Raw genomic sequence first — 57,671 nt, 5'->3', positions numbered from 1 at the left:
CCCGCGACGGTCGCCAACTCACCTTGATACAAATCAACACGACTTCTTACATCCGCCCCTAGACTCCGGACACTGCAGCTCTATCCGGGGACCACCCACATGCTCGACGACCTACGCTGGGACGCCGACCTGATTCGTCGCTACGATCTGGCCGGGCCACGCTACACCTCCTATCCGACCGCCGTGCAACTGCACGGCGAAGTGGGCTCGTTCGACCTGCTTCACGCCCTGCGCGAAAGCCGCCGCGCCACGCGCCCGCTGTCGCTGTACGTGCACGTGCCGTTCTGCGCCAACATCTGCTACTACTGCGCCTGCAACAAGGTCATCACCAAGGACCGTGGCCGCGCCGCGCCCTACCTGCAGCGCCTGGAGCAGGAGATCCAGCTGATCGCCTGCCACCTCGACCCGAAACAGGTGGTCGAGCAGCTGCACTTCGGCGGCGGCACGCCGACCTTCCTCAGCCATGTGGAACTGCGCCAGCTGATGGCCACCCTGCGCCAGCACTTCCACCTGCTGGACGACGACTCCGGCGACTACGGCATCGAGATCGACCCGCGCGAGGCCGACTGGTCGACCATGGGCCTGCTCCGTGAGCTGGGCTTCAACCGCGTCAGCCTCGGCGTGCAGGACCTCGATCCGGCCGTGCAGCGCGCGGTCAACCGCCTGCAGAGCCTGGAGCAGACTCGCACCCTGATCGAGGCGGCGCGCACCCTGCAGTTCCGTTCGATCAACCTCGACCTGATCTACGGCCTGCCCAAGCAGACCCCGGAAGGTTTCGCCCGCACTGTCGAGGAGGTGATCCGCCTGCAGCCCGACCGTCTGTCGGTATTCAACTACGCACACCTGCCCGAGCGCTTCATGCCCCAGCGGCGCATCGACAGCGCCGACCTGCCGGCGCCGGCGGCCAAGCTGGAAATGCTCCACGCCACCATCGACCAGCTGACCGCAGCGGGCTATCGCTACATTGGCATGGACCACTTCGCCCTGCCCGACGACGAGCTGGCCATCGCCCAGGAAGAAGGCACCCTGCAGCGCAACTTCCAGGGCTACACCACCCATGGCCACTGCGACCTGATCGGCCTGGGCGTGTCGGCGATCAGCCAGATCGGCGACCTGTACTGCCAGAACAGCAGCGACCTCACCACCTACCAGGACACCCTCTCCACCGCCCAACTGGCGACCCAGCGTGGCCTTTTGTGCAACCAGGACGACCGCCTGCGCCGGGCGGTGATCCAGCAACTGATCTGCCACTTCGAACTGGATTTCGAGGCGTTCGAGCAAGCCTTCACCATCGATTTTCGTGGCTACTTCAAGGAGCTGTGGCCACAGCTGCAAGCCATGCAGCGCGACGGCCTGATCAGCCTGGACAGCAAAGGCATCCGTATCCTGCCGGCCGGCCGCCTGCTGGCGCGCTCGGTGTGCATGGTATTCGACGCCTACCTCGCGCAGCAGAATCGCCAGCGTTTCTCCCGGGTGATCTGAGGCGATTGAGGCGTTTCACCGCATGGACAGCCCGCCTTTCGAGGCACACTATGGACAGTTGAACGGTGGCGGAACACCCCTTCCGCACCGCCGCTAGCGTGCACCAAAAATGCGCACACTGGCCTACAGCCCATGCCGCAGGTTATCCTTACGGCTTATGTGTGCTTTCCCACAAGGATCGAAAGAAATGTCCGAGCCAGTAAAACTGCGCCCACACAACCAGGCCCACTGCAAGGATTGCAGCCTGGCCCCCCTGTGCCTGCCCCTGTCCCTGAACCTGGAGGACATGGATGCACTGGATGAAATCGTCAAACGCGGCCGCCCGTTGAAGAAAGGCGAGTTCCTGTTCCGCCAGGGTGACAATTTCGGCTCGGTCTATGCGGTCCGCTCTGGCGCCCTGAAAACCTTCAGCCTCAGCGATGCCGGCGAAGAGCAGATCACCGGCTTCCACCTGCCCAGCGAGCTGGTCGGCCTGTCGGGCATGGACACCGAGGCCTACCCGGTGTCGGCCCAGGCCCAGGAAACCACCTCGGTGTGCGAGATCCCCTTCGAACGCCTCGACGAACTGTCGGTGCAGCTGCCGCAGCTGCGCCGCCAGCTGATGCGGGTGATGAGCCGCGAGATCCGCGACGACCAGCAGATGATGCTGCTGCTGTCGAAGAAGACCGCCGACGAGCGCATCGCCACCTTCCTGGTCAACCTGTCGGCGCGCTTCCGCGCTCGCGGTTACTCGGCCAACCAGTTCCGTCTGAGCATGTCGCGCAACGAGATCGGCAACTACCTGGGCCTGGCGGTGGAAACCGTGTCGCGGGTATTCACCCGCTTCCAGCAGAATGGCCTGCTCAAGGCCGAGGGCAAGGAAGTGCACATCCTCGACCCGATCCAGCTGTGCGCGCTGGCCGGTGGTGCGCTCGAAGTCTGATCGCCTTGTGAACAGGGTATACTGGCGCCGAGTTTTTCCAGGATACCCGCCCATGCACAGCGACACCTTCGACCTCAAAGCCCTGATCCGCCCGGTAGTGGACTTCCCCAAGCCGGGCGTGATCTTCCGCGACATCACCCCGCTGTTCCAGTCGCCGCGCGGGCTGCGCTATGTCGCCGACCAGTTCATCGAGCGCTATGTCGAGGCCGAGTTCAGCCATATCGGCGCCATGGACGCGCGGGGCTTCCTGATCGGCTCGATCATCGCCCACCAGCTAAACAAGCCGCTGATCCTGTTCCGCAAGCAGGGCAAGCTGCCGGCCGACGTGTTGAGCGAGGGTTACCAGACCGAGTACGGCGAAGCCTTCCTGGAAGTGCACGCCGACAGCCTCTGTGACGGCGACTCGGTCTTGATCTTCGATGACCTGATCGCCACCGGCGGCACCCTGCTGGCCGCGGCCAACCTTGTGCGCCGCACCGGCGCCCAGGTGTTCGAGGCGGCGGCGATCATCGACCTGCCGGAGCTGGAAGGTTCGCGCCGCCTGCAGGCGGCCGGGGTGCCGACCTTCTGCCTGACCGAGTTTTCCCTGAGCGAGTACTGAGTTCGCGTCCAGAATGATCGCGGGGCAAGCCCGCTCCCACGCAGGCAACCTGCGTGGGAGCGGGCTTGCCCCGCGATGCTTTACATGGACCTACAGCGAAATCGGCCTGCGCCCCGCGAAAGCATGGGCCAGCGTCCCGCCATCCACCAGCTCCAGCTCCCCGCCCAACGGCACGCCATGGGCGATGCGCGTGGCGGCCAGGCCCTTCTCGGCCAGCAGCTGGGCGATGTAGTGGGCAGTCGCCTCCCCCTCCACCGTGGGGTTGGTGGCCAGGATCACCTCGCTGAAGGTGCCCTGCTCCTCGATCCGCGCCATCAGCTGCGGAATACCGATAGCCTCAGGCCCCAGGCCATCGAGCGGCGACAAGTGCCCCTTGAGCACGAAGTAGCGGCCGCGATAGCCGGTCTGCTCCACCGCGTACACATCCATCGGCCCCTCCACCACGCACAGCTGGCTGTCGTCGCGGCGCGGGTCGGCGCACTGCGGACACAGCTCCTGCTCGGTCAGGGTCCGGCACTGGCGGCAGTGGCCGACGCCTTCCATGGCCTGGCTCAGGGCCTGGGCCAGGCGCGTGCCGCCGCTGCGGTCGCGCTCAAGCAACTGCAGGGCCATGCGTTGGGCGGTTTTCTGACCGACGCCGGGCAGGATGCGCAGGGCGTCGATCAGTTGGCGGATCAGGGGGCTGAAGCTCATCTAGGCAGGCCTGTCAGTCGGTAAACAGAACGAAGAAGGGAGCAACGACCGCTTGGCCGTTGCTCCCCATTGTGCAGCGTGAGCCGGATCAGAACGGCATCTTGAAACCAGGCGGCAGCTGCATGCCGGCGGTCATGCTGCCCATCTTGTCCTGGCTGTTCTGCTCGATCTTGCGCACGGCGTCGTTCAGCGCGGCGGCGATCAGGTCCTCGAGCACTTCCTTGTCGTCGGCGTCGGTCGACATCAGGCTCTGGTCGATGCTGACGCGCTTGACGTCATGGCGACCGGTCATCACCACGCTGACCAGGCCGCCGCCGGACTGGCCGGTGACTTCCGCGTTGGCCAGCTCTTCCTGCATCTTCTGCATCTTTTCCTGCATCTGCTGGGCCTGCTTCATCAGGCCGGCCATGCCACCTTTCATCATGGGGGTATACCTCGATTGGGTCATGTGATGCGGCCCCGCACAGGCGGGCCACATGGTTATCCGTTCATTGGCCCTGGCTGGCCAGGGCGTCTACAGGCTCAATAGTATCCTGCCTGACCGTCGCGCCGAACTGCCGGATCATCTGCTGGATGAGCGGATCCTGCTCGATCGACACCACGGCGTCATGCTGGCGCTCGGCCCGCTTACGCGAGGCGGCCTGGGCCGGGGTTTCCTGCTCGGGGCGGATCAGCTCGATCTTCAGGCGGATCTCGCGACCCAGCTGCTGGTTGAGCGCGTCGTTCAGCCGGCGCTGCTGCGTCGAGTTGAACAACGCGCCCTGCCCCGGGTCCAGGTGCAACAGCCAGTCATCGCCATCGGCGGCGATCAGCGTACAGTTTGCGGCGATGTTGCCTGTCATACCGGAGACAGGCAACTGTGGGAATAATTCCAGCCATTGCAGGGCCAGACCGGTCGCGGGCATGGCCGCCGGCAGTGGCTCTGGCGCCTGGGCGGGCGCCTCTTCCTGCACGTGCTCGGCTAACTCATCCAGATAGCTGAAGCCGGCCGGGTCGCTGTCGGGCGCGTAGTAGTCCTCGTCCGCCGGCGGCTCGTCGTCGCGCTCCATGCCCGCCGGGCTATAGGCCGACGGATCGAACGGCGGCTCGTCGTAGTCTGGCTGCGGGTTGGCGGCTTCGACCGCAGGTGCAGGCTCGGGCGGCTGCTCGGGGGCAACCGGCGCTGGCGCGGCAACGGGCTCCTCCCACGGCAGGTCGATGACCTCCTCGACGGGCTGCGGCTCAGGCTCGGGCTCTGGCTCCGATTGCGCTGCCTCGACAACCTCGGCAACGACCGGCACTTCGACGACTGGCGGCTCGGGCTGTACGGGTGGCTCAGCCACGGGCACCGGCGCGACCGCTTCAGCGACAGGGCTGGCGGCAACGGGCGGCGCCACGGCAACAGCCGCCGCTGCCACCGGTTGGGCCGGATCAGCTGTGGCCTGGCTGATCCCCACCGACTTTAGTACCGGCTTCGGCGCATCATCGGTGTCAGCCGGACGGAACGCCAGCATGCGCAACAGGACCATTTCGAAGCCGCCACGCGGGTCCGGCGCCAACGGCAGGTCGCGACGACCGATCAGGCCCATCTGATAATAGAACTGCACATCCTCGGCCGGCAGGGCCTGGGCTAGCGCCAGCACGCGCTCACGGTCGCCCTGGCCGTTGTCGACCGCCTCGGGCAGCGCCTGGGCGATGGCCACCCGGTGCAGCACATTGAGCATTTCCGACAGCACGCCGTTCCAGTCCGGCCCTTGCTCGGCCAGGTCGCGCACCGCCTCCAGCAGCGCCCGGGCATCACCTTCGAGCAAGGCCTGCAGCACACCGTACACCTGGCCATGGTCGAGCGTGCCGAGCATCGCCCGCACATCGGCGGCCAGCACCTTGCCCTCGCCAAAGGCGATGGCCTGGTCGGTCAGGCTCATGGCGTCGCGCATCGAGCCATCGGCGGCGCGACCGAGCAGCCACAGGGCGTCTTCCTCGAACGGCACGTTCTCGGCGCCCAGCACATGGGTCAGGTGCTCGACCACCCGCTCCGGGCTCATGTTCTTCAGCGAGAACTGCAGGCAGCGCGACAGGATGGTCGCCGGCAGCTTCTGCGGGTCGGTGGTGGCAAGGATGAACTTGACGTAGGGCGGCGGCTCTTCCAACGTCTTCAACAAGGCGTTGAACGAGTGGGTGGAGAGCATGTGCACTTCGTCGATCAGGTAGACCTTGAAGCGCCCGCGGCTCGGCGCGTACTGCACGTTGTCGAGCAGCTCGCGGGTGTCCTCGACCTTGGTGCGGCTGGCGGCGTCGATCTCGATCAGGTCGACGAAACGGCCTTCGTCGATCTCCCGGCACACCGAACAGGTGCCGCACGGGGTAGAGGTGATGCCGGTCTCGCAGTTCAGGCACTTGGCGATGATCCGCGCGATGGTGGTCTTGCCCACGCCCCGGGTACCGGTGAACAGGTAGGCGTGGTGCAGGCGCTGGTTGTCCAGGGCGTTGATCAAAGCCTTGAGCACATGGGTCTGGCCGACCATTTCGCGGAACGAGCGCGGACGCCATTTACGTGCAAGAACCTGATAACTCATCAAAAAACCATCGTGACCGGAGCGGGCGGAAAGAGCGCTAATGCTAGCGGAGCGGGGCCGAAATTGCACCCTGCCGATCTCGTCTAAGCTCAGTAACGGGCACACCGGCGGCGGATCAGGGAGGATGAGGCGTGCGGCGAGTCCTGGCCATCCTGTTGCTGTGGACCACCCACGGCCTGGCGCAACCGCCAGTGCTGCGCTTTTCCGTCGCCGAAAGTTGGAGCATGCCGTTGATGCGCACCGAGGACCAGCAACCGGTGGAAGGCATCCTTTTCGAGCTGATGCAGGCCATTGCCCGGGAGACCGACGCCCGCCCGCAATACCACGTGATGGCCCGCCTGCGCCTGCAGGAGGCGATGCAGGCCGGTGAAATCGATGTGCGCTGCTATGTCTCCACCCAGTGGCTGACCGACCGGCCGGGCGACTACCTGTGGAGCATCCCTATCATCGAACAGCGCGACCTGCTGATCGGCCGCCCCGGCGACAGCGGCCCCACCCGCCCGGAAGCACTGCCGCCCCAGGCCATCGGCACCGTGCTCGGCTACACCTACCCCACCCTGGAACCCCTGTTCAGCCAGGGCCGCCTGCAGCGCGAGGACAGCCGCAACCAGCTGCTGGCCCTGCAGAAGCTCCAGGCCGGACGCTTTCGCCACGCGATCAGCAACCAGCTGTCATTGCAGTGGTACAACCGCTCCCTGCCGCCGGGGCAACGCCTGCAGGCCTTGGCCGTGCTGGAAGAGCAAGCGCTGGGCTGCATGGTGCGCAACGATCCCCAACTACCGACCCAAGGTGTGCTCAGGGCGCTGGTGCGAATCAAGCAGTCCGGAGAGATGCAGCGAATTGTCGAGCGGTATACCGATGATCGCCAGACCCGCCAGTTCGCCGATGACGAAGGGCCTCAAATACCTGCGGCCACGACACCCAGCGCCGCCAGGTAGAGGCCGATCCCGAACACGCAATGCGTCACCAGGCTGCGCAGACAGCTCTTCAAGGGCGATGGCGTATTCGCAGCGAAGTACCCTGCACCCAATGCCGGCTGCACCACCACCAGCGGCACCAGCACCGAGACCACCCCGAACAGCAACGCGGGCCACAGGACCGGCCCCTGCAACCACCCCTCCCCGGCAATAGCCACCAGCAGCGCCGCAAACACCAGCCCCGTGGCGTAATGGAGCAACCAGCCCCACGCCAGCTCCCCCCTGACCGGCGCAGCCTTGCCGATCGCCACATGCCGCCAGCGCCCCGCGAACAGATGGCCCGCCCAGCGCCCGACCATCGCGTAGTTCAGGGTGGTGACGCCCAGGCGCCTGAGCAGCAGGGTCCACAGGTCCATGACCAGGGTGGCACCGATGCCGATAAGCAAAATGGAAAACGCGAGAGAAGACACGCTCATGACGAAAGCCCTTGGCAGATTGACGGAAAGGTCGATGCCGAGCAGCATGCAAGTTGAAGTCAACTTCAAGTCAAGGGAGTCGCGATGGACATTGCCGATGTCGCCAGGCGCACCGGAGTGCCGGCGTCGACATTGCGTTACTACGCGAACAAGGGCCTGCTCACATCACTCGCCGGCCATGGCCAGCGCCGGCAATTTCCGGCGGATACGCCAGAACGCCTGGCCCTGATCGCCCTGGGCCAGGCGGCGGGCTTTTCGCTGGACGAAGTGGCGGCGATGCTGGACGAGCAACGGGTCGACCGAACGCTGCTGCTGGCCAAGGCCGATGAGATCGAGCAGAGAATCAAGCGCCTGCAGGCAATGAGCAAAGGGTTGCGGCATGCGGCAGTGTGCCCCGAGGAGAACCACCTGCAATGCCCGACCTTCCAGCGATTGATGCAGGTGTCAGCCAGCAAGGGCAAGCGTGGGAGTCGCCCTGCCCCGCGATAAGGCCCGCCAGGCCAGCGCACGACAGCGGGCTCAGTAGCCGTGCAACTCGCGGAACGGCTGGCCCTTGTGGTAGTTGATCCACTCTTCCACGTCATAGGGCAGGTACAGCTGCCGACGCGCCCGCGACAGGGCGATGTATACCGCGCAGATCCGCGCATCGAAGGCGTAGGCGTCCTTGAAGCGCTGGGTGGTCATCAGTTCCGGCGTCAACAGCACCTGGTCGAACTCCAGGCCACCGGCTTCCTCGGCCATCAACAGCGTGAGGCTGGCGGGCTGCGCGGCGACGCGCGCGTCCAGCCCGGTCAGGTCAGCAAGTTTGAAACCCGCCTCCAGCCGCGCCTCGACCCACTGGAACGCAGCATCGAAGCGCTCGGACTCGCGCACCTGCTGCCAGTCGAGCAGGTGCGCGAAGTACCCATGCGGCCCTTCGGCGTCCTGCCCCGGCGCATAGAACGCCGCCCTGAACAGGCCAATCGCGGTAACCATGAACCTCCGCATGTCCGGCCAGTCGGGGAAGTTCAGCAGGCAGTTGGACCCGGCCATCTCCATCGCCCAGCGCATCGTGTCCCAGCGCGAGGCGGTCAGCACCACGCAGCCCTCGGGCGGGACAAACCCTTCGGGGAAGTGCTCAATGCCGACATCGACATGCCGCGCCGCCTCGAACGCGACCTTGGACTTCTTCGAGTGCACACCGATCAACGGGTTGATCAGGCGCTCCACCTTGGGCCCGGAGCGCACAGCGAAGGCCATGTCCTTCTGCCGTACCTGACGCTCGCGCCTGACCACCTCGCCGGTGGCCTTCTGGTATTCGTCGCCCAGGGTGATCAGCACCTGGCGGCCACGCTCGATGACCTGCAACAGCGAGGCCGGCACATCCTGGCTCTCGTCAATGATCACGTGGCTGAAACGCCCGGGCACGCTGCAACCGCCCAGGCTGGCACGCTTGAGCAGCAGCAACGCCTCGAACCCGGTCTGCGCGCCCCAGGTCGGCTGCGCCTCCAGGTAACGCCACAGGCGGCTGGCATACTCGAGCAGCACCTGGGCATCGAGGCCGGACAGCGCCTGGCGAAAATGCGGCAGGTGGCGGTTGGACAGGCTGTAGTCCCGCGACTCGCAATAGTTGCGCAGCACTTCCAGGCAGATATCCAGGGCGTGCTCGGCGTCGTAGTGGCGCAGCCCGACGATCCCAAGCTCTTCGGCCAGCCGGCGCTTGCCAGGACCGCGCTGCGCCGTCCGGGCGGGAACCGGCCGGGTATCCTTGAGCAGGGCCCGGGCGAACTGGCCGAAGGTCATGCCGACCTTGGCCTGGGCATCCAGACCCATGCGTCGACGCAGGGTACCGAGCTTGGCCGGCGTGCGCGCCAGGGCCAGCACCCGGCCACGGGGCAGGCATTCCATCAGCGCGCCGAGCAGGTAGCTCTTGCCGATCCCGGCATAGCCCTGCACATGGATATCCTCGTCGAGGTTGGCCTGGATGACCTTGAGCAGCTTGTCCTGCTCGACGGTCAGCCAGCGCTCGCTGTCGAAGCCGGTGGTCACCCGCTGGCTGAACGGGTTGTCACTGCGATGCAGGCGAATGCGGTAGTCGAAATCCCACTTGCCGTCCGCCAGCAGGTACTCCCGCGCCTGCACCTGTTCGGCATCGAGCAGGCGCAGCTTGGAGCCCTTGATCACCTCGAGGCCGAAATAGAGCTTGCGCGCATCGAACAGCCGACGGGCCTCGGACAGCAAGTCCACGCCAGGCGAGTGCCTGCCATCGACCGCCCACGCCAACAGCTTGCCCAGCACCTTTTCCGCCGCCCGCGCATCGACCTGGCCCTGTGCCTGGGCCAGGTTCTGGATCACCAGCACGGCCGCCAGCTCCGGCTCGCCCAGTGCGTCGAGCGCAGGCGTGCCCTCGGCCTGCAGCAAGGCCTGGCACACCTCTGCGCTGACCGGCAGGTACACCGGATGGGAAAAGTCGAAGTGCTCGGGCTGCATGTCGGTACGGGTCCGGGGATCACTCAAGGTTTGTCGGATTCAGCGGCCCGCCCCACCACCAGCTCAAAGCGGTAGGCCCCCAACGACCCGGCCATGTCGCCGGGATAGCTGACACCCGCCTGCGCTGCGTCGAGTACGCCATCGAGCTCATGCAGGGCCAGTTCCAGCAGCTTGCGCAAGTCACGCACCGAGTGCGCCGACACCTGCACCTGCAGCTCGAAGGCCGCCGCGTCAGCCGTCACTGCCACCGGCACGACCGCTGCATCGAGGATGCGCTCATGTTCTTCCTCCATCTGGTCGAGCACCTGCGACAACTCCAGCACGCGCTCGGGATTGGCGGCCATCTGGTCCTTGATTTCCAGGCGGCGCAGCTGCCACTCGCGGATCTTCTGGCGGGTGAGGTCGTCGACATGTTCCACGGTCGCTATCTCCTGGCCGAATGGGCCAACACGATGGGATGCATGATAAGGCGCTGCGCGGGATCGTGCAGGCGGAAAACGGTGCGAGGGTGTAAAGAAACGCGTCTGATGGGCGACGCCTGACAGGTACGCCGGAAAATCCCTGCGCCCAGAATGGAGGCGGCCCCACCAGCCACACCCCGGCACTCGATGTTCCCGCTATGGCTGCTCCCTTCCGGGCCTGACCAGGTTAACGGGTAATCAATGCGGGGGGACCGATGGGGCCACCACGACGGCTCGTCAGCTGACGAGCCGCGCCATTGTACAGCGCCGGGGCGAAGTTACAACCTCTGAACGTGAAAAAACCATCATTTCTCAAGGACTTGTGGAAAATCTATCGCTGGGCAAGCCCACTCCCACGTACGATCACCCGTGGGAGCGGGCTTGCCCCGCGATAAGACCTGCGGGGTCAGACGCTGATACCACGCTCCGCCAGGAAGCCCACGAACGCCTCCTCGTCCATCACTGCAACACCCAGCTCAGCGGCCTTGGCCAGCTTGGAGCCGGCGCCGGGGCCGGCGACCACGCAGTGGGTCTTGCCCGACACGGAACCCGCCACCTTGGCCCCCAGGCTTTCCAGCTTCTCCTTGGCGATATCGCGGCTCATGCGTTCCAGGGTGCCGGTCAGCACCCAGGTCTGCCCGGCCAACGGCAAGCCCTCGGCGGACTTCTTCTCGCACGACCAGTGCATGCCGAATTCCAGCAACTGGGCCTCGATATCACGGGCCAATTTTTGATTGGTCGCCACCTGGAAGAATGCACGCACAGCATCAGCCTGTTTGGCGTTGACCGCTTGGCGCAGAGCGATGAGGTCAGCTTCGAAGATTTTTTCAAGACTTCCAATCTTAGCGACCAGTTTCTCTGCCCCTGTCGGTCCGACCGAAGGGATATCGAGTTTGGCGATCATTCCCGCAAATGTTGCACTTGCAGCAAACTCGGCAGCCAACTCACCCTGATCCTGGAGCTCCATACCACTTTCAAGTAGCTGCTTGATCACACCCTGGTTGTGCTTGTCCTCAAAGAAGTTGTGAATCTCGTGGGCGACTTCCAGGCCGATGTCGGGCAGATAGGTCAGCACCTGCGGCAACGCCACCTGCACCCGCGCCAGGCTACCCAGGGAGCGGGCCAGGACCTTGGCGGTCTCCTCGCCGACATCGGGAATACCCAGCGCATAGATGAAGCGCGCCAGGCTCGGGCGCTTGCTCGCCGCGATGGCGGCCAGCAGCTTGTTGCTCGACACCTCGGCAAAGCCTTCCAGCGCCACCACCTGGTCGAAGGTCAGGTGATAGAGATCGGCCGGCGAGCGGATCAGGTTCTCGTCGACCAGTTGCTCGACGCTCTTCTCGCCCAGGCCGTCGATGTCCATGGCCCGGCGCGACACGTAGTGGATAATCGCCTGCTTGAGCTGGGCGGCGCAGCTCAGGCGCCCCACGCAGCGGTACACCGCGCCTTCGCTGGTGGTTTCCTTGCCCTTGCTGCGCTTGACCAGCTGGGTGCGCTCGACCTGGGAGCCGCACACCGGGCACTGCGTGGGCACCTCGACCGGCCGGGCGTCCTGTGGACGGCGGTCGAGCACCACCTGCATCACCTGCGGGATCACATCGCCGGCGCGGCGAATGATCACCGTGTCGCCGATGCGCAGGCCCAGCCGGGCGATCTCGTCCATGTTGTGCAGGGTGGCGTTGGACACGGTCACGCCGGCCACCTTGACCGGCTTGAGCCGCGCCACTGGAGTCACGGCGCCGGTGCGCCCGACCTGGAACTCGACGTCGAGCACCTCGGTGAGCTCTTCCATGGCCGGGAACTTGTGGGCGATCGCCCAGCGCGGCTCGCGGGCGCGGAAGCCCAGCTCACGCTGGGAGGCCAGGCTGTTGACCTTGAACACCACGCCATCGATCTCATAGGGCAAGCCGTTGCGGCGGGCGCCGATATCGCGGTAGTAGGCCAGGCACTCATCGATACCGGCGGCATGGCGCAGCTCGCGGCTGATCGGCAACCCCCAGGTCTTGAGCTTCTCGAGGATGCCGATATGGCTGTCGCCAAAGGCTTCGGACACCTGGCCGACGCCATAGCAGCAGAACTCCAGCGGGCGGCTGGCGGTGATCTTCGAGTCCAGCTGGCGCAGACTGCCGGCCGCGGCGTTGCGCGGGTTGGCGAAGGTCTTGCCGCCGGTTTCGGCCTGGGCGGCGTTGAGCCGGTCGAAGCCGGCCTTGCTCATGTACACCTCGCCGCGCACCTCCAGCACCGCCGGCCAGCCCTCGCCCTGCAGCTTGAGCGGGATGTTGCGCACGGTGCGCACGTTGGCGCTGATGTCCTCGCCAGTGGTGCCGTCGCCGCGGGTGGCGCCCTGCACCAGTTGGCCATTACGGTACAGCAGGCTTACCGCCAGGCCGTCGAGCTTCGGCTCGCAGCTGTAGTCCACCGCCGCCTGTTCGCCGCCCAGCAGATCCAGGCCCTCCACCACGCGGCGACCGAAATCGCGCAGGTCGTCTTCCTCGAAGGCGTTGCCCAGGCTGAGCATGGGCACTTCGTGACGGACCTGGCTGAACGCCGCCAACGCCGTGCCACCGACGCGCTGGGTCGGCGAGTCCGGGGTCACCAGGTGCGGGTGCTCGGCCTCCAGTGCCTTGAGCTCATTGAACAGGCGGTCGTATTCGGCATCGGGCACGCTGGGTTCGTCGAGCACGTAGTAGCGGTAGTTGTGCTGGTCGAGTTCGGCGCGCAGGGCATGGATTCGGGATTCGGCGTTCATGGGTCGTCTTCTCTTGCAAAGCAAAAGAGCAGCCCCTGGCTGCTCTTTTGCTTGAATCATCGCGGCGCGGATCGAGGCTGGATCCGCCCGCTCGTACACATCAGCGTTTCTGGGTCAGGGCGCGGCGCTCGAACTCGACGATGCGCTGGCGGTAGTGCTCGATGGTCTGGGCGGTGAGCACGCTGCGCTGGTCGTCCTTGAGTTCACCGTTGAGCTCATGGGCCAGCTTGCGGGCGGCGGCCACCATCACGTCGAAGGCCTGCTTGGGATGACGCGGGCCAGGCAGACCGAGGAAGAAGCTCACCGCACGGGTGCTGAAGTGGTCGATGTCGTCCAGGTCGAACACGCCGGGCTTGACCGCGTTGGCCATGGAGAACAGCACTTCGCCGTGACCGGCCATGCTCTCGTGACGGTGGAAGATGTCCATCTCGCCGAAGCGCAGGCCGCTTTCGAGTATGTTCTGCAGCAGTGCCGGGCCCTTGAAGCCACCCTCGTCACGGGAAATGACGCTGATCACCAGCACTTCCTCGGCCGGAGGCAGCTCCTTGGCCGGCGTGCTCGGCGCGGTGAAACCGTTGGCGCGGGTGTTGTCGGCGGCGAAATCGTCGTCGCCACCCTCGAACAGATCGGGCTCGCGGGGCTCGGCGGCCAGGTTCAGGTCACCCTGCTGCGGCTCGCTGTGGTTGCGCTTGCCGCGCTTGGCCTTGGCCGGCTTGGGTTCGCGCTCGCGCTCCCGTTCGCGCGCAGGGGCGCTCACCGACGGCAGGTCGGACTCGTCCAGCTCGGGTTCTTTGTGGGTTTCCAGCACACGCGCAGGGCCGAGCACCTCGGCGCTGCCGCTGTCATCGTCCGGGGCGTTGGCGTAGCTACGGTCCAGACGGAACTTCAACTTGCCCTTGCCGCCGCGCATGCGGCGCCAGCCGTCGAAAAGAATACCGGCGATGACAATGATGCCGATGACGATCAGCCACTCGCGCAGACCGATTTCCATGTAATCCCGTGCCTCTATAAAAAATATGCTTGAAAACAAAGGCTTCAAAGGCCTTTAACACGTGGCGCCAACTCTATGTTCTGACAGGCGTTTTACCCACGCAAAAAACAAGTGACATTAAGCTAGCACGACCAAAGGCAACTTTACACCGTCTGTCGCGTCTGCTGAGGCTTTTGCCTACATGTTCACACCCTTTCTTTACCCCTTACGCATCGACCATGGCCATCGCCTCTTCCACATCGACTGCTACAAGACGTGAACAGCCCGGCTCGTGCATGGTCACCCCCATCAGCTGGTCGGCCATTTCCATGGCGATCTTGTTGTGGGTGATGTAGATGAACTGCACGGCCTCGCTCATTTCCTTCACCAAACGGGCATAGCGCCCGACGTTGGCGTCGTCCAGCGGCGCGTCGACCTCGTCGAGCATGCAGAACGGCGCCGGGTTCAGCTTGAAGATGGCGAACACCAGGGCCAGGGCCGTGAGTGCCTTCTCGCCGCCGGACAGCAGATGGATAGTGCTGTTCTTCTTGCCCGGTGGACGCGCCATGATCGTCACCCCTGTATCGAGTAGATCTTCGCCCGTCAGTTCCAGATAAGCGCTGCCGCCACCGAAAACTTTTGGGAAAAGTGCCTGTAATCCGGCATTTATCTGATCAAAGGTATCCTTGAAGCGGTTGCGGGTTTCCTTGTCGATCTTGCGGATGACGTTTTCCAGGGTCTCCAGCGCCTCGACCAGATCGGCGTCCTGGGCGTCCAGGTAACGCTTGCGCTCGGACTGCTGTTCATACTCTTCGATGGCCGCCAGGTTGATCGCGCCCAGACGCTGGATGCGCGCCTCGAGCTGCTCCAGTGCCTGCTCGGTGCCCTGCTCGCTGGCGTCGGCCTCGAGCGTGGCGAGCACGCCATGAAGATCGTAGCCGTCGGCGAGCAGTTGTTCCTGCAAGGTCTTGCGTCGCACGTCCAGGCCCTGGGACTCCAGGCGCTGCTGTTCCAGCTGGCCGCGCAGCAATTGCGACTGCTGCTCGGCCTGGGTGCGGCGCCGTTCGGCATCGCGCAGCTCACGGTCGGCCTCGTCCATGTGCAGGCGCGCCTGGCGCATTTCCTCGTCGACGCTCATGCGTCGTTCCAGCAGCTCCTCGAGCTTGAGGCGCAATTCTTCCAGCGGCGCCTCGCCCTCCTCCAGGTTCAGGTTCAACTGTTCCTGGCGCTCGCTCAGGCGCGCGGCCTGCTGTTCCAGGCGTTCGAGGGCCTGGCGGGTCGAGTCGTACTGGGCGCGCAGCGAGCCCAGGCGCACGGCTAGCTGGTGGGCGTGGTCCTTGTGCTGGCGGGCTTCCTGGCGGATGCGGTCGAGGCCTTCGCGCAGGGTGTCGCGACGCGCCATCAGCAGCTCGCGCTGTTCGGTGTCCTGGGCCATCAGTTCCAGGGCTTCCTGCAGCAACAGGCGCGCCTCACCCAGTTGCTCGTGCTCCAGGGCGCGCTGCTCCTGCAGTTCGGCCAGTTCTTCCTGCAGGCGGCGGCGGCGCAGCTCCAGCTGTTCGGCACGGGCGCGGCCGGCGGACAGGCGTGCCTTGAGCTCGCCGTGCTGACGGCTTTCATCCTGACTGCGACGGCGCAACTGCTCGCGCTGCTCCTCCAGGTCGAGCTGCTGCTCACGCAGGCGTTGCAACTGCTCGTCGAGCTGCTCGAGCAAGGCTTCCTGCTCCAGTTGCTCCCGGCCCAGGCGGTCGATTTCCTGGGCCCGGGCCAGCACGCCACCCTGGGCCTCGCTACCGCGGCTGACCCGCAGGAAGTGCCACCCGACCCAATAGCCGTCGCGGCTGACCAGGCTCTGCCCAGCGCCCAGCGAGGCCCGCCGGGCCAGGGCCTGCTCCAGAGTGTCCACCGGCATGACCTGGCCCAGCCAGGGCGACAGGTCGACGCGTCCTTCTACCTTGTCTAGCAGGCTGCCGGCGACGGCCGTGCCCTCTCCCCCCGCCATCAACAGGCGCAGTTCGCCCTGCTCCAGCGCGGCGAACTCCAGGCCGGTGAAGTCATCCAGCAGCACCGCCTGCAGATCGGCGCCCAGCACCGTTTCCACCGCCAGCTCCCAGCCGGGCTCGACCCGCAGCCCCTCGGCCAGCCGTGGGCGCTGTTCCAGGCCCTGGGCGCGCAGCCAGTCGGCGGCCCCGACACCCGGCTCCAGCGCGGCCTGCTGCAAGGCTTCGAGGGACGCCAGGCGCCCGCCCAGGCGCTGCAGGTCACCCTGCTGCTGTTGCTGCGCCTGGCTGGCCTGCTGCATCTGCTCGCGCAACGTTTCCAGCTGCTCGACCACCTGTTGCTCCTGCAACTGGAGGTCTTCGAGCAGCAACTCGCTGCCGGCCAGCTGTTCGCCCAAGTCGCTGGTCTCGGTATCCTGCGTATCCTCGCCGAGCTGGTCACGCTCTTCACCCAGCTTGCGCTGGCGCTCGGCCAGGCGTTCCAGGCTGGCCTCCAGCTGCGCCAGGCGCGCCTGCTGCACTTCGGCCTGGCGGCGCGGCTCGGCGGAGCGGGTGTTGAAGCTGTCCCACTGCTCCTGCCAGCCGTGCATGCCCAGCTCGGCCTCCTCCAGGGTCGCCGCAGCCTCCTCGGCCGCGGCCAGGGTCAGTTCCTGCTCGGGTTCGAGCATCGCCAGCTCTTCACCCAGGGTCGCCAGCAAGGTGCGGTCGTGCCCCAGGTGCGATTCGGTTTCCAGGCGGCTGCGCTCGGCTTCCTTGAGGTCGTCCTGCAACTGGCGCAGGCGCTGCTGGCCGTGCTGGATGCTCTGCTCGACCCGGGCGATATCGCCGGCCACCGAATAAAAGCGGCCCTGCACCTGGTTGAAGCGTTCGGACAGCTCATGATGGCCGTCGCGCAGGCGCTCGATGCTGGCATCGGCGTTGCGCTGCTCGGCCACCAGGGCCTCGAAGGCGATCTCCTGGTCGCCGATGACCGTCTCGCGCTGGCGCACCCGCTGATCCAGGTCGCGCCAGCGCAAGGCCGCCAGGCGCGCCTTGAGCTGGCGTTCCTCGGCCTTGTACTCGCGGTACTTCTCGGCGGCCTGGGCCTGGCGGTGCAGGCGCTCGAGCTGGCGTTCCAGCTCTTCACGCAGGTCGGTCAGGCGCGCCAGGTTCTCCTGGGTGCGGCGGATACGGTTCTCGGTCTCGCGGCGGCGCTCCTTGTACTTGGAGATGCCCGCCGCCTCCTCGATGAAGTTGCGCAACTCCTCGGGCTTGGCCTCGATCAGCTTGGAGATCATGCCCTGTTCGATGATCGAGTAGCTGCGCGGCCCCAGGCCCGTGCCGAGGAAGATATCGGTGATATCACGGCGCCGGCACTTGGTGCCGTTGAGGTAATAGGTGTTCTGCCCGTCGCGGGTGACCTTGCGGCGGATCGAGATCTCGGCGTAGGCGGCGTACTCGCCGACCAGCGAGTTGTCGCTGTTGTCGAACACCAGCTCGATGCTGGCCTGGCTGACCGGCTTGCGGCTGGTGGAGCCGTTGAAGATGACATCGGTCATCGACTCGCCGCGCAGGTTCTTGGCCGAGCTTTCGCCCATCACCCAGCGCACCGCGTCGATGATGTTGGACTTGCCGCAGCCATTGGGGCCGACCACGGCCGCCATGTTGCTGGGGAAGTTGACCGTGGTCGGGTCGACGAAGGACTTGAACCCGGCCAGGCGGATGCACTTCAGGCGCATCGGTCAGACCCGCGCCAGCGCCGCCAGCACCAGTTCGCAACTGCGCTGGCAATAGGCGGTGAGCACCTCGCGGATGCGCGGCAGGTCGCGGGCGACCACGGCTTCGAGCAGGCGGGCGAACAGCTCCAGGTAATCGACCATGTTGGCCTGGCGCTGGTCCAGGGCAAGGTAGTAGGCGCGGCTCATGGCCGGCTGCAGGTTCTCGACGGTTTCCTGCAGGTACGGGTTGTTGGCGAACGGATAGGCGGCGCGCATCACCGCGAAGCTGTCGCCGACGAAGGCCTTTATGTCTTTGGCGGCGTGGGCCTGCTTGAGGCGCTGCTGGATGTCCAGGAACGGGCGCAGGTCGCTGTCGCTGCGCCAATGTTGGGCAACGGCGTTGCCCAGCAGGATGTAGAACTCGCCCATCAGGGTACACAGGCTGCGCACGCTGTTCTCGTCCAGCTCGGTCACATGGGCGCCGCGGCGCGGCAGGATCGCCACCAGGTGGCGGCGTTCGAGGATGAGCAGCGCCTCGCGCACCGAGCCGCGGCTGACGTTGAGGGCCTGGGTGACCTTCTGCTCCTGGATGCGCTCGCCGGGTGCGAGTTCGCCGCGGATGATCCGCTCGGCCAGGTAGTGGGCAATTTGCTCGGAGAGGCTGTCCGGCGCCTTGAACGTCATGGTTTTCCTTCGCGATCTGGGTAGCTGTGCACAAGGGCGCGATTGTAGCGCACTTGTCCCGTGCCCGCGCAGCGGCGCGACGTGCTTTGTGCGACTGGCGGGTCAACTTTCCCACTCGGCGCGAACTATGCTTGGAGAAAGGCTCGATGAAGCGGTTCGGAAGGCCTCTGGGCGAAATCTTGACCTTTGAGTCAGAAAATTATTGACCTCAGGGTCAAGCGTTGCTTAGAGTCCGCCCGAACAACAATAAAACCATTGCGAGGCCCTCCCCCGTGATCCAGTTTCTCGTCAACCAGGAGCTGCGCAACGAGCACGCCCTGGACCCGAACATGACGGTGCTGCAATACCTGCGCGAGCACCTGGGCAAACCCGGCACCAAGGAAGGCTGCGCCAGCGGCGACTGCGGCGCCTGCACCGTGGTCGTCGGCGAACTCGTCGAGGACGACCAGGGCGGCGACGCTATCCGCTACCGCAGCCTCAACTCGTGCCTGACGTTCGTGTCCTCCCTGCACGGCAAGCAGCTGATCAGCGTCGAGGGCCTAAAGCACCAGGGCGAGCTGCACAGCGTGCAGAAGGCCATGGCCGACTGCCATGGTTCGCAGTGCGGCTTCTGCACCCCCGGTTTCGTCATGTCGCTGTTCGCCCTGCAGAAGAACAGCGAGGGCCACGACCTGCACCAGGCCCAGGAGGCCCTGGCCGGCAACCTGTGCCGCTGCACCGGCTACCGGCCGATCCTCGAAGCCGCCGAGCAGAGCTGCGCCCGCCCCTGCCGCGACCAGTTCGACGCCCAGCAGGCGCAGACCATCGCCCGCCTCAAGGCCATCGCCCCGCAACAGACCGGCGAGCTCAACAGCGGCGACAAGCGCTGCCTGGTGCCGCTGACCGTGGCCGACCTGGCCGACCTCTATAGCTCGCACCCCGAGGCGCGCCTGCTGGCCGGCGGCACCGACCTGGCGCTGGAGGTCACCCAGTTCCACCGCACCCTGCCGGTGATGATCTACGTCGGCCATGTCGCCGAACTCAAGCGCATCGACAAGACCGCCACCCACCTGGAGATCGGCGCCGCCACCCCGCTGACCGACTGCTACACCGCGCTCAACGAGGAATACCCCGACTTCGGCGACCTGCTGCACCGCTTCGCCTCGCTGCAGATCCGCAACCAGGGCACCCTGGGCGGCAACATCGGCAACGCCTCGCCGATCGGCGACTCGCCGCCCCTGCTGATCGCCCTCGATGCGCAGATCGTCCTGCGCCAGGGCGAGCGCCAGCGCACCCTGGCCCTGGAAGACTACTTCATCGACTACCGCATCACCGCGCGCCAGGACAGCGAGTTCATCGAGAAGATCATCGTGCCACGCGCCAGCAACGACTGGGCGTTCCGCGCCTATAAAGTGTCCAAGCGCCTGGACGACGATATCTCCGCCGTATGCGCGGCGTTCAACCTGAGCATCGAGAACGGCGTGGTCAGCGGCGTGCGCATCGCCTTCGGCGGCATGGCGGCGATCCCCAAACGCGCCCGCGCCTGCGAGGCCGCGCTACGCGGCAAGCCTTGGAACCAGGCCAGCGTCGAGCGCGCCTGCCAGGCCCTGGCCGAGGACTTCACCCCGCTCAGCGACTTCCGCGCCAGCCGCGAGTACCGCCTGCTGACCGCGCAGAACCTGCTGCGCAAGTACTTCATCGAACTGCAAACGCCGCACATCGAAACCCGGGTGACCGCCTATGTCTAACCATCACGCCGTCAAGAGCCAGGCCGAGATGGCCGCACTGTTCAGCCAGGACCTGACCACCGGGGTCGGCCGCAGCCTCAAGCACGACAGCGCCGACAAGCACGTGGCGGGCGAGGCGGTGTACATCGACGACCGCCTGGAGTTCCCCAACCAGCTGCACGTCTATGCGCGCACCGCGGACCGCGCCCATGCGCGCATCCTGCGCATCGACACCACGCCCTGCTACCAGTTCGAAGGCGTGCGCATCGCCATCACCCACGAGGACATCCCGGGGCTCAAGGATATCGGCCCGGTGGTGGCCGGCGACCCGCTGCTGGCCATCGACAAGGTCGAGTTCTTCGGCCAGCCGGTGCTCGCCGTGGCCGCCCGCGACCTGGACACCGCCCGCCGTGCGGCGATGGCGGCGATCGTCGAATACGAAGACCTGGAACCGATACTCGATGTGGTCGAGGCGCTGCGCAAGAAACACTTCGTGCTCGACAGCCACACCCACAAGCGCGGCGATTCGGACGCGGCCCTGGCCAGCGCCCCGCACCGCATCCAGGGCAGCCTGCACATCGGCGGCCAGGAGCACTTCTACCTGGAAACCCAGATCAGCTCGGTGATGCCCAGCGAAGACGGCGGCATGATCGTCTACTGCTCCACGCAGAACCCCACCGAGGTGCAGAAGCTGGTCGCCGAGGTGCTCGACGTGCCGATGCACAAGATCGTCGTCGACATGCGCCGCATGGGCGGCGGCTTCGGCGGCAAGGAAACCCAGGCCGCCAGCCCCGCCTGCCTGTGCGCGGTGATCGCGCGCCTGACCGGCCAGCCGACCAAGATGCGCCTGCCCCGTGTCGAAGACATGATGATGACCGGCAAGCGCCATCCGTTCTACGTCGAGTACGACGTCGGCTTCGACGACAGCGGCCGCCTGCACGGCATCAACTTCGACCTGGCCGGCAACTGCGGCTACTCGCCCGACCTGTCCGGCTCGATCGTCGACCGCGCCATGTTCCACTCCGACAACGCCTACTACCTGGGCGACGCCACGGTGCACGGCCACCGCTGCAAGACCAACACCGCGTCCAACACCGCCTACCGCGGCTTCGGCGGCCCACAAGGCATGGTCGCCATCGAACAGGTGATGGACCATATCGCCCGCCACCTGGCGCTGGACCCGCTGGCGGTGCGCAAGGCCAACTACTACGGCAAGACCGAGCGCAACGTCACCCACTACTACCAGACCGTCGAGCACAACATGCTCGAGGAAATGACTGCCGAGATCGAGGCGAGCAGCGACTACCACGAGCGCCGCGAATCGATCCGCCGCTTCAACGCCAACAGCCCGGTACTGAAAAAGGGCCTGGCGCTGACCCCGGTGAAATTCGGCATCTCGTTCACCGCCACCTTCCTCAACCAGGCCGGTGCTTTGATCCACATCTACACCGACGGCAGCATCCACCTCAACCACGGCGGCACCGAGATGGGCCAGGGCCTGAACACCAAGGTGGCCCAGGTGGTGGCCCAGGTGTTCCAGGTCGACTTCAACCGTATCCAGATCACCGCCACCAACACCGACAAGGTACCCAACACCTCGCCGACCGCAGCCTCCAGCGGCGCCGACCTGAACGGCAAGGCGGCGCAGAATGCCGCCGAGATCCTCAAGAAGCGCCTGACCGAGTTCGCCGCCCGGCACTACAACGTCACCGAGGAAGACGTCGAGTTCCGCAACGGCCATGTGCGCGTGCGCGACCAGATCGTCAGCTTCGAGCAACTGGTGCAGCAGGCCTACTTCGCCCAGGTGTCGCTGTCGACCACCGGTTTCTACCGCACGCCGAAGATCTTCTACGACCGCTCCCAGGCCCGTGGCCGGCCGTTCTACTACTTCGCCTTCGGCGCGGCGTGCGTGGAGGTGATCGTCGACACCCTGACCGGCGAGTACAAGATGCTGCGCGCCGACATCCTGCACGACGTCGGCGACTCGCTGAACCCGGCCATCGATATCGGCCAGGTCGAGGGCGGCTTCGTCCAGGGCATGGGCTGGCTGACCACCGAGGAGCTGGTGTGGAACGCCAAGGGCAAGTTGATGACCAACGGCCCGGCCAGCTACAAGATCCCGGCGGTGGCCGACATGCCGATCGACATGCGCGTCAAACTGGTGGAGAACCGCAAGAACCCCGAGGACACGGTGTTCCATTCCAAGGCCGTGGGCGAGCCGCCGTTCATGCTCGGCATCGCCGCCTGGTGCGCGATCAAGGACGCAGTGGCGAGCATCGCCGACTACCGCGTGCAGCCGAACATCGACGCGCCGTCGACGCCGGAGCGAGTGCTGTGGGGGTGCGAGCAGATGCGCAAAGCGGTGGCTGCGCAGCAGCCTGCCGAACAAGAACTGGAACCGGTGACGCACTGACGCCGCGCCACTGTGTAGGAGCGGCCTTGTGCCGCGAAAGGGTCGCGCAGCGGCCCCTGGATCTGTGCCGCAATGAAGATTTTGGGGCTGCTACGCAGCCCTTTCGCGGCACAAGGCCGCTCCTACACTGGGGACAGAGGAGGATTGAAGACATGCACCAATGGATCAACGCCCTCGCCGACCATCAAGCCCGCGGCGAACCCTGCGTCCTGGTGACCATCATCGAGGAACGCGGCTCCACGCCGCGCAATGCCGGCTCGAAAATGGTGGTCAGCGCCAGCGCGCTGTACGACACCATCGGCGGCGGTCACCTGGAGTTCAAGGCCCTGCACATCGCCCGGCAGATGCTCGAGGAACACCGCAGCACCCCGCATCTGGAGCGCTTCAGCCTCGGCGCCAGCCTCGGCCAGTGCTGCGGTGGCGCCACCGTGCTGCTGTTCGAGCCGATGACCGGCGTGCAGGCCGAGATCGCCGTGTTCGGCGCGGGCCATGTCGGCCGCGCTCTGGTACCCTTGCTCGCCGCGCTGCCCTGCCGGGTGCGCTGGATCGACTCGCGCGAGCAGGAGTTCCCCGATGTCATCCCCAACGGGGTGAGCCGGATCGTCAGCGAAGAGCCGGTCGACGAAGTCGCCGACCTGCCCGCCGGCAGCTACTGCATCGTCATGACCCACAACCACCAGCTGGACCTGGAGCTGACCGCCGCGATCCTCAAGCGCAACGATTTCACCTGGTTCGGCCTGATCGGCTCGAAGACCAAGCGGGTCAAGTTCGAGCACCGCCTGCGCGAGCGCGGTTTCGACGACGCGCTGATGGCGCGGATGCGCTGCCCGATGGGCCTGGCCGAGGTCAAGGGCAAGCTGCCGATCGAGATCGCCGTGTCCATCGCCGCCGAGATCATTGCCACCTACAACGCCTGCTTCGGCCAGCACGACGCTGCCGCCAACTCAGGCCCCATCGCCCAGTTGCTGCCGTCCTCGCGACGCAGCCAGACCCTTTGACGAGAGCCCCATGAGCGCAACCCGCAAAGCCTACCGAGCCGCCATCCTGCACAGCATCGCCGACCCCGCCGAGGTCGGCCTGGAGGCGTCCTGCGAATACTATGAAGACGGCCTGCTGGTGGTCGACAACGGCCGCATCAGCGCCCTGGGCCATGCCAGTGAGCTGCTGCCGACCCTCGACGCCGGCATCCCGGTGCAACATTACCCGGACGCCCTGATCACCCCGGGCTTCATCGACACCCACATCCACTTCCCGCAGACCGGCATGATCGGTTCCTACGGCGAGCAACTGCTGGACTGGCTGAACACCTATACCTTCCCCTGCGAGAAACAGTTCGCCGACAAGGCCCATGCCGACCAGGTGGCGAAGATCTTCCTCAAGGAGCTGCTGCGCAACGGCACCACCACCGCCCTGGTGTTCGGCAGCGTGCACCCGGAGTCGGTCAACGCCCTGTTCGAGGAGGCCGAGCGCCTTGACCTGCGCATGATCGCCGGCAAGGTGATGATGGACCGCAACGCCCCCGACTACCTGACCGACACCGCCGAATCCAGCTACCGCGACAGCAAGGCGCTGATCGAACGCTGGCACGGCAAGGGCCGCCTGCACTACGCGGTCACCCCGCGCTTCGCGCCGACCAGCACGCCGGAGCAATTGAGCGTGGCCGGCCAGTTGCTCAAGGAGCACCCGGGCGTGTACATGCACACCCACCTGTCTGAGAACCTCAAGGAAATCGACTGGGTCAAGTCGCTGTTCCCCGAGCAGAAAGGCTACCTGGACGTCTACGACCACTTCGAGCTGCTCGGCGAGCGCTCGGTGTTCGCCCACGGCGTGCACCTGTGCGACGACGAGTGCCAGCGCCTGGCCGAGACCGGCTCGGCCATCGCCTTCTGCCCGACCTCCAACCTGTTCCTCGGCAGCGGCCTGTTCAACCTGCCCCAGGCCGAGCGCTTCAAGGTCAACGTGGGCCTGGGCACCGACGTCGGCGCCGGCACCAGCTTCTCGCTGCTCAACACCCTGAACGAGGCGTACAAGGTGATGCAACTGCAAGGCGCGCGCCTGCACCCTTACAAGTCGCTGTACCTGGCCACCCTCGGCGGCGCCCGCGCCCTGCGCCTGGACGATCGCATCGGCAGCCTGCGCCCGGGCAATGACGCCGACTTCGTGGTGCTCGACTACAAGGCCACGCCGCTGCTGGACTACCGCCTGCAGCAGTCGAAGAACATCGAGGAGACCCTGTTCGTGCTCACCACCCTGGGCGACGACCGTACCGTGCGTGAAACCTACGCCGCCGGGCGTTGCGTGCACCAGCGCTAAGGCTGTTTAGCCAGGCCTCGATAGAGCGCACCGCCGATCGCCGCGCCGATCAGCGGTGCCACCCAGAACAGCCATAGCTGCTGCACGGCCCAGCCACCGACGAACAACGCCGGCCCCGTGCTGCGCGCCGGGTTCACCGAGGTGTTGGTCACCGGGATCGAGATCAGGTGGATCAGGGTCAGCGCCAGGCCGATGGCGATCGGCGCGAACCCCGCCGGCGCCCGGGCATCCGTGGCGCCCATGATGATCACCAGGAACATCGCGGTCATCACCACTTCGCTGGTAAAGCCTGCCGCCAAGCTGTAGCCACCGGGCGAGTGCTCGCCGTAGCCGTTGGAGGCCAAGCCGTTGGCCAGCTCGAAACCGGCCTTGCCGCTGGCGATGAAGTAGATCACCGCCGCGGCGAGGATCGCGCCGATCACCTGGGCGATCACATAGGGCAGCAACTCTTTGACCGGGAAGCGCCCGCCCACCACCAGGCCGAACGACACGGCGGGGTTGAGGTGACAACCGGAGATATGACCGATGGCGAAGGCCATGGTCAGGACCGTCAGGCCGAAGGCGAAGGCGACACCGAGGACACCGATGCCGACCGGGGAGCTTGCGGCCAGCACCGCGCTGCCGCACCCGCCAAGGACCAACCAGAACGTGCCGACCAACTCGGCACCCATGCGCACACCCAGGGACGAACTCATGGAGCATTCCTCAAGTAATTGGACGCAACGACTGCGCAAGCCCAACTGCTCGATGAAGGTTTGCTGAAGAGAAATCTAGCAGAGCTTTGGCCAGTGGCCAGAAACGACCAGGGGCCGCAAAGCGGCCCCTGGTTCATACAGGCAAACGATCAACCCTTGGCGCTGGCCTTGGGCTTTTTCAGCAGGTGCGAGAACACCGCGTGCAGATCGTCCGAGGCGCTCTCCTCGTCGAGGTTGAGCTTGCTGTCGATATGGTCCATGTGGTGCATCATCAGGCTCACCGCTTGCTCGGCGTCACGGGCCTCGATGGCGTCGATCAGTTGCATGTGCTCGTCGTACGAGCAGTGCGAGCGGTTGCCGCTCTCGTACTGGGCGATGATCAGCGAGGTCTGCGACACCAGGCTGCGCTGGAAGCTCACCAGTGGCGCGTTGCCCGCAGCCTCGGCCAGCTTGAGGTGGAACTCGCCGGACAGGCGGATACCGGCGCCGCGATCACCGCGGGAGAAGCTGTCGCGCTCCTCGCGGACCATCTGGCGCAGTTCGTTGAGCTGCTCGACGGTGGCGTGCTGCACGGCCAGTTCGGTGATGGCGCGCTCGACCATGCGCCGCGAGAAGAACACCTGGCGCGCCTCTTCCACCGTCGGGCTGGCCACCACCGCGCCGCGGTTCGGCCGCAGCAGCACCACGCTTTCATGGGCCAGGCGCGACAGCGCGCGGCGGATGATGGTGCGGCTGACGCCAAAGATCTCGCCCAGTGCTTCCTCGCTCAACTTGGTGCCCGGGGCCAGGCGCTGCTCGAGGATCGCCTCGAAGATGTGCGCGTAGACGATGTCGTCCTGGGTACCGCTGCGACCGGCCTTGCCAGTGCGCACAGGTTTTTTCAGAGGTTGCAGCTGTTCGTTCATGGGCGCTCGAGCACAAGGGATCTGCCAGTCGAACCGTGACTGTAATGCCCGTCGACGGGGGGATGGCAAGTCCGGAAATGAAGATGAAGGGCCAAGGTATGGCGCCATTGTACACAGGCTGACCCGTTTCTGCAGGTGGCCTTTTACCTATATAGCCGTTGTACGACCGTTTGTACGCACAAAAGATAAAACATTATTTGCTTTATTTGTACACAAAAGCATAATCCTGCGAGCAACTTCCTGACCCAGAAGTCAACAAAATGGTCGGACGTCTGCCACACCCTCCCTCGCGAAGCCCCCAAGTGCATCGGCTCAGGACCAGGCTTCGAACAACAAGAAAGACTTGAGGAGTACTCGCTGTGGAAAGCCGCAAATCCGAAGCACCTACGCTGGATCTCGCCCCACCGCTCGAATCGGGCTGGCTGGAGCGGATTTTCAAACTCAAGCGACACGGCACTACCGTCAGGACCGAACTGATCGCCGGGGTGACCACCTTCATCACCATGGCCTACATCATCTTCGTCAACCCCAACATCATGGCCGACGCCGGCATCGACCACGGTGCGGCATTCGTCGCCACCTGCATCGCCGCCGCCCTCGGCTGCCTGCTGATGGGCCTGTACGCCAACTGGCCGGTGGGCCTGGCGCCGGGCATGGGCCTCAACGCCTTCTTCACCTACACCGTGGTCGGCACCATGGGTTACAACTGGGAAACGGCGCTGGGAGCGGTATTCGTCTCGGGCGTGCTGTTCATGTTCCTGACGGTTTCGCGGGTGCGCGAGTGGCTGCTCAACAGCATCCCGGTAAGCCTGCGCCATGCCATGGGGGCCGGCGTCGGATTGTTCCTCGGGCTGATCGGCCTGAAGACCGCCGGCATCATCGTCGACAGCCCGGCCACCCTGGTCAAGCTGGGCTCGCTGCATGAGCCCGGCCCGCTGCTGGCGGCCGTGTGCTTCCTGTTGATCGCCATCCTCAGCTACAAACGGGTGTTCGGTGCGATCCTGATCAGCATCATCGGCGTCACCCTGGCCGGCTGGGGCCTGGGCCTGGTCAAGTTCGGCGGGGTGATGTCGATGCCGCCGAGCCTGGCGCCGACCTGGATGGCCATGGACGTGGCCGGGGTGTTCAACGTCAGCATGATCAGCGTGGTGCTGGCGTTCCTGTTCGTGCACATGTTCGACACCGCCGGCACGCTGATGGGCGTGGCCCAGCGTGCCAACCTGGTGGCGCCGGACGGGCGCATCGAGAACCTGTCGCGGGCACTGAAGGCCGACAGTACCTCCAGCGTGTTCGGCGCGGTGGTCGGCGTGCCGCCGGTGACCAGCTACGTGGAAAGTGCCGCGGGCGTGGCGGCGGGTGGGCGTACCGGCCTGACGGCCGTGGTGGTGGGCCTGCTGTTCGTTGCCGCGATGTTCTTCGCCCCGCTGGCCGGGATGATTCCGGCCTATGCAACCGCCGGCGCGTTGATCTACGTGGCGATGCTGATGATGGGCAGCATGGCGCATATCGAGTGGGACGAAGCCACCGACAGCATTCCGGCGATCGTCACGGTGATCATGATGCCGCTGACCTTCTCGGTGGCGGACGGCATTGCCCTGGGCTTCATCAGCTATGTGGCGCTGAAGGCCGGGACCGGCAAGTACAAGGAGATCTCGGCGAGCCTTTGGGTGCTGTGCCTGATCTTCATTGCCAAGTTTGTGTTCCTCTGACGCGACCAACCCACCGGAAGGTCATCACCCCTCATGGGAGACCACACGTCCCATGAGGGCTGCCAGCGCAAGCCGGGCCAATTGTCTTGCCGGTCCAGCTCCCGCTTGCTCACCATCACGCTTCCTTGCAGGATCAGCACTCATCTATCGTGCAAGGACAGCCCGTCATGACACCACCCGCTTTTGACCTCACCCCCCACCTTCAACGCTGGTTCGCCTGGTCCGATATTCTCGCCTGTTTCTGGCCGGGGCCGGGCGGGCGCTCGCTACAAGTTGATCCACTGCTTGCGAGCGTTATCGACCAATCGGGCGTGTACTGTATCGCGTGGGGCGATGTCTGCGATGTCCCACACCCTGCCAACAGCCATATCAAATACATCGGGCAAACGAAAAACTTCAAGGCCCGTATTGGCCAGTTCGCCACCTCGGCCGGCATATTCTGGGACGATCGCTACAATGGCCATTCCGCGGCATGGCGCTGGCCCCAGGGTGAAACGGAAAAAATGAAACTGGCCTTTTTCCCATTGACGGAAAACGAGAGCGAACACCTGAGGACTGGCCGTCTCTTCTGGTACGAGGCTCTTGCCCTTGATGCCTACTACCTCAGCAATGGCAACAGTCTGCCGCCCCTGAATATTCCACGGAATCCGGACGCCCTGGTATTCGGCTAAGAGGCAAATGCCAACCCCGCACTTTATCGGAGGCGAAAAAAAGCCCGCCAGTGTGAGAGCGGGCCAAGGACCTACGAAGATTCTTCTAGCGACCAACTAGCTTCCACGATAGGTCGAATAGCTGTACGGCGAGATCAGCAGCGGCACGTGGTAGTGCTCCTGCTGCTCGTCGATACCAAAGCGCAGCACGACCACGTCGAGGAACGCGGTGTCCGGCAGCTTCACGCCCTTGGCGCGGTAGTAGTCACCGGCGCTGAACTGCAGTTGATAGACGCCGGTGCGGTAGTCGTCGCCCTGCAGCAACGGCGCGTCGACGCGGCCATCGCTGTTGGTCAGGGCGGTGTTCACCAGCTCCAGCTGCTGGCCTTCGACGCGGTACAGCTCGACCTTGATCGAGCTGCCCGGGCAGCCATGCGCGGCGTCCAGTACGTGTGTGGTCAAACGTCCCATTTGCTTGTCGCCTCTTGTCGTATGCGTGGGCAAAAAATACACGGCAATCACCGGGCACGGGGCCTGCGGCGTGCGGGAATGACGTCATTAAGACAGTTTACGGATATATTGTACACAATTTTTTATCCCCTCCCGCGCAACCTCCACAGAACAGGCCGCCAGTCGCAAAGACACGCGCCATCACGCACCCCACAGCATTAACTGACCAATCGGGCAGGTTTCTTGCAAGCCATTCTCACGCGACAAATGGGAAGAAATGCGGAAAAACAGGCTTACAAAAGATTTCAGAAGTTGTATACAATCAGCCCATCTGGTGGTGCGACATCCCGACGCGGCCCGCCCACCCACCGCATTAACGAACAAGAAGGAAGACTGCAGTGAGCGCTGACTACCCACGCGACCTGATCGGTTACGGCAACAACCCACCTCATCCGCAATGGCCGGGGAATGCCCGCATTGCGCTGTCCTTCGTGCTCAACTACGAAGAAGGTGGCGAGCGCAACATCCTGCACGGCGACAAGGAGTCCGAAGCGTTCCTTTCCGAAATGGTCGCCGCCCAGCCGCTGCAGGGCGTGCGCAACATGAGCATGGAGTCGCTCTACGAATACGGCAGCCGCGCCGGCGTCTGGCGCCTGCTCAAGCTGTTCAAGGACAGCGGCGTGCCGCTGACCATCTTCGCCGTGGCCATGGCCGCCCAGCGCCACCCCGACGTGATCCGCGCCATGGCCGAAGCCGGCCACGAGATCTGCAGCCACGGCTACCGCTGGATCGACTACCAGTACATGGATGAAGCGCAAGAGCGCGAGCACATGCTCGAGGCCATCCGCATCCTCGCCGAGATCACCGGCGAGCGCCCCGTGGGCTGGTACACCGGCCGCACCGGCCCGAACACCCGGCGCCTGGTGATGGAGGAAGGCGGCTTCCTCTACGACAGCGATACCTACGACGACGACCTGCCCTACTGGGAGCCGAACAACCCCACCGACAAGCCGCACCTGGTGATCCCCTACACCCTGGACACCAACGACATGCGCTTCACCCAGGTCCAGGGTTTCAACTGCGGCGAACAGTTCTTCCAGTACCTGAAGGACGCCTTCGACGTGCTCTACGCCGAAGGCGCCGAGGCACCGAAGATGCTCTCGATCGGCCTGCACTGCCGCCTGGTCGGCCGCCCGGCGCGCCTGGCCGCGCTCAAGCGCTTCGTCGACTACGCCAAGAGCCACGAGCAGGTCTGGTTCGCCCGTCGCGCGGACATCGCCCGCCACTGGCACGCCACCCACCCGTACAAGAAAGAGAACGCCTGATGACCGCCTTCAAGACCCTCAAGCCTTCCACCCTCGAGCGCGCCGCCTTCGTCGCCGCCTTCGCCGACATCTACGAGCACTCGCCGTGGGTCGCCGAGAAAGCCTACGACCTGGGCCAGCTGGCCGAGCTGGACGAAATCGAGGCGCTGCATCAGCGTATGAGCGACATCCTGCTCAGCGCCAGCCATGCCGAGCAACTGGCACTGATCAACGCTCACCCGGACCTGGCCGGCAAGGCCGCCATCCAGGGTGAGCTGACCGAGTCGAGCACCAATGAACAGGCCGGCGCCGGCATCCACCAGTGCACCGCCGAGGAGTTCGCCCGCTTCACCGAGCTGAACGACGCCTACAAGGCCAAGTTCCAGTTCCCGTTCATCATGGCGGTCAAGGGCAGCAACCGGCACCAGATCCTCGCCGCCTTCGAAAAGCGCATCCACAACGACCAGGATGCCGAGTTCAAGGAAGCCCTGGCGCAGATCAACCTGATCGCCCTGTTCCGCCTGCTGCAGCTGTAAGCGACAGCCGAACTTTTCAGTACAACGAACATATAAGAGAGACCCGCATGCGCACCCTGATGATCGAGCCCCTGAGCAAAGAAGCCTTCGCCCCCTTCGGTGACGTGATCGAAACCGACGGCAGCGACCACTTCATGATCAACAATGGCTCGACCATGCGCTTCCACAAGCTCGCCACGGTCGAGACCGCCGAGCCCGAGGACAAGGCGATCATCAGCATCTTCCGCGCCGACGCGCTGGACATGCCGCTGACCGTACGCATGCTGGAACGCCATCCGCTGGGCAGCCAGGCTTTCATCCCGCTGCTCGGCAACCCCTTTCTGATCGTGGTCGCGCCGGTTGGCGATGCACCTGTATCAGGCTTGGTCCGAGCCTTCCGCAGCAATGGCAGGCAGGGCGTTAATTACCATCGCGGCGTCTGGCACCACCCGGTGCTGACGATCGAAAAGCGGGATGACTTCCTGGTGGTTGATCGCAGTGGTTCCGGCAACAACTGCGATGAGCATTACTTCCCCGAGGAACAGATGTTGATCCTCAATCCCCACCAATAAGAAAAGGTCGGTCATCCAAGGTCCGCCCTGAGGGTGGCCGGCGAGAGGTACATACTGTGGAAGCACACCTTCACGAATGGCTGAACCTGAGCATTCGCTGGGTTCACATGATCACCGGTGTCGCCTGGATCGGTGCATCGTTCTACTTTGTCTGGCTGGAGAACCACCTGAACCGAAGCAACCCGCGCGATGGGTTGTCGGGTGACCTCTGGGCCATCCACGGCGGTGGTATCTACCACCTGGAGAAATACAAGCTCGCGCCGCCGAAAATGCCCGAGAACCTGCACTGGTTCAAATGGGAAGCCTACTTCACCTGGATGTCCGGGATCGCCTTGCTGTGCGTGGTGTTCTACTGGAACCCAAGCCTTTACCTGCTGGCGCCCGGCAGCACCCTGAGCGGTGCCGAAGGCGTGGCCATCGGCATCGGTTCGCTGGTTGCCGGCTGGTTCATCTACGACTTCCTGTGCGACTCGCCCCTGGGCAAGCAACCGGCCCTGCTGGGCGGCGTGCTGTTCGTACTGATCATCGCCGCCTGCTGGGGCTTCAGCCTGGTGTTCAGCGGCCGTGGTGCCTACCTGCACACCGGCGCGATCATCGGCACCATCATGGTCGGCAACGTGTTCCGCATCATCATGCCGGCCCAGCGCCAGCTGGTGGCGGCGATCGAGAACAACCAGACCCCCGACCCGGTACTGCCGGCCAAGGGCCTGCTGCGTTCGCGCCACAACAACTACTTCACCCTGCCGGTGCTGTTCATCATGATCAGCAACCACTTCCCGAGCACCTACGGCAGCCAGTACAACTGGCTGATCCTGGCCGGGATCGCGGTGGCCGCGGTGCTGATCCGTCACTACTTCAACACCCGCCACGACAGCAACAAGTACGCCTGGACCCTGCCCGTCGGCGCCCTGGCGATGATCTGCCTGGCCTACGTGACCGGTCCCAAGCCGCTGCCGACCGCCCCGGAACAAGCCGCCGCCAAGGTCGAGTACCAGCCGCTGCCGGCCACGGCCGTCGGTGGCAAGACCGCCGCCGAGCTGCGCGCCGAGGAGGCCGCCAAGCCTGCCCAGGCACCGGCCGCGGAACCTGCCCAGGCCACGGCCCAGGCGGCCACCGGCAGCTTCGACAAGATCCACACCGTCATCCAGGAACGCTGCACCGTGTGCCACTCGGCCAAGCCGACCAGCCCGCTGTTCAGCGCCGCCCCTGGCGGCGTGATGTTCGACACCCCGCAGCAGATCCAGGCCCAGGCCGCGCGCATCCAGGCGCAAGCCGTCGCCAGCCAGATCATGCCGCTGGGCAACATCACCCAGATGACCGTTGAAGAACGCAAGCTGGTCGGCGACTGGATCGCCAAAGGCGCGCAGGTCAACTGATACACCCCACGACTGCGTGGGAGCGGGCTTGCCCCGCGATGAGGCCGGTACTCCCGGCCTCGCTTCCAAGCTCTACGTAACAAGCAAGCATCGAGCGTTCGGCTTCACGCGGGTCCCCAGCCTCCTTCACCGGAGCCTGCCACGTGAAGCCGCCCGCTTGGATCCGAGAATAAAAACAAAACTCGAGGTGCTGCATGTCCGAGTCACCCAAGGCGTACATCCCTGTTGCGCCACCACGACAGCCCCTGCCCTTGTTCCAGCTGATCCTGGTGGGTCTGCAACACGTTCTGCTGATGTACGGGGGCGCCATCGCGGTGCCACTGATCATCGGCCAGGCGGCGGGCCTGTCCCGCGAAGAAGTCGCCTTCCTGATCAACGCCGACCTGCTGGTCGCCGGCGTTGCCACCATCATCCAATCCTTCGGTATCGGCCCCGTGGGCATCCGCATGCCCGTCATGATGGGCGCCAGCTTCGCCGCGGTCGGCAGCATGGTGGCCATGGCCGGCATGCCCGGCGTCGGCCTGCAGGGGATCTTCGGCGCGACCATCGCCGCCGGATTCTTCGGCATGCTGATCGCGCCGTTCATGTCCAAGGTCGTGCGCTTCTTCCCGCCACTGGTGACCGGCACGGTCATCACCTCCATCGGCCTGTCGCTGTTCCCGGTGGCGGTCAACTGGGCCGGTGGCGGCCATGACGCCGAAGCCTTCGGCGCGCCGATCTACCTGATGGTCGCCGGCCTGGTGCTGGCAGTGATCCTGCTGATCAACCGCTTCATGCGCGGCTTCTGGGTCAATGTGTCGGTACTGGTGGGCATGGGCCTGGGCTATGTGCTCGCCGGCTCCATCGGCATGGTCGACCTGTCGGGCCTGAGCGAAGCGCCGTGGCTGCAGGTGGTCACCCCGCTGCACTTCGGCATGCCGACCTTCAGCCTGGCGCCGATCCTGTCGATGTGCCTGGTGGTGGTGATCATCTTCGTCGAGTCCACGGGCATGTTCCTCGCCCTGGGCAAGGTGACCGATCGTGAAGTCACGCCGGGCATGCTGCGACGTGGCCTGCTGTGCGACGCCGGCGCGTCGTTCATCGCCGGTTTCTTCAACACCTTCACCCACTCCTCGTTCGCCCAGAACATCGGCCTGGTGCAGATGACCGGGGTTCGCTGCCGCTACGTCACGGTAATGGCCGGCGCCCTGCTGATCATGCTCAGCCTGCTGCCCAAGGCGGCCTTCCTGATCGCCTCGATCCCACCCGCGGTACTGGGCGGCGCGTCCATCGCCATGTTCGGCATGGTCACCGCCACCGGGATCAAGATCCTCCAGGAAGCGGACATCTCCGACCGGCGCAACCAGCTGCTGGTCGCGGTCAGCGTCGGTTTCGGCCTGATCCCGGTGGTGCGACCTGAGTTCTTCGCACAGATGCCACAGTGGATGGAGCCCATCACCCACAGCGGCATCGCCATGGCCACCCTCAGCGCCCTGGTGCTGAACCTGCTGTTCAACATCCTCGGCGGCGCCGACCGCGCCGCGCACAACGATGCCTGTCACCAGCATTGAGTGACCAGGGGCGGCGCCGTACCGGCCGCCCCGTTCCAACCACGCGGTACCGCTGGACCGTCGGCCCGCCGGAATGGGCCGCCCGGGGCGCTTGCGCGCCGAAAAAGCCCTTACAAAAACAATAAGTCCGGGAATCACAACATGAAGCGCATCACCACGTCCGTCCTGCTGGGCAGCAGCCTGCTGGCCACCCTCCCTGCCCACGCCGGCGAATGGCTGCAATGGCACGGCGAAAGCCTGTCCTACCTGTACGGCAAGGACTTCAAGGTCAACCCCGACATCCAGCAGACCATCACCTTCGAACATGCCAACAAGTGGAAGTACGGCGACACCTTCCTGTTCGTCGACAAGATCTTCTACAACGGCAAGGCCGACCCCGGCAAAGGCGTGACCACCTACTACGGCGAGTTCAGCCCGCGCCTGTCGTTCGGCAAGATCTTCGAGCGCAACCTGGCCTTCGGTCCGATCAAGGACGTGCTGCTGGCCATGACCTACGAACGTGGCGAGGGCGACAACGAGGCCTACCTGATCGGCCCCGGCTTCGACCTGAACGTGCCCGGCTTCAACTACTTCACCCTGAACTTCTACCTGCGCAACACCGAAGGCAGCCGCCCCGGCGACAACGTCTGGCAGATCACCCCGGCCTGGTCGTACACCATCCCGGTGGGCAAGTCAGACATCCTGATCGACGGCTACATCGACTGGGTGGTCGACAACGACCAGACCCGTCGCGGCACCTACCACGCCAACCTGCAGTTCAACCCACAGGTCAAGTACGACCTGGGCAAGGCCCTGAACCTGGGCGCCAAGCAGCTCTATGTCGGCTTCGAATACAGCTACTGGAAGGACAAGTACGGCATCGACAGCCGCGGCAACGTCGACAGCAACCAGAGCGTGGCCAGCGCCCTGGTGAAGGTGCACTTCTAAAAAACTGACCGAACGCCCAAATTTGCACCACCGTGCTCCAGGACGGAGCACTTGAGGCCCGGCGCGCAAGTGAGTAATCTGCGCGCCCCCTCGATCGGGGCGGGAAGGATCCCGCCCGCGTTTGCTGACCGCTCAGTCAATGTTTCCGGGCGATTGGCCAACGTGTTGCCAGCGTGAAATACCCATTTCATCCGTTCAGAAAGACGTCGAGCAGGATGGTTGTGCCCAACGTGGAAAAGTTGGCGCAGCTCTTGCCAAACAGCTGTGGCCAATTGAAAAAAGCTGACCCAAAAGACAAGAACAGCGCCCGAGCGCTGACAACAGATCCAATCAAGGGAGCGACACTCGCAATGCGTACCGTTAATAGCCTGATCCTCGCCGGTGGCCTGCTGGCCTGCGGCGCCAGCCAAGCCGGCGACCTGCTGCAATGGCAGAACAACAGCCTGACCTACCTGTGGGGCAAGAACTTCAAGGTCAACCCCGAGATCCAGCAGACCGTGACCTTCGAGCACGCCGATGCGTGGAAGTACGGCGACAACTTCTTCTTCTTCGACAAGATCTTCTACCAGGGCAAGAAAGACGCCAGCAACGGCCCCAACACCTACTACGGCGAGTTCAGCCCGCGCCTGTCGTTCGGCAAGATCTTCGACCAGAAGATTGAGTTCGGCCCGGTGAAGGACGTGCTGCTGGCGATGACCTACGAGTTCGGCGAGGGTGACACCGAGTCCTACCTGATCGGCCCCGGCTTCGACCTGGCCATCCCCGGCTTCGACTACTTCCAGCTGAACTTCTACCAGCGCACCACCGACGGCAGCCGTCCGGGCGACAAGGTCTGGCAGATCACCCCGGTCTGGTCCTACACCATCCCCGTGGGCTCGTCCGACATCCTGATCGACGGTTTCATGGATTGGGTGGTCGACAACGACGAGAACCGTCGCGGCACCTATCAGGCGAACCTGCACTTCAACCCGCAGGTCAAGTACGACCTGGGCAAGGCGCTGCACCTGGGCGAGAAGCAGTTGTACGTGGGTATCGAGTACGACTACTGGAAGAACAAATACGGCATCAAGGACAGCGATGCCTTTACCACCGATCAGAACACCATGAGCTTCCTGGTGAAAGTGCACTTCTGATCTGATGCCTGTGCATAGCCTGTAGGAGCGGCCTTGTGCCGCGAAAGGGCCGCGAAGCGGCCCCGACGATTTCGCATGATGCCGAGAACCTGGGGCTGCTGCGCAGCCCTTTCGCGGCACAAGACCGCTCCTACAGGTAAGCGGCTCAGCTTGCCGGTTTTACCGCCCGCCACACCTTGCCCGCGACAGCAACCACCGCCAGCACCACAGCTCCCGCAATCACCCCCGCCACACCATTGAGCAACGCCCCGGTCAACGCCCCGCCACGCCCGTCGGCAAACGCCTCGATGGCGTGATGCAGCGGCGCAATACCGTGCACCAGGATGCCGCCGCCGACCAGGAACATCGCCGCGGTGCCGATCACCGACAGGCTCTTCATCATGTACGGTGCGGCGCGCAGGATGCCGTTGCCTACCGCCCGGGCCAGGCTGGATGCCTTTTGCGTCATCCACAGCCCCAGGTCGTCGAGCTTGACGATGCCTGCCACCAGGCCATAGACGCCAATGGTCATGACCAGCGCGATGCCCGACAGCACGATGATCTGCTGGCTCAGCGGCGCGTCGGCCACGGTGCCCAGGGTGATGGCGATGATCTCGGCGGAGAGGATGAAATCGGTGCGCACCGCGCCCTTGATCTTGCTCTTTTCAAAGGCCACCAGGTCGACCTGCTCGTCGGCCACCGCCGCCTTGCGCGCCTCGTGCTGCGCCTCGTCCTCGGCCTTGCTGTGCAGGAACTTGTGCGCCAGCTTCTCGAAGCCCTCGAAGCACAGGTAGGCGCCACCGACCATCAGCAGCGGAATCACCGCCCAGGGAATGAACGCACTGATCAACAGGGCCGCCGGCACCAGGATCGCCTTATTCACCAGCGAGCCCTTGGCCACCGCCCACACCACCGGGATCTCGCGCTCGGCGCGCACGCCGGTGACCTGCTGGGCATTGAGCGCCAGGTCGTCGCCCAGCACACCCGCAGTCTTTTTCGCCGCGACCTTGGTCATCACCGAGACATCGTCGAGCACCGTGGCGATGTCGTCGATCAATACCAGTAAGCTGCTTCCTGCCATGTCAAAATGTTTCCAGTAGGTTCGAATGGCCGGGATTCTAGCCCAAAGACGCTGCCTTGAGCGCCCGTCCGGGCGGGTGCTACCATGCCGGACCCCATTTGCAGGGGGCCAGACAACAGGAAGACCCCTGACAATGAGCACCATTCGCGAGCGCAACAAGGAACTGATCCTGCGCGCGGCCAGTGAAGAATTCGCCGACAAGGGCTTCGCCGCCACCAAGACCAGCGATATCGCGGCCAAGGCCGGCCTGCCCAAGCCGAACGTGTATTACTACTTCAAGTCGAAGGAAAACCTCTACCGCGAGGTGCTCGAGAGCATCATCGCGCCGATCATGCAGGCCTCGACGCCGTTCAACGCCGACGGTGATCCGAAAGAGGTGCTCAGCTCGTACATCCGCTCGAAGATCCGCATCTCCCGCGACCTGCCCCACGCCTCCAAGGTGTTCGCCAGCGAGATCATGCATGGCGCGCCGCACCTGTCGCCGCGCCAGGTCGAGCAGCTCAACGAGCAGGCCCGGCACAACATCGAGTGCATCCAGCGCTGGATCGAGCGCGGCCAGATCGCCCACGTCGATCCGCACCACCTGATGTTCAGCATCTGGGCGGCGACGCAGACCTACGCGGATTTCGACTGGCAGATCGCCGTGGTGACCGGCAAGGCCAAGCTGGCCGACAGCGACTACGACGCGGCGGCGGAGACCATCATCCGCCTGGTGTTGAAGGGCTGCGAGCCCGAGGCGGCCTGATGTGACGCAATCGCGGGGCAAGCCCGCTCCCACGAAACGCGTGGGAGCGGCGGTGCGCCGATGCGACTTGCCCCGCGATCATTTCAATCGTTGCTTACGCCGCCACCCCCGCATCCGCCGTCAGCCCCACCTCTTCGATCGCACTGATCGCGCACTGCTCGTCGATATCCGACGTATCCCCGCTGATCCCGACAGCCCCCAGCACCTTGCCGTCCCGATCACGGATCAGCACCCCGCCCGGCACTGGCACCACCGGCCGATCGCCCAGCCCGTTCAGCGCGGCATAGAACGCCGGTCGCTGCTGCGAATCCAGCGCCAGCAGGCGCGAGCCCTTGCCCAGGGCAACCGCGCCCCAGGCCTTGCCGATGGCCACCTGCGGACGCAGCAGGGTGGCGCCATCCTCGCGCTGCAGCGCCAGCAGGTGCCCGCCGGCATCCAGCACCGCCACGGTCAGTGGCGCGGCGTTGATCTTGCGGCCCGCGGCCAGCGCGGCGTTCACCACGCCGACAGCGTCTTTGAGGGTCAATGCGTTCATGAAAAGGTCCTCTTCTTGTTGTGAGAAGCCCTGAGGGCAGTTGAAAACCAGTAGACAGAATAGAACACAACGGAGGCACGCTTTGTATACAATTATTTGAATCAATCCTGCCAACTGCGACGAAATGCCGCCTCATCGCCCAATGACCGCTCAGTCAACAGCGCCGACGAAAATGGATTGACCTTTTGCGCCGAGCATGAATACACTCTGCCGCAACACAAGTTGTATACAATTACAAAATCGATGAGGCACAAATCATGAGCAAAATGAGAGCAATCGATGCAGCCGTTCTGGTCATGCGCCGTGAAGGTGTAGATACCGCGTTCGGCATTCCAGGGGCTGCCATCAACCCGCTGTATTCGGCCCTGAAGAAAGTCGGTGGCATCGATCACGTCCTCGCTCGCCACGTCGAAGGTGCCTCGCACATGGCCGAGGGCTACACCCGCGCCAACCCGGGCAACATCGGTGTGTGCATCGGCACCTCCGGCCCTGCCGGCACCGACATGGTCACCGGCCTGTACAGCGCCTCGGCCGACTCCATCCCGATCCTCTGCATCACCGGCCAGGCCCCGCGCGCCCGCCTGCACAAGGAAGACTTCCAGGCCGTCGACATCACCAGCATCGTCAAGCCGGTCACCAAGTGGGCGACCACCGTCCTGGAACCAGGCCAGGTGCCCTACGCCTTCCAGAAGGCCTTCTATGAAATGCGTACCGGCCGCCCAGGCCCGGTGCTGATCGACCTGCCGTTCGATGTGCAGATGGCCGAGATCGAATTCGACATCGACGCCTACGAGCCGCTGCCAATCCACAAGCCACAAGCCAGCCGCGTACAGGCCGAGAAGGCCCTGGCCCTGCTCAATGACGCCGAGCGCCCGCTGCTGGTGGCCGGTGGCGGCATCATCAACGCCGACGCCAGCGACAAGCTGGTCGAGTTCGCCGAACTGACCGGCGTGCCGGTGATCCCGACCCTGATGGGCTGGGGCACCATCCCGGACGATCACGAACTGATGGTCGGCATGGTCGGCCTGCAGACCTCGCACCGTTACGGCAACGCCACCCTGCTCAAGTCCGACCTGGTGTTCGGTATCGGCAACCGCTGGGCCAACCGCCACACCGGCTCCGTCGACGTCTACACCGAAGGCCGCAAGTTTGTGCACGTGGACATCGAACCGACCCAGATCGGCCGCGTGTTCACCCCGGACCTGGGTATCGTTTCCGATGCCGGCAAGGCGCTGGACGTGTTCCTGGAAGTTGCCCGCGAGTGGAAAGCCGCCGGCAAGCTCAAGTGCCGCAAGGCCTGGCTGGAAGACTGCCAGCAGCGCAAGGCCACCCTGCAGCGCAAGACCCACTTCGACAACGTGCCGGTCAAGCCGCAGCGCGTGTACGAAGAGATGAACCAGGTATTCGGCAAGGACACCTGCTACGTCAGCACCATTGGTCTTTCGCAGATCGCCGGCGCGCAGTTCCTGCACGTGTACAAGCCACGTCACTGGATCAACTGCGGTCAGGCCGGCCCGCTGGGCTGGACCATTCCTGCCGCCCTCGGTGTGGTCAAGGCCGATCCGAAGCGCAAGGTCGTCGCGCTGTCCGGTGACTACGACTTCCAGTTCATGATCGAAGAACTGGCGGTGGGCGCGCAGTTCAACCTGCCGTACGTCCACGTGCTGGTGAACAACGCCTACCTCGGCCTGATCCGCCAGGCCCAGCGTGGTTTCGACATGGATTACTGTGTACAACTGGCGTTCGAGAACATTAATTCCACCGACGCCGCCACCTACGGTGTCGACCACGTCGCCGTGGTCGAGGGCCTGGGCTGCAAGGCCATCCGCGTGTTCGAACCGGCCGACATCGCCCCTGCCCTGCTCAAGGCGCAGAAGATGGCCGAAGAGTTCCGCGTGCCGGTGGTGGTCGAAGTGATTCTCGAGCGTGTGACCAACATTTCCATGGGCACCGAGATCAACGCGGTCAACGAGTTCGAAGACCTCGCCCTGGTCGGCAACGACGCGCCGACCGCCATCTCGCTGCTGGACTGATCGCCTGACGCCCCCGCGCCTTGCGCGGGGGTCTTCAACGCAAGGAGACGACCTATGCCTCGCTTCGCCGCCAACCTGTCCATGCTGTTCACCGAACAGGACTTCCTGGCCCGCTTCAAGGCCGCCGCCGACGCTGGTTTCAGCGGTGTCGAATACCTTTTCCCGTACGATTTCAGCGCCGCCGAGATCAAGCAGCAGCTCGACGCCCACGGCCTGACCCAGGTGCTGTTCAACCTTCCTGCGGGCGATTGGTCGAAAGGTGAGCGCGGCATCACCTGCCACCCGGACCGCGTCGAGGAATTCCGCGCCGGCGTCGACAAGGCCATCGAGTACGCCAAGGTGCTGGGCAACACCCAGGTCAACGCCCTGGCCGGCATTCGCCCCGAGGGCCTGGACTGCGCCACCGTGCGCAAGACCTTCGTCGACAACCTGCGCTACGCCGCCGACAAGCTCAAGGGCGCCGGAATCCGCCTGGTCATGGAAATGATCAACACCCGCGACATCCCCGGCTTCTACCTGAACACCACGAAACAGGCCCTGGAAATCCAGGCCGAGGTGGGCAGCGACAACCTGTTCCTGCAGTACGACATCTACCACATGCAGATCATGGAAGGTGACCTGGCGCGCACCCTGGAAACCAACCTGAAGCTGATCAACCACGTGCAGCTGGCCGACAACCCGGGCCGCCACGAACCTGGCACCGGCGAGATCAACTACCGCTTCCTGTTCGAGCACCTGGATCGCATCGGCTACCAGGGCTGGGTGGGCGCGGAGTACAAGCCCAAGACCACCACCGAGGCGGGCCTGGGCTGGCTCAAGACCCATAACGCAATCTAAGGATGCACACGGTCCCTGTAGGAGCGGCCTTGTGTCGCGATGGGCTGCGCAGCAGCCCCCGGCAATCGCTGAAATTGCCGAAATCGTGGGGCCGCTTCGCGCCCCAATCGCGACACAAGGCCGCTCCTACAAGGGCCTGGTCGCCTGTTCATACAAATACAAAGAGGCAGAACTCTCATGGCTAAAATCGGTTTCCTCGGCACCGGCATCATGGGCAAGCCCATGGCCCAGAACCTGCAAAAGGCAGGTCACAGCATCTTCGTTTCCACCCACCACGACGCCGCCCCGGCCGACCTGATCGCCGCCGGCGCCGTGGCCCTGGCCAACCCGAAGGAAGTGGCCCAGGAAGCCGAGTTCATCATCGTCATGGTCCCGGACACCCCGCAGGTCGAGAGCGTCCTGTTCGGTGAGAACGGCGTCGTCGAAGGCGTCGGCCCGAACAAGGTGGTGATCGACATGAGCTCAATCTCCCCCACCGCCACCAAGGCCTTCGCCGAGAAGATCAAGGCCACCGGCGCCGCCTACCTGGACGCCCCGGTGTCCGGCGGCGAAGTCGGCGCCAAGGCCGCGACCCTGAGCATCATGGTCGGCGGCTGCCCGAAAGCCTTCGAGCGCGCCCTGCCGCTGTTCGAAGCCATGGGCAAGAACATCACCCGCGTCGGCGGCAACGGCGACGGCCAGACCGCCAAGGTGGCCAACCAGATCATCGTCGCCCTGAACATCCAGGCCGTCGGCGAAGCGCTGCTGTTCGCCGCCAAGAACGGCGCTGACCCTGCGAAGGTACGTGAAGCGCTGATGGGCGGCTTCGCCTCGTCGAAGATCCTCGAAGTGCACGCCGAGCGCATGATCAAGGGCACCTTCGATCCGGGCTTCCGCATCAACCTGCACCAGAAGGACCTGAACCTGGCCCTGCAAGGCGCCAAGGAACTGGGCATCAACCTGCCCAACACCTCCAACGCCCAGCAAGTGTTCAGCACCTGCGTGGCACTGGGCGGCGGCAACTGGGACCACTCGGCGCTGATCAAGGGCCTGGAGCACATGGCCAACTTCTCGATCCGCGACGACAAGTAAGGCCCAATCGCGGGGCCTAACGCTCTGATACGTGGGAGCGGGCTTGCCCCGCGATGAATTTCACACCGCCTGGGTGCCAGGCGGTGACCCCGAGCAACACCCGCCCCTGGTTCGGCCTGCACGGAGGCAGTTCCAGGGGCGTTTTCGATTTTGCAGAACAACAAGAATCTGGGAGCCTGCCATGTCGGTCGATCCACAAAAACTCCTGCGCGAGCTGTTCGACACAGCCATCGCCGCCGCCCACCCCCGTCAGGTCCTCGAACCCCACCTGCCCGCCGACCGCAGCGGACGGGTCATCGTCATCGGCGCCGGCAAGGCCGCTGCGGCCATGGCCGAAGTGGTCGAAAAGAGCTGGCAGGGCGAGGTCTCGGGCCTAGTCGTGACCCGCTACGGCCATGGCGCCAGTTGCCAGAAGATCGAGGTGGTCGAAGCCGCCCACCCGGTCCCCGATGCCGCCGGCCTCGCCGTGGCCAAGCGCGTGCTCGACCTGGTCAGCAACCTGAGCGAAGACGACCGCGTCATCTTCCTGCTCTCCGGCGGTGGCTCGGCCCTGCTGGCCCTGCCCGCCGAAGGCCTGACCCTGGCCGACAAGCAGCAGATCAACAAGGCCCTGCTGAAATCCGGCGCCACCATCGGCGAGATGAACTGCGTGCGCAAGCACCTCTCGGCGATCAAGGGCGGCCGCCTGGCCAAGGCCTGTTGGCCGGCCACCGTCTACACCTACGCGATTTCCGATGTGCCGGGCGACCTCGCCACGGTCATCGCCTCCGGCCCCACCGTGGCCGACCCGAGCACCTCGGCCGACGCCCTGGCGATCATCAAGCGCTACAACATCGACGCGCCCAAGGCCGTCATCGACTGGCTCAACAATCCGGCCTCCGAAACCGTCAAGGCCGATGACCCGGCCCTGGCCCGCAGCCACTTCCAGTTGATCGCCAGGCCCCAGCAGTCGCTGGAGGCCGCCGCGGTGAAAGCCCGCCAGGCCGGCTTCAGCCCGCTGATCCTCGGCGACCTCGAAGGCGAATCGCGTGAGGTGGCCAAGGTGCATGCCGGCATCGCCCGGCAGATCGTCCTGCACGGTCAACCGCTCAAGGCCCCCTGCGTGATCCTCTCCGGCGGCGAGACCACCGTCACCGTGCGCGGCAACGGCCGTGGCGGGCGCAACGCCGAGTTCCTGCTCAGCCTCACCGAAAGCCTCAAGGGCCTGCCGGGCGTGCATGCCCTGGCCGGCGACACCGACGGCATCGACGGCTCGGAGGACAACGCCGGCGCCTTCATGACCCCGGACAGCTTTGCTCGCGCCGAGGCCCTGGGCCTGTCGGCCAGCGATGAGCTGGACAACAACAACGGCTATGGCTACTTCGCCGCCCTCGACGCGCTGATCGTCACCGAGCCGACCCGCACCAACGTCAACGACTTCCGTGCCATCCTGATCCTCGAGACTCCGCAATCATGACGCCTGATAAAAAAGTCAAAATCCTCGCCACCCTCGGGCCTGCGATCAAAGGCATCGATGACATCCGCCAACTGGTCGAGGCCGGGGTGAACATCTTCCGCCTCAACTTCAGCCACGGCGAGCACGCCGACCACGCCCTGCGCTACCAGTGGATCCGCGAAGTCGAGCAGCAACTCAACTACCCGCTGGGCATCCTCATGGACCTGCAGGGGCCGAAGCTGCGGGTCGGCCGCTTCGCCGACGGCAAGGTCCAGCTGCAACGCGGCCAGGCCCTGCGCCTGGACCTGGACAAGACCCCGGGCGACAGCCGCCGGGTCAACCTGCCGCACCCGGAGATCATCGCCGCGCTGGAGCCGGGCATGGACCTGCTGCTGGATGACGGCAAGCTGCGCCTGCGGGTCACCGCCAAGCACGGCGACGCCATCGACACCGAAGTGCTGGCCGGTGGCGAGCTGTCTGATCGCAAGGGCGTCAACGTGCCCCAGGCGGTGCTCGACCTCTCCCCGCTGACCGAGAAAGACCGTCGCGACCTGGCCTTCGGCCTGGAGCTTGGCGTGGACTGGGTGGCGCTGTCGTTCGTCCAGCGTCCTGAAGACATCGTCGAGGCGCGCCAGCTGATTGGCGACCGTGCCTACCTGATGACCAAGATCGAGAAGCCCTCGGCGGTCGAGCAACTGCAGGCCATCGCCGAGCTGTCCGACGCGATCATGGTCGCCCGTGGCGACCTGGGCGTGGAAGTGCCGGCCGAAAGCGTGCCGCAGATCCAGAAAGGCATCATCGGCACCTGCCGCCAGCTGGGCAAGCCGGTGGTGGTGGCCACCCAGATGCTCGAATCGATGCGCTTCTCCCCGGCCCCGACCCGCGCCGAAGTCACCGACGTGGCCAACGCCGTGGCCGAAGGCGCGGATGCGGTGATGCTGTCGGCCGAGACCGCCTCGGGCGACTACCCGCTGGAAGCGGTGCAGATGATGAGCAAGATCATCCGCCAGGTGGAGAACGGCCCGGACTACCAGGCCCAGCTCGACGTCGGTCGGCCCAAGGCCGAAGCCACGGTGTCCGATGCCATCAGCTGCGCGATCCGTCGCATCAGCGGCATCCTGCCGGTGGCGGTGCTGGTCAACTACAGCGAGTCGGGGGCGTCGACCCTGCGCGCCGCCCGCGAGCGGCCACGGGCGCCGATCCTCAACCTGACGCCGAACCTCAACACCGCGCGCCGCCTGAGCGTGACCTGGGGCGTGCACTCGGTGGTCAACGATCGCCTGCGCCAGGTCGACGAGGTGGTCTCCACGGCGCTGGAGATCGCCCAGGCACAAGGCATGGCCAGCCGTGGCGACACGCTGCTGATCACCGCCGGTGTGCCTTTCGGCAAGCCGGGTTCGACTAATACGCTGCGGATCGAGACCTTGGTCTGATCTGAAAAAATCGCGGGGCAAGCCCGCTCCCACGCTCTCCCCCCGCCATTGGCGATCGAACGTGGGAGCGGCGATGCGGCGACCCGACTTGCCCCGCGATGACTGTACCTGAACCTGCGGAAAACCGAGGCCCAAAGAGGCCCACCGCTCCCCCACTCACCTTGCCGACTGCCCATGTACACCAAGAATTTCGTCAACCCGTGCCCCGACTGGGCCACGGCCTTGCTCAACGGCTTCAGCCAGGTGCTGCTGCTGCGCAATCCCCTGTGCGGCCTGTGCTGCCTGCTGGCCATCCTGCTGACCGCGCCGAACCTGGTCGGCGGCGCCCTGCTCGGCGCCCTCGCCGGCCTGCTCACCGCCCAGCGCCGCGGTTACGACCGCGCCGATCGCCAAGCCGGGCTGTATTGCTACAACGGCGTGCTGATCGGCATCCTGATCAGCGCCGTGCTGCCCTGGTCGGCGATTCTGCCGCCGCTGATCATCGCCGCCGGTGGCCTGTCGAGCATGCTCACCCACCAGTGGCGCAAGCGCGGCGGCAAGCTGCTGGTCGCCTACACCGCGCCCTTCGTGCTGCTGGGCTGGGCCACCTTGCTGCTAGCCGAGCCCTCGGCCAACGGCTATGTCGAGGCCGATCCGGTGTATGCCCTGCTGCGCGGCGTGGGGCAGATCTTCCTGCTCGACAAGCCCATGGCCGGCCTGCTGATCGTCATCGGCATGTACTTCGCCAACCCCTATGCCGCCACCTGGGCGATAATCGGCTCGGCCATCGGCGGCGGTGTCGCGTTGCTGGCGGGCGAGGCCCAGGGGGCCTGGCTGGGGCTGTACGGTTTCAATGCGGCACTGGCCGCGCTGGCCTTCAGCCGCCAGGGTGAGAGGCCTTGGATCCCCCTGCTGGCAATTGCACTGGCGCTGCTGTTGCAGCCGCTGTTCAACCTGTTGCCCATCGCCGGATTGACCGCACCTTTCGTGGTTGCTTGCTGGCTGCTCGCTGCAGTGCGCAGGTTGATACCCGGAGAAAGCGCGCCTGTAGGTAAGGCTACGTGCTAGAGCGAAGGCTGTTCCGGTCTTCGCTTGGTGAGTTGGATTGAGGAACAATGATCACGTAGTCGCGTGGTTCATACTCGGGTGCGTTATAGGCAGAAACGTCGAATGGCGAGTAAGAAACTGCTCCAGCCATATTGGCCGTGGGATTCACTGCCCTATTGTTAGATCGGCCGCGCCGCTGACCATCTGATGAGCTATTTGTCGCCTTAGTCAGCAGGATCCCTTGTTTTGTTCTACTGATTACGTACCTATTACCTCCGCTCAAGAACGGCTTCATATCCACCCGACCATCAGTTGGGGCATCCAAACTTTTATAATGATCCTTCACTTCCGACTTGGGCAGGTCATACAAGCGAGCCGCTGCGGTGACGCCCGTCTTCTGCCGCAACCCCAACCATTTAAGAACGCCAGATATTGACCATCGCCCCGACGGATCGACGTTATTGACCGGGTCCCCTCCACAATACATATAGGCATTCAACCCGCCTTCGCCAAAGGGACTTAATGCGTCCGGGCAGACGAAACGCATAAGCTGCGGATCGTACAAGCGATGCCCGTTTCCGAGCAGATAACCCTGAGAATCGCGCTCTAGCAACTGCCCGTTATACCCCAGCAGGCCGATGCGTATGAGTTCTGGTAGCTGACCATAAGCTGTATACGCCAACCGGAAATGCGCAACACCACGCCCACCCATCACACAACCGGCAGCATCGGTCTGCAACATCATGGACTGCTGCGCGTAACGGTTTCGCGATAGGTCGGTCATGTTGCTTCCTCAAGGGTTGTCAAACGACTCACGACCATGCTGGCGCAGACACTCTCACCACGAAACTGGCATTTCTATCAGGTAGCCGACCTGCAGCTGACGTTGCAAGCTCGGCCACCGACCTTCTAGGCTTGGCATTCACGCTTTCGGAACCCGCCCCATGTCCACCCCGCCCTCCCTGCGCGAACGCCTCTACATCATCGTCTTCCAGACCGACACCGTCGCCGGGCGTCGCTTCGACAAGATCCTCCTGCTGATCATCCTCGCCAGCCTGGTCACGGTGATCCTCGACAGCATCGACGACATTCACCAGAACTACGCCGGGCTGCTGGCCGGCATCGAATGGGGCTTCACGGCGATCTTCCTGGCCGAGTACATCACCCGCCTGTACTGCTCGCCCAAGCCGCTGCGCTATGCCTTCAGTTTCTACGGGCTGGTCGACCTGCTGGCGATCGTGCCCGGGATCATCGCCCTGTACTACAGCGACGCCCAGTACCTGCTGATGATCCGGGTGATCCGCATGCTACGGATCTTCCGCGTGCTCAAGCTCAGCCCCTACCTGAAGCAGGCCCACTACCTGCTGGCGGCGCTGCAGGGCAGCAAGCAGAAGATCATCGTGTTCCTGGTCAGCGTGTCGACCCTGGTCACGGTGTTCGGCACGCTGATGTATGTGATCGAAGGACCGGAGCACGGCTTTACCAGTATCCCCAAGGGCATCTACTGGGCCATCGTCACCCTGACCACCGTAGGCTTCGGCGATATCGTGCCGAAGACGCCGCTTGGGCAGGTGCTGTCTTCGCTGGTGATGATCACCGGTTACTCGATCATCGCCGTGCCCACCGGCATCTTCACCGCCGAATTGGCCAATGCCCTGCGTGGCGAGCAGTTGCAGCATGACTGCCCGACCTGCGCCAAGCATCACCACGAGCATGGCGCGGCGTTCTGTTCGCGCTGTGGCAATGCGTTGTTTCCCAAGCAGTAAGGCGTTTTCCCATCGCGGGGCAAGCCCGCTCCCACGGTAGTTGTGGGAGCGGGCTTGCCCCGCGATGGGGCCGGCATAAGCAAAGAGCCATTTGATCTTTAGCGACCAAAGCGCCAAACGCTATAGTCGCTGGCATATCGCCAACCCTTTGAATCAGAACAAGGAATGCCCCCAGTGAAAAAACTCTTCAGTGCCTCGCTGCTCGCCGCGGGCCTGGCCCTGGGCAACCTCGCCCAGGCCGCCCCGACCCTGCTCAACGTCTCCTACGACGTGATGCGTGACTTCTACAAGGACTACAACCCGGCGTTCCAGAAGCACTGGGAGGCCGAGCACAAGGAGAAGGTCAATGTGCAGATGTCCTTCGGCGGCTCGAGCAAGCAGGCGCGCGCGGTGATCGATGGCCTGCCGGCCGACGTGATCACCATGAACATGGCCACCGACATCAACGCCCTGGCCGACAACGGCAAGTTGGTGCCGGACAACTGGGTGAGCCGCCTGCCGAACAACAGCGCGCCGTTCACCTCGGCCACCGTGTTCATCGTGCGCAAGGGCAACCCCAAGGCGCTGAAAGACTGGCCAGACCTGCTCAAGGATGGCGTGCAGGTGATCGTGCCCAACCCCAAGACCTCCGGTAACGGCCGCTACACCTACCTTTCGGCCTGGGGCTACGTGCTCAAGCAGGGCGGTGACGAAACCAAGGCCCGCGACTTCGTCGGCAAACTGTTCAAGCAGGCGCCGGTGCTGGACACCGGTGGCCGCGCCGCCACTACCACCTTCATGACCAACCAGATCGGCGACGTGCTGGTGACCTTCGAGAACGAGGCCGAGATGATCGCCCGCGAGTTCGGCCGCGACCAGTTCGAGGTGATCTACCCGAGCGTGTCGGCCGAGGCCGAGCCGCCGGTGAGCGTGGTGGACAAGGTGGTGGCCAAGAAAGGCACCCAGGCCGTGGCCGAGGAATACCTGAAGTACCTGTGGTCGCCCGAGGCCCAGGAAATCGCCGCGAACAACTACCTGCGCCCGCGTGACGCCACCGTACTGGCCAAGTACACCGACCGCTTCCCGAAAGTCGACTTCCTGTCGGTGGAGAAGACCTTCGGCGACTGGCGCACCGTGCAGAAGACCCACTTCAATGATGGTGGTGTGTTCGACCAGATCTATACCAACAAATAACCAACGTCCGCTCTCATGGAACAAACCGTAACTCATAGATTTAGCTAGACCGCTGTGGGAGCGGCCTTGCGTCGCGAAAGGGGCGCGTAGCGGCCCCAGATTCCGAGCCACCCTCGAAATTGCTGGGGCTGCTGCGCAGCCCTTTCCGACCGGTCCGACGCCTCGGCAAGGCCGCTCCCACAGGGGGACAGTTCTCTGGGCGATCGCCTACAAGAGTCCTGTCTCAGGCCTGCTGGCGAAACACCAGCGCCTTCAGGCCACCCTCCGGATCCGCATCCGGAAACTCCGGCGGATTCTCCAGCCGCTCGACGAACGCCAACCCCGGCGCCTGCTCGGCCATCCCCTCGATGAGAAACTGCGGCCCGATCCCCGGATCGTTGACGCAGGCCAGCACCGTGCCGCCTTCGTTCAGCAACTCCGGCAAACGCCGAAGGATCTTGGCGTAGTCCTGGGTCAGCACGAAGCTGCCGCGCTGGAAGGTCGGCGGGTCGATGATGATCAGGTCGTACGGCCCGTACTTGCGCACCTTGCCCCACGACTTGAACAGCTCATGCCCCAGGTACGCCACCCGCGAGGCGTCATGGCCATTGAGCCGATGGTTGTCGCGGCCCCGGGACAACGCCGACTTGGCCATGTCCAGGTTGACCACCTGCTCGGCGCCGCCGGCGATCGCCGCCACCGAAAATCCGCAGGTGTAGGCGAACAGGTTGAGCACACGCTTGCCGGCCGCCTGCTCGCGTACCCAGCGTCGGCCATAGCGCATGTCGAGGAACAGGCCGTTGTTCTGGCGCACACCCAGGTCGAGCAGGTACTTCAGGCCATCCTCGACCACCTCGCGCTGCTGGCACGGCGCGCCCCACAACCACTGGCCAGGGCTGTCCGGCAGGTAGCGGTGCTGCAGCAGGATGGCCTGGCCGGTCCACTGCGAGCGTTCGGCCAACGCCATCAGCATCGCTTCGAGCTCCGCCAGCTGGCCCTCGGGCGGCTCGCGGAACAGCGCCACCAGCAGCACGCCATCGAGCCAGTCGACGGTGATCTGCTCAAGGCCCGGCCAGCAACGGCCACGGCCATGGAACAGGCGGCGGGTCTCCTGTGGGGCGGGATCGAGGGCGGCGAGCAGGTGCTGCTCGAGGGTGGCGATGGCTGGGCTCATGTCGGCTACGGTCAGGCAAAAGCGCCATTCTACCCGCTCGCGGCCGGGCCGGGCGGCCATCGATGAAGGGGATGAGAGGGTTTGCGGCACTTTTGTCGCTTTTTTCTTGCCGGGGCGCTGTGGATAGTGCGGCCATCCCTCCCTGAAACCGGATCACTGCCATGTCACCCCTGAAAGTCGAATTCTTCCACGATGTCGTCTGCGGCTGGTGCTTCGTCCTCGCCCCGCGCCTCAAGCAGCTGCAGGACGAACTCAACCTGGACATCCAGCACCGCAGCTTCATCCTGCAGACCAGCCGCGAGGCGATGGTCGAACGTTTCGGCTCGATGCCCAAGGCCAAGGAAACCATCCTCAGCCACTGGCTGTCGTGCTCGCGTGCCGAGGACGTCAAGCGCATCGACATCGAAGCCATGCGCCAGCAGGACTTCGAATACCCCACCGGCCTGCTCGCCGGCCTCGCCTGCCAGACCGCCAAGGCGCTGGCCGGCAACGAAGGCCACGAGCGCATGTTCGACCGCCTGCAGGAAGCCCACCTGGTGCAAGCCCGCAACATCGGCGACCGCGCCACCGTGCTGGCGGTGGCCGCCGAGGCCGGCTTCGACCCGCAGGCCTTCGCCACGGCATTCGACCAGCAGGCACCGCAGATGCTCGATGAAGAACTGGCCCTGGGCCGCCGCCTGGGCATCAGCTCGGTACCCAGCCTGGTGATCGATGGCCGCTACCTGGTCCCCGGCGCCCTGAGCCTCGAGCAACTGCGCCAGACCTTCATCCAGGTCCGTGCCAACCAGAACCAGGCACAAGGAGCCGCACAATGAACAATCGCTACTGGATCGCCGCCGGCGCCTCGCTGTCGCTGCTGGCCATGGCCCTGCTGCCCGCCCCGGCGGTGATGGCCAACGACGCCCCCGCCGCCCAGGCCAACGCCACCCCGGTGGCGGTCGCCCGGGTGCAGTCCGGCCCCATGCCGCAGGTGCTCAGCGCCGTCGGCACCCTGGAGGCGGTGCATCAGGTCAATGTCTCGCCGGAAGTCGGCGGGCGCATCACCGCGCTGGAGTTCACCGCCGGCAAGGCCGTGGCCGCCGGCCAAGTGCTGGTCAAACTCAACGACGCGCCCGAGCGCGGCGAGCTGGCCAAGCTGCAGGCCCAGGCCAAGAACGCCAAGCTGGCCCTGGAGCGCACGCGCAAGGTGCTGCCGCTGGCCTCCACCCAGGCCCAGCTGGACCAGGCCCAGGCCAACTACGACCAGCTGCTTGGCGAGATCGCCCAGGTCCAGGCGCAGATCGCGCAGAAGACCATCCGCGCCCCGTTCGCCGGCGTGCTGGGCATCCGCAAGGTCAACCTCGGCCAGTACGTCAGCCCCGGCGACAGCCTGGTGACCCTCACCGAGCTGTCGCGCCTGCACGTCAACTTCCCGCTGCCCGAGCAGTCCGCCGCCGCCCTGCAGGCGGGCCAGGCCATCACCCTCAAGGTTGACGCCTGGCCGCAGCAGCGCTTTGTCGCCGCGGTGACCACCCTGGAGCCGCAGATCGACCCGGGCGCCCGCTCCATGCAAGTGCAGGCGACTCTCGACAACCCCGGCCAGCAACTCAAGCCGGGCATGTTCGCCAACGTCAGCATCGAGCTGCCGAGCCACGCCGACGTACTCAGCGTGCCGGAAACGGCGATCAGCTACAGCGCCTACGGCAACTCGCTGTACGTGCTGCGCGAGAAGGACGGCGGGCTGCGCGTGGAACAGGTGTTCGTCAAGCTCGGCGCGCGCCGCGACGACCGCGTGGTGGTGCTCGATGCACTGACACCAGGTGACCGCGTGGTGGTGTCCGGGCAGATCCGCCTGAGCAATGGCATGCCGGTACGGGTCACCGATGACACCCTGGCCGCCAGCACCACGCGCAAGCCGGACCTGGCCCAGCAGTAATGGGTTTGCGTGCCACTGAAAAGGACCTGTAGCACCATGAAATTCACCGACCTGTTCATCCGCCGCCCGGTACTGACCCTGGTGGTCTGCGCGATGATCGTCATGCTTGGCCTGCTGGCGCTGCTGAACCTGCCGATCCGCCAGTACCCGCAGCTGGAAAGCGCGACCATCACCATCACCACCGAATACCCCGGCGCCCGCTCGCAACTGATGCAGGGCTTCGTCACCCAGCCCATCTCGCAAGCCGTGGCCTCGGTCGACGGCGTCGACTACCTGAGCTCGACCTCGACCCAGGGCAAGAGCGTCATCAGCGTGCGCCTGAAGCTCAACGCCGACTCCAACAAGGCCCTCACCGAGATCATGGCCGCCGTCAACCAGGTCAAGTACCGCCTGCCCGAAGGCGCCTACGACTCGGTGGTGGCCAAGTCCTCCGGTGAGGGCACGGCGGTGATCTACGTCGGCTTCTCGAGCAAGGACATCGGCCTGCCGGCGATCACCGACTATATCTCGCGGGTGGTGCAGCCACGCGTGGCGGCCATCGACGGCGTGGCCGAGGCGCAGATCCTCGGCGGCCAGAAACTGGCCATGCGCCTGTGGCTGGACCCGGCGCGCATGGCTGCGCGCAACCTGTCGGCCAGCGACGTGGCCGAGGCCATCCGCCAGAACAACTTCCAGGCCGCCCCCGGGCAGACCAAGGGCCAGTACGTCTCGGCCAACATCAACATCAACACCGACCTGACCAGCGTCGACCAGTTCCGCCAGATGGTGGTGCGCCGCGACGGCGACACGCTGATCCGCCTGAGCGACATCGGCACCGCCGAGCTCGGCGCCACCTCCTATGACACCAGCGGCATCATGGACGGCGAGCCGGCGGTGTTCATCGGCCTGCACGCCACCCCCGCCGGCAACCCGCTGACCATCGTCGGCGCGGTGCAGGACATGATGCCGCAGATCCGCGAGACCATGCCGCCGGGCATGACCGCCAACATCGTGTTCGAGGTGGCGCGCTTCATCCAGGCGTCCATCGACGAAGTGGTCAAGACCCTGATCGAGGCGGTGGTGATCGTCGCCGTGGTGATCTTCCTGTTCCTCGGCTCGCTGCGCAGCGTGCTGATCCCGCTGGTGACCATCCCGCTGTCGCTGATCGGCGCGGCGGCGATCATGAGTCTGTTCGGTTTCAGCATCAACCTGCTGACCCTGCTGTCGATGGTCCTGGCCATCGGCCTGGTGGTGGACGACGCCATCGTCGTGGTGGAGAACGTCCACCGCCATATCGAGGAAGGCAAGTCGCCCTTGCAGGCGGCGCTGGTCGGTGCCCGCGAGATCGCAGGCCCGGTGATCGCCATGACCCTGACCCTGGCCGCGGTGTACGCCCCGATCGGCCTGATGGGCGGGCTGACCGGCGCGCTGTTCAAGGAGTTCGCCTTCACACTCGCCGGCGCCGTGGTGGTGTCCGGCGTGGTGGCGCTGACCCTGTCGCCGGTGATGAGCGCCTTCCTGCTCAACCGCCAGGCCAGCGAAGGGCCGATGGCCCGTGGCGCCGAGCGCTTCTTCCAGTGGCTGGGCAAGGGCTACGGGCGCGTGCTGGACGTGTCCCTGCACCACCGCTGGCTGACCCTGGCGATTGCCGCGGCGGTGTTCGTCAGCCTGCCGATCCTCTACCTCGGCGCCCAGCGCGAACTGGCGCCGGTCGAGGACCAGGCCCAGGTGCTGGCGGTGGCCAAGGCCCCGCAGTACGCCAACATCGACTACACCGAGATGTACGCGCACCGCATGGACCGCCTGTTCGCCACCTTCCCGGAAACCGACATCACCTGGGTGGTCAACGGCAACGACGGCCCGCGCACCGCGTTCGGCGGCGCCAACCTGAGCACCTGGGAAAAGCGCCAGCGCAGCGCCGACCAGCTGCAGGCCGAGATCCAGAAAGCCGTCGGCGAGATCGAGGGCGTGGCCATCTTCGCCTTCCAGCTGCCGCCGCTGCCCGGCTCCACCGGCGGCCTGCCGGTGCAGATGGTGATCCAGAGCTCCCAGGACCACCGCGTGGTGTTCGACGCCATGGACAAGATCAAGCAGGCGGCCATGGCCAGCGGCCTGTTCGCCGTGGTCGACAGCGACCTGGACTTCAACAGCCCGCTGGTCAACATCAACATCGACCGCAGCAAGGCCAACGACCTGGGCATCAGCATGCAGGCCATCGGCGATGCCCTGGCGGTGCTGGTGGGCGAGAACTACGTCAACCGCTTCGCCCTCGACGGCCGCTCCTACGACGTGATCCCGCAGGTCGCCCGGGCCCAGCGCCTGTCGGCGGAGATGCTGGTCGGCCAGTACGTCAAGGCCGCCAACGGCGCCCAGGTGCCGCTGTCGACCCTGGTCAGCTTCGACATGTCGATCGAGCCCAACAAGCTGACCCAGTTCAACCAGCTCAACTCGGCCACCCTGCAGGCGGTGCCGGCGCCGGGCGTGAGCATTGGCGACGCGGTGCAGTTCCTCGCCGCCCAGGCCAGTGCCCTGCCCACCGGTTTCAGCCATGACTGGCTGTCCGATGCCCGCCAGTTCGTCCAGGAAGGCAGCGCCCTGGTGGTGACGTTCATCTTCGCCATCCTGGTCATCTACCTGGTGCTGGCGGCGCAGTTCGAAAGCCTGCGCGACCCGCTGGTGATCCTGGTCAGCGTGCCGATGTCGGTGTGCGGCGCGCTGATCCCGCTGTACCTGGGCTACGCCACGGTGAACATCTACACGCAGATCGGCCTGGTGACCCTGGTCGGCCTGATCAGCAAGCACGGCATCCTCATGGTCGAGTTCGCCAACGAGCTGCAGCAGGCCGACCAGCTCGACCGCCGCACGGCCATCGAGCGCGCCGCGCAGATCCGCCTACGGCCGATCCTGATGACCACCGCGGCCATGGTGGTGGGCCTGGTCCCACTGCTGCTGGCCAGCGGCGCCGGTGCCCACAGCCGCTTCAGCCTGGGCCTGGTGATCGTCATCGGCATGCTGGTCGGCACGCTGTTCACCCTGTTCATCCTGCCCACCGTGTACTCGCTGCTGGCCAAGGACCACCGTGCCAGCGAAGACCCACGCCTGCAGGAACTGGCCGCCTACACCCAGCCGGCCTGACCCTTTAGCCCGCCCTCCCCTGTGGCAGCCGTGATCGGCTGCCCCTGGGAGCGGCCGGCCCGAATAAAGAGAAACGACATGCTACGTAAGACCCTTCTGCCCCTGCTGCTCCTGGCGCCCCTGGCCCAGGCCGTTGCCGCCGAGCGTGCGACACTGATGTCGGTGTACGCCCAGGTGGTCGAGCACAACAGCGACATGGCCGCCGCCCGCGAGAACTACCTGGCCCGCCGCGAGGCCGTGCCCCTGGCCCGCGCCCGCCTGCTGCCGCAGGTGGCCCTGGATGCCGAGGCCGGCGACGTGCGCAGCGACCGCCGCCAGGTCGAACAGCGCAGCGGCAGCCTGTACCGCCTGAGCCTCGACCAGCCGTTGTTCGACCTCAGTCGCTGGTTCGACTTCAAGGCCGCGCAGTCCGAGAACGAACAGGCCGAACTGGATTTCTCGGCGTTCCAGCAGCAACTGATCCTCGACACCGCCAGCAGCTACTTCGACACCCTGCTGGCCGAGGACAACCTGGCCACCGCCAAGGCCGAGCTGCGCGCCTTCGACCGCCAGTTGCAGCAGACCCGGCTGAGCTATGACGCCGGTCTGTCGGATCAGAACGACATGCTCTCGGCCCAGGCCAGCTTCGACCGCGCCAGCGCCAACTTGATCGACAGCCAGCGCCGCAGCGAGGACGCCTACCAGGCGCTGATGCGCCTGACCGGCCAGGCGCAACCGGCATTGGCCGGGATCCGCCACAGCCTGCCGGTGCAGGCGCCGGTGCCCGAGCGCGCCGAGGCCTGGGTCGAACAGGCCATGGCGCAGAACCTACGCCTGCGCGCCAGCCAGGCCGCCGTCAGCCAGGCCGGCCAGACCCTGCGCAGCAGCAAGGCCGATCACCTGCCGACCTTCAACCTGGCCATGGGCTACGCCGAGGGCGACAGCGACCTGATGGACTCCAGCGCGCACTTCGGCCAGCGCCCCGGCAACCAGCGCGACAGCTCGGTAATGGTGCAGATGAAGCTGCCGCTGTTCAGCGGCGGCGGCACCAGCGCGCGGGTACGCCAGGCCACCCATGAGCTGGCGCGCACCGAGTACGGCCGCACCAGCCTCGAACGCGAGGTACTGGAAGGTTCGCGCAACGCCTTCCGCGCAGTGGTCAGCGATGTCGAGCAGGTGCGGGCGCGACGCCAGAGCATCATCTCCAGTCAGGGCTCGTTGCGTGCCACCGAGGCGGGGTATGAGGTGGGCAGCCGCAACATCGTCGATATCCTCGATGCGCAGCGCGACCTGTACAACGCGGTGCGTGACTACAACGTCTCGCGCTATGCGTACATCGTCGACAGCCTGCGGCTCAAGCAACAGGCTGGCAGCTTGAGCCCGGATGACCTGCGCGAGCTGGCGGGGTATCTGAAGCTGGATTACGAGCCGGAGCGGGATTTCCTGCCGAGTGATCTGCGCGGGTGAAGCATTGGAATCGTCGGGGGGCCGGCCGCGGCCCCACC

Annotated in this window: 48 protein-coding genes and 1 other RNA gene; 31 read left to right on the top strand and 18 right to left on the bottom strand. The window is 65.2% G+C overall.

All coding sequences use genetic code 11. The annotated features are described in order from the left end of the window. Window positions 1–99 precede the first annotated feature (99 nt). The 3 genes from hemN (at window position 100) to HU735_RS23170 (ending at window position 3,005) form a co-directional block, all read left to right on the top strand. Window positions 100–1,482: an oxygen-independent coproporphyrinogen III oxidase gene (gene hemN / locus HU735_RS23180; protein ID WP_186715619.1), complete on the top strand. Its 1,383-nt coding sequence runs from the start codon at window positions 100–102 to the stop codon at window positions 1,480–1,482. 187 nt (window positions 1,483–1,669) lie between these two features. Continuing rightward, window positions 1,670–2,404, top strand: a complete 735-nt coding sequence (fnrA, locus tag HU735_RS23175; protein ID WP_186715618.1) for a Crp/Fnr family transcriptional regulator FnrA — start codon at window positions 1,670–1,672, stop codon at window positions 2,402–2,404. A 52-nt stretch (window positions 2,405–2,456) separates the two neighbouring features. Continuing rightward, window positions 2,457–3,005 carry an adenine phosphoribosyltransferase gene (locus HU735_RS23170; protein ID WP_038705708.1) on the top strand — a complete coding sequence of 183 codons (549 nt, stop codon included), beginning with the start codon at window positions 2,457–2,459 and terminating at the stop codon, window positions 3,003–3,005. A 90-nt stretch (window positions 3,006–3,095) separates the two neighbouring features. Here the strand turns inward: HU735_RS23170 and recR are convergent, their stop codons facing one another. From recR to dnaX, 3 genes are all read right to left on the bottom strand, one after another. After that, the gene (gene recR, locus HU735_RS23165; protein WP_028692866.1) at window positions 3,096–3,698 is read right to left on the bottom strand and encodes a recombination mediator RecR; all 603 of its coding nucleotides are present in this window, start codon (window positions 3,696–3,698) and stop codon (window positions 3,096–3,098) included. 88 nt (window positions 3,699–3,786) lie between these two features. Then, window positions 3,787–4,122, bottom strand: coding sequence for a YbaB/EbfC family nucleoid-associated protein (locus tag HU735_RS23160; protein ID WP_011533041.1), 336 nt, complete (start codon window positions 4,120–4,122; stop codon window positions 3,787–3,789). A 64-nt stretch (window positions 4,123–4,186) separates the two neighbouring features. Next, window positions 4,187–6,253, bottom strand: coding sequence for a DNA polymerase III subunit gamma/tau (gene dnaX / locus HU735_RS23155; RefSeq protein ID WP_186715617.1), 2,067 nt, complete (start codon window positions 6,251–6,253; stop codon window positions 4,187–4,189). Window positions 6,254–6,384: 131 nt separating this feature from the next. Between dnaX and HU735_RS23150 the strand changes: the two genes are divergently transcribed. After that, window positions 6,385–7,191 carry an ABC transporter substrate-binding protein gene (locus tag HU735_RS23150; protein WP_186715616.1) on the top strand — a complete coding sequence of 269 codons (807 nt, stop codon included), beginning with the start codon at window positions 6,385–6,387 and terminating at the stop codon, window positions 7,189–7,191. Here the strand turns inward: HU735_RS23150 and HU735_RS23145 are convergent. Then, on the bottom strand, window positions 7,152–7,646 hold the full coding sequence (locus HU735_RS23145) for a DUF2938 family protein (protein WP_186715637.1): 495 nt from the start codon (window positions 7,644–7,646) through the stop codon (window positions 7,152–7,154). The two genes, HU735_RS23150 and HU735_RS23145, sit on opposite strands and share 40 nt — an antisense overlap. Window positions 7,647–7,730: 84 nt before the next feature. Here HU735_RS23145 and HU735_RS23140 point away from each other — a divergent pair, with 84 nt between their 5' ends. Then, window positions 7,731–8,135, top strand: coding sequence for a helix-turn-helix domain-containing protein (locus HU735_RS23140; protein ID WP_186715615.1), 405 nt, complete (start codon window positions 7,731–7,733; stop codon window positions 8,133–8,135). Window positions 8,136–8,165: 30 nt separating this feature from the next. Here HU735_RS23140 and HU735_RS23135 read toward each other — a convergent pair whose 3' ends face one another. The 7 genes from HU735_RS23135 to HU735_RS23105 all read right to left on the bottom strand — a co-directional run bounded on the left by HU735_RS23135 (window position 8,166) and on the right by HU735_RS23105 (window position 18,673). Continuing rightward, entirely contained in the window at window positions 8,166–10,115 is a 1,950-nt protein-coding gene (locus tag HU735_RS23135) for a hypothetical protein (RefSeq protein ID WP_186715635.1), read from the bottom strand. 23 nt (window positions 10,116–10,138) lie between these two features. After that, entirely contained in the window at window positions 10,139–10,534 is a 396-nt protein-coding gene (locus HU735_RS23130) for a hypothetical protein (protein WP_186715613.1), read from the bottom strand. A 163-nt stretch (window positions 10,535–10,697) separates the two neighbouring features. After that, an RNA gene (gene ffs, locus HU735_RS23125) (signal recognition particle sRNA small type) lies at window positions 10,698–10,794 on the bottom strand. Window positions 10,795–10,982: 188 nt separating this feature from the next. Continuing rightward, on the bottom strand, window positions 10,983–13,325 hold the full coding sequence (gene ligA / locus HU735_RS23120) for an NAD-dependent DNA ligase LigA (protein ID WP_186715611.1): 2,343 nt from the start codon (window positions 13,323–13,325) through the stop codon (window positions 10,983–10,985). A 100-nt stretch (window positions 13,326–13,425) separates the two neighbouring features. Then, a complete protein-coding gene (zipA, locus tag HU735_RS23115) occupies window positions 13,426–14,316 on the bottom strand; it encodes a cell division protein ZipA (RefSeq protein ID WP_050706588.1) in 891 nt (296 codons plus the stop codon). A 205-nt stretch (window positions 14,317–14,521) separates the two neighbouring features. Continuing rightward, window positions 14,522–18,010 carry a chromosome segregation protein SMC gene (gene smc / locus HU735_RS23110; protein WP_186715609.1) on the bottom strand — a complete coding sequence of 1,163 codons (3,489 nt, stop codon included), beginning with the start codon at window positions 18,008–18,010 and terminating at the stop codon, window positions 14,522–14,524. A 3-nt stretch (window positions 18,011–18,013) separates the two neighbouring features. After that, complete coding sequence (locus HU735_RS23105; protein WP_050706590.1) at window positions 18,014–18,673, bottom strand: GntR family transcriptional regulator; 660 nt, start codon at window positions 18,671–18,673, stop codon at window positions 18,014–18,016. 272 nt (window positions 18,674–18,945) lie between these two features. Between HU735_RS23105 and xdhA the strand changes: the two genes are divergently transcribed. The 4 genes from xdhA (at window position 18,946) to guaD (ending at window position 25,105) form a co-directional block, all read left to right on the top strand. Beyond that, complete coding sequence (gene xdhA, locus HU735_RS23100; protein WP_186715604.1) at window positions 18,946–20,400, top strand: xanthine dehydrogenase small subunit; 1,455 nt, start codon at window positions 18,946–18,948, stop codon at window positions 20,398–20,400. Beyond that, window positions 20,393–22,792, top strand: a complete 2,400-nt coding sequence (gene xdhB / locus HU735_RS23095; protein WP_186715603.1) for a xanthine dehydrogenase molybdopterin binding subunit — start codon at window positions 20,393–20,395, stop codon at window positions 22,790–22,792. Before xdhA ends, xdhB begins: the two co-directional genes overlap by 8 nt. Before the next feature lie 152 nt (window positions 22,793–22,944). Continuing rightward, a complete protein-coding gene (gene xdhC, locus HU735_RS23090) occupies window positions 22,945–23,790 on the top strand; it encodes a xanthine dehydrogenase accessory protein XdhC (RefSeq protein WP_050706593.1) in 846 nt (281 codons plus the stop codon). A gap of 10 nt (window positions 23,791–23,800) precedes the next feature. Then, window positions 23,801–25,105 carry a guanine deaminase gene (gene guaD / locus HU735_RS23085; protein WP_186715602.1) on the top strand — a complete coding sequence of 435 codons (1,305 nt, stop codon included), beginning with the start codon at window positions 23,801–23,803 and terminating at the stop codon, window positions 25,103–25,105. Here guaD and aqpZ read toward each other — a convergent pair. Together aqpZ and HU735_RS23075 are read right to left on the bottom strand one after the other, a co-directional pair. Further along, window positions 25,102–25,800: an aquaporin Z gene (gene aqpZ, locus HU735_RS23080; protein ID WP_186715600.1), complete on the bottom strand. Its 699-nt coding sequence runs from the start codon at window positions 25,798–25,800 to the stop codon at window positions 25,102–25,104. The genes guaD and aqpZ overlap by 4 nt on opposite strands. A 149-nt stretch (window positions 25,801–25,949) precedes the next feature. Beyond that, complete coding sequence (locus HU735_RS23075; protein ID WP_186715598.1) at window positions 25,950–26,705, bottom strand: GntR family transcriptional regulator; 756 nt, start codon at window positions 26,703–26,705, stop codon at window positions 25,950–25,952. A 359-nt stretch (window positions 26,706–27,064) separates the two neighbouring features. On the opposite strand from HU735_RS23075, the gene HU735_RS23070 reads away from it, so the two are divergent. Both HU735_RS23070 and HU735_RS23065 read left to right on the top strand, forming a co-directional pair. Beyond that, a complete protein-coding gene (locus HU735_RS23070; RefSeq protein ID WP_186715595.1) occupies window positions 27,065–28,414 on the top strand; it encodes an NCS2 family permease in 1,350 nt (449 codons plus the stop codon). Window positions 28,415–28,581: 167 nt separating this feature from the next. Next, entirely contained in the window at window positions 28,582–29,085 is a 504-nt protein-coding gene (locus tag HU735_RS23065; RefSeq protein WP_186715593.1) for a hypothetical protein, read from the top strand. Between the two features lie 96 nt (window positions 29,086–29,181). On the opposite strand, the gene uraH is transcribed toward HU735_RS23065, so the two are convergent. Next, a complete protein-coding gene (gene uraH / locus HU735_RS23060) occupies window positions 29,182–29,535 on the bottom strand; it encodes a hydroxyisourate hydrolase (RefSeq protein WP_028692847.1) in 354 nt (117 codons plus the stop codon). 377 nt (window positions 29,536–29,912) lie between these two features. Between uraH and puuE the strand changes: the two genes are divergently transcribed. The 7 genes from puuE (at window position 29,913) to HU735_RS23025 (ending at window position 36,891) form a co-directional block, all read left to right on the top strand. After that, entirely contained in the window at window positions 29,913–30,839 is a 927-nt protein-coding gene (puuE, locus tag HU735_RS23055; RefSeq protein WP_186715591.1) for an allantoinase PuuE, read from the top strand. Continuing rightward, on the top strand, window positions 30,839–31,354 hold the full coding sequence (gene uraD, locus HU735_RS23050) for a 2-oxo-4-hydroxy-4-carboxy-5-ureidoimidazoline decarboxylase (RefSeq protein ID WP_028692845.1): 516 nt from the start codon (window positions 30,839–30,841) through the stop codon (window positions 31,352–31,354). The genes puuE and uraD overlap by 1 nt, the downstream gene beginning before the upstream one ends. Before the next feature lie 47 nt (window positions 31,355–31,401). After that, window positions 31,402–31,905, top strand: coding sequence for an ureidoglycolate lyase (locus tag HU735_RS23045; protein ID WP_050706598.1), 504 nt, complete (start codon window positions 31,402–31,404; stop codon window positions 31,903–31,905). Window positions 31,906–31,961: 56 nt separating this feature from the next. Beyond that, window positions 31,962–33,281 carry a urate hydroxylase PuuD gene (locus tag HU735_RS23040; protein ID WP_186715589.1) on the top strand — a complete coding sequence of 440 codons (1,320 nt, stop codon included), beginning with the start codon at window positions 31,962–31,964 and terminating at the stop codon, window positions 33,279–33,281. Window positions 33,282–33,475: 194 nt separating this feature from the next. After that, entirely contained in the window at window positions 33,476–34,831 is a 1,356-nt protein-coding gene (locus HU735_RS23035) for a nucleobase:cation symporter-2 family protein (protein WP_186715587.1), read from the top strand. 141 nt (window positions 34,832–34,972) lie between these two features. Further along, a complete protein-coding gene (locus HU735_RS23030) occupies window positions 34,973–35,758 on the top strand; it encodes an outer membrane protein OmpK (RefSeq protein WP_186715585.1) in 786 nt (261 codons plus the stop codon). Between the two features lie 350 nt (window positions 35,759–36,108). Further along, on the top strand, window positions 36,109–36,891 hold the full coding sequence (locus tag HU735_RS23025; protein WP_186715583.1) for an outer membrane protein OmpK: 783 nt from the start codon (window positions 36,109–36,111) through the stop codon (window positions 36,889–36,891). A gap of 145 nt (window positions 36,892–37,036) precedes the next feature. Here the strand turns inward: HU735_RS23025 and HU735_RS23020 are convergent, their stop codons facing one another. Then, window positions 37,037–37,951 (bottom strand): DUF808 domain-containing protein, encoded by a 915-nt coding sequence (locus HU735_RS23020; RefSeq protein WP_186715582.1) that lies wholly within the window; start codon window positions 37,949–37,951, stop codon window positions 37,037–37,039. Between the two features lie 133 nt (window positions 37,952–38,084). On the opposite strand from HU735_RS23020, the gene HU735_RS23015 reads away from it, so the two are divergent. Further along, complete coding sequence (locus tag HU735_RS23015; protein ID WP_102684647.1) at window positions 38,085–38,696, top strand: TetR/AcrR family transcriptional regulator; 612 nt, start codon at window positions 38,085–38,087, stop codon at window positions 38,694–38,696. 94 nt (window positions 38,697–38,790) lie between these two features. Here the strand turns inward: HU735_RS23015 and HU735_RS23010 are convergent, their stop codons facing one another. Beyond that, window positions 38,791–39,231 (bottom strand): heme-binding protein, encoded by a 441-nt coding sequence (locus HU735_RS23010; protein WP_186715581.1) that lies wholly within the window; start codon window positions 39,229–39,231, stop codon window positions 38,791–38,793. A 257-nt stretch (window positions 39,232–39,488) separates the two neighbouring features. Between HU735_RS23010 and gcl the strand changes: the two genes are divergently transcribed. The 6 genes from gcl to HU735_RS22980 all read left to right on the top strand — a co-directional run bounded on the left by gcl (window position 39,489) and on the right by HU735_RS22980 (window position 47,087). Next, window positions 39,489–41,264: a glyoxylate carboligase gene (gene gcl / locus HU735_RS23005; protein ID WP_186715580.1), complete on the top strand. Its 1,776-nt coding sequence runs from the start codon at window positions 39,489–39,491 to the stop codon at window positions 41,262–41,264. Window positions 41,265–41,318: 54 nt separating this feature from the next. After that, window positions 41,319–42,101 (top strand): hydroxypyruvate isomerase, encoded by a 783-nt coding sequence (hyi, locus tag HU735_RS23000; RefSeq protein WP_186715579.1) that lies wholly within the window; start codon window positions 41,319–41,321, stop codon window positions 42,099–42,101. A 177-nt stretch (window positions 42,102–42,278) separates the two neighbouring features. Next, the gene (locus HU735_RS22995) at window positions 42,279–43,172 is read left to right on the top strand and encodes a 2-hydroxy-3-oxopropionate reductase (RefSeq protein WP_011532931.1); all 894 of its coding nucleotides are present in this window, start codon (window positions 42,279–42,281) and stop codon (window positions 43,170–43,172) included. 181 nt (window positions 43,173–43,353) lie between these two features. Beyond that, window positions 43,354–44,628: a glycerate kinase gene (locus HU735_RS22990; RefSeq protein WP_186715578.1), complete on the top strand. Its 1,275-nt coding sequence runs from the start codon at window positions 43,354–43,356 to the stop codon at window positions 44,626–44,628. Further along, the gene (gene pyk, locus HU735_RS22985; RefSeq protein ID WP_186715576.1) at window positions 44,625–46,040 is read left to right on the top strand and encodes a pyruvate kinase; all 1,416 of its coding nucleotides are present in this window, start codon (window positions 44,625–44,627) and stop codon (window positions 46,038–46,040) included. The genes HU735_RS22990 and pyk overlap by 4 nt, the downstream gene beginning before the upstream one ends. 174 nt (window positions 46,041–46,214) lie before the next feature. Further along, complete coding sequence (locus tag HU735_RS22980; RefSeq protein ID WP_186715574.1) at window positions 46,215–47,087, top strand: urea transporter; 873 nt, start codon at window positions 46,215–46,217, stop codon at window positions 47,085–47,087. Here the strand turns inward: HU735_RS22980 and HU735_RS22975 are convergent. After that, entirely contained in the window at window positions 47,077–47,850 is a 774-nt protein-coding gene (locus HU735_RS22975; protein ID WP_186715572.1) for an RHS repeat-associated core domain-containing protein, read from the bottom strand. The genes HU735_RS22980 and HU735_RS22975 overlap by 11 nt on opposite strands. 160 nt (window positions 47,851–48,010) lie before the next feature. Here HU735_RS22975 and HU735_RS22970 point away from each other — a divergent pair, with 160 nt between their 5' ends. Beyond that, on the top strand, window positions 48,011–48,832 hold the full coding sequence (locus HU735_RS22970; protein ID WP_186715570.1) for an ion transporter: 822 nt from the start codon (window positions 48,011–48,013) through the stop codon (window positions 48,830–48,832). Window positions 48,833–49,006: 174 nt separating this feature from the next. After that, window positions 49,007–50,005: a sulfate ABC transporter substrate-binding protein gene (locus HU735_RS22965; RefSeq protein WP_028692830.1), complete on the top strand. Its 999-nt coding sequence runs from the start codon at window positions 49,007–49,009 to the stop codon at window positions 50,003–50,005. Between the two features lie 223 nt (window positions 50,006–50,228). Here HU735_RS22965 and HU735_RS22960 read toward each other — a convergent pair whose 3' ends face one another. Then, window positions 50,229–51,158, bottom strand: coding sequence for a class I SAM-dependent methyltransferase (locus tag HU735_RS22960; RefSeq protein WP_186715568.1), 930 nt, complete (start codon window positions 51,156–51,158; stop codon window positions 50,229–50,231). 161 nt (window positions 51,159–51,319) lie between these two features. Between HU735_RS22960 and HU735_RS22955 the strand changes: the two genes are divergently transcribed. From HU735_RS22955 to HU735_RS22940, 4 genes are all read left to right on the top strand, one after another. Further along, window positions 51,320–51,973, top strand: a complete 654-nt coding sequence (locus HU735_RS22955; RefSeq protein WP_186715566.1) for a DsbA family protein — start codon at window positions 51,320–51,322, stop codon at window positions 51,971–51,973. Beyond that, entirely contained in the window at window positions 51,970–53,073 is a 1,104-nt protein-coding gene (locus HU735_RS22950; protein WP_186715564.1) for an efflux RND transporter periplasmic adaptor subunit, read from the top strand. The genes HU735_RS22955 and HU735_RS22950 overlap by 4 nt, the downstream gene beginning before the upstream one ends. 36 nt (window positions 53,074–53,109) lie before the next feature. Then, complete coding sequence (locus HU735_RS22945) at window positions 53,110–56,187, top strand: MexW/MexI family multidrug efflux RND transporter permease subunit (RefSeq protein WP_186715562.1); 3,078 nt, start codon at window positions 53,110–53,112, stop codon at window positions 56,185–56,187. A gap of 78 nt (window positions 56,188–56,265) precedes the next feature. After that, window positions 56,266–57,633, top strand: a complete 1,368-nt coding sequence (locus tag HU735_RS22940; protein WP_186715560.1) for a TolC family outer membrane protein — start codon at window positions 56,266–56,268, stop codon at window positions 57,631–57,633. The last annotated feature ends 38 nt before the right edge of the window (window positions 57,634–57,671 follow it).

Origin of the sequence: Pseudomonas sp. BW16M2 (assembly GCF_014268865.1) — a bacterium.
Lineage (GTDB): Bacteria > Pseudomonadota > Gammaproteobacteria > Pseudomonadales > Pseudomonadaceae > Aquipseudomonas > Aquipseudomonas peradeniyensis.
The sequence above is the reverse complement of the archived record's forward strand: the minus strand, read 5'-3'. Positions and strand labels throughout refer to the sequence as shown.

Coding starts and splice junctions, on each gene's coding strand:
- hemN (WP_186715619.1), top strand. CDS start 100: ATGCTCGACGACCTACGCTGGGACGCCGACCTGATTCGTCGCTACGAT.
- fnrA (WP_186715618.1), top strand. CDS start 1,670: ATGTCCGAGCCAGTAAAACTGCGCCCACACAACCAGGCCCACTGCAAG.
- HU735_RS23170 (WP_038705708.1), top strand. CDS start 2,457: ATGCACAGCGACACCTTCGACCTCAAAGCCCTGATCCGCCCGGTAGTG.
- recR (WP_028692866.1), bottom strand. CDS start 3,698: ATGAGCTTCAGCCCCCTGATCCGCCAACTGATCGACGCCCTGCGCATC.
- HU735_RS23160 (WP_011533041.1), bottom strand. CDS start 4,122: ATGATGAAAGGTGGCATGGCCGGCCTGATGAAGCAGGCCCAGCAGATG.
- dnaX (WP_186715617.1), bottom strand. CDS start 6,253: ATGAGTTATCAGGTTCTTGCACGTAAATGGCGTCCGCGCTCGTTCCGC.
- HU735_RS23145 (WP_186715637.1), bottom strand. CDS start 7,646: ATGAGCGTGTCTTCTCTCGCGTTTTCCATTTTGCTTATCGGCATCGGT.
- HU735_RS23140 (WP_186715615.1), top strand. CDS start 7,731: ATGGACATTGCCGATGTCGCCAGGCGCACCGGAGTGCCGGCGTCGACA.
- HU735_RS23135 (WP_186715635.1), bottom strand. CDS start 10,115: ATGCAGCCCGAGCACTTCGACTTTTCCCATCCGGTGTACCTGCCGGTC.
- ligA (WP_186715611.1), bottom strand. CDS start 13,325: ATGAACGCCGAATCCCGAATCCATGCCCTGCGCGCCGAACTCGACCAG.
- zipA (WP_050706588.1), bottom strand. CDS start 14,316: ATGGAAATCGGTCTGCGCGAGTGGCTGATCGTCATCGGCATCATTGTC.
- smc (WP_186715609.1), bottom strand. CDS start 18,010: ATGCGCCTGAAGTGCATCCGCCTGGCCGGGTTCAAGTCCTTCGTCGAC.
- HU735_RS23105 (WP_050706590.1), bottom strand. CDS start 18,673: ATGACGTTCAAGGCGCCGGACAGCCTCTCCGAGCAAATTGCCCACTAC.
- xdhB (WP_186715603.1), top strand. CDS start 20,393: ATGTCTAACCATCACGCCGTCAAGAGCCAGGCCGAGATGGCCGCACTG.
- xdhC (WP_050706593.1), top strand. CDS start 22,945: ATGCACCAATGGATCAACGCCCTCGCCGACCATCAAGCCCGCGGCGAA.
- guaD (WP_186715602.1), top strand. CDS start 23,801: ATGAGCGCAACCCGCAAAGCCTACCGAGCCGCCATCCTGCACAGCATC.
- aqpZ (WP_186715600.1), bottom strand. CDS start 25,800: ATGAGTTCGTCCCTGGGTGTGCGCATGGGTGCCGAGTTGGTCGGCACG.
- HU735_RS23075 (WP_186715598.1), bottom strand. CDS start 26,705: ATGAACGAACAGCTGCAACCTCTGAAAAAACCTGTGCGCACTGGCAAG.
- HU735_RS23065 (WP_186715593.1), top strand. CDS start 28,582: ATGACACCACCCGCTTTTGACCTCACCCCCCACCTTCAACGCTGGTTC.
- uraH (WP_028692847.1), bottom strand. CDS start 29,535: ATGGGACGTTTGACCACACACGTACTGGACGCCGCGCATGGCTGCCCG.
- uraD (WP_028692845.1), top strand. CDS start 30,839: ATGACCGCCTTCAAGACCCTCAAGCCTTCCACCCTCGAGCGCGCCGCC.
- HU735_RS23045 (WP_050706598.1), top strand. CDS start 31,402: ATGCGCACCCTGATGATCGAGCCCCTGAGCAAAGAAGCCTTCGCCCCC.
- HU735_RS23035 (WP_186715587.1), top strand. CDS start 33,476: ATGTCCGAGTCACCCAAGGCGTACATCCCTGTTGCGCCACCACGACAG.
- HU735_RS23030 (WP_186715585.1), top strand. CDS start 34,973: ATGAAGCGCATCACCACGTCCGTCCTGCTGGGCAGCAGCCTGCTGGCC.
- HU735_RS23025 (WP_186715583.1), top strand. CDS start 36,109: ATGCGTACCGTTAATAGCCTGATCCTCGCCGGTGGCCTGCTGGCCTGC.
- HU735_RS23020 (WP_186715582.1), bottom strand. CDS start 37,951: ATGGCAGGAAGCAGCTTACTGGTATTGATCGACGACATCGCCACGGTG.
- HU735_RS23015 (WP_102684647.1), top strand. CDS start 38,085: ATGAGCACCATTCGCGAGCGCAACAAGGAACTGATCCTGCGCGCGGCC.
- HU735_RS23010 (WP_186715581.1), bottom strand. CDS start 39,231: ATGAACGCATTGACCCTCAAAGACGCTGTCGGCGTGGTGAACGCCGCG.
- gcl (WP_186715580.1), top strand. CDS start 39,489: ATGAGCAAAATGAGAGCAATCGATGCAGCCGTTCTGGTCATGCGCCGT.
- hyi (WP_186715579.1), top strand. CDS start 41,319: ATGCCTCGCTTCGCCGCCAACCTGTCCATGCTGTTCACCGAACAGGAC.
- HU735_RS22995 (WP_011532931.1), top strand. CDS start 42,279: ATGGCTAAAATCGGTTTCCTCGGCACCGGCATCATGGGCAAGCCCATG.
- HU735_RS22990 (WP_186715578.1), top strand. CDS start 43,354: ATGTCGGTCGATCCACAAAAACTCCTGCGCGAGCTGTTCGACACAGCC.
- pyk (WP_186715576.1), top strand. CDS start 44,625: ATGACGCCTGATAAAAAAGTCAAAATCCTCGCCACCCTCGGGCCTGCG.
- HU735_RS22980 (WP_186715574.1), top strand. CDS start 46,215: ATGTACACCAAGAATTTCGTCAACCCGTGCCCCGACTGGGCCACGGCC.
- HU735_RS22975 (WP_186715572.1), bottom strand. CDS start 47,850: ATGACCGACCTATCGCGAAACCGTTACGCGCAGCAGTCCATGATGTTG.
- HU735_RS22970 (WP_186715570.1), top strand. CDS start 48,011: ATGTCCACCCCGCCCTCCCTGCGCGAACGCCTCTACATCATCGTCTTC.
- HU735_RS22960 (WP_186715568.1), bottom strand. CDS start 51,158: ATGAGCCCAGCCATCGCCACCCTCGAGCAGCACCTGCTCGCCGCCCTC.
- HU735_RS22955 (WP_186715566.1), top strand. CDS start 51,320: ATGTCACCCCTGAAAGTCGAATTCTTCCACGATGTCGTCTGCGGCTGG.
- HU735_RS22950 (WP_186715564.1), top strand. CDS start 51,970: ATGAACAATCGCTACTGGATCGCCGCCGGCGCCTCGCTGTCGCTGCTG.
- HU735_RS22945 (WP_186715562.1), top strand. CDS start 53,110: ATGAAATTCACCGACCTGTTCATCCGCCGCCCGGTACTGACCCTGGTG.
- HU735_RS22940 (WP_186715560.1), top strand. CDS start 56,266: ATGCTACGTAAGACCCTTCTGCCCCTGCTGCTCCTGGCGCCCCTGGCC.